At 36.5% G+C, this 57,671-nt stretch carries 37 protein-coding genes (2 of these 37 running past the window's edge); 27 read left to right on the top strand and 10 right to left on the bottom strand.

Annotated features, from left to right (window positions below):
- The 8 genes from DMB65_RS08535 to DMB65_RS08500 all read left to right on the top strand — a co-directional run.
- Positions 1 to 2,710, top strand: the 3' portion of a protein-coding gene (locus DMB65_RS08535) for a helix-turn-helix and ligand-binding sensor domain-containing protein (RefSeq protein WP_110306245.1). 35 nt of this gene lie to the left of the window's left edge; only the last 2,710 of its 2,745 coding nucleotides appear in the window; the start codon falls outside the window, past its left edge; the stop codon is at positions 2,708 to 2,710.
- A 243-nt stretch (positions 2,711 to 2,953) separates the two neighbouring features.
- Positions 2,954 to 5,992: a SusC/RagA family TonB-linked outer membrane protein gene (locus DMB65_RS08530; protein ID WP_110306220.1), complete on the top strand. Its 3,039-nt coding sequence runs from the start codon at positions 2,954 to 2,956 to the stop codon at positions 5,990 to 5,992.
- A 4-nt stretch (positions 5,993 to 5,996) separates the two neighbouring features.
- A complete protein-coding gene (locus DMB65_RS08525) occupies positions 5,997 to 7,457 on the top strand; it encodes a RagB/SusD family nutrient uptake outer membrane protein (RefSeq protein ID WP_110306219.1) in 1,461 nt (486 codons plus the stop codon).
- A 68-nt stretch (positions 7,458 to 7,525) separates the two neighbouring features.
- The gene (locus DMB65_RS08520) at positions 7,526 to 8,893 is read left to right on the top strand and encodes a glucoamylase family protein (RefSeq protein ID WP_110306218.1); all 1,368 of its coding nucleotides are present in this window, start codon (positions 7,526 to 7,528) and stop codon (positions 8,891 to 8,893) included.
- A gap of 10 nt (positions 8,894 to 8,903) precedes the next feature.
- On the top strand, positions 8,904 to 9,617 hold the full coding sequence (locus DMB65_RS08515; RefSeq protein ID WP_110306244.1) for a carboxylesterase family protein: 714 nt from the start codon (positions 8,904 to 8,906) through the stop codon (positions 9,615 to 9,617).
- A gap of 86 nt (positions 9,618 to 9,703) precedes the next feature.
- The gene (bglX, locus tag DMB65_RS08510; protein ID WP_110306217.1) at positions 9,704 to 12,004 is read left to right on the top strand and encodes a beta-glucosidase BglX; all 2,301 of its coding nucleotides are present in this window, start codon (positions 9,704 to 9,706) and stop codon (positions 12,002 to 12,004) included.
- Positions 12,005 to 12,095: 91 nt separating this feature from the next.
- On the top strand, positions 12,096 to 14,000 hold the full coding sequence (locus DMB65_RS08505; RefSeq protein WP_110306216.1) for a family 43 glycosylhydrolase: 1,905 nt from the start codon (positions 12,096 to 12,098) through the stop codon (positions 13,998 to 14,000).
- Between the two features lie 166 nt (positions 14,001 to 14,166).
- Positions 14,167 to 15,555: a M20/M25/M40 family metallo-hydrolase gene (locus DMB65_RS08500; protein WP_110306215.1), complete on the top strand. Its 1,389-nt coding sequence runs from the start codon at positions 14,167 to 14,169 to the stop codon at positions 15,553 to 15,555.
- Between the two features lie 70 nt (positions 15,556 to 15,625).
- Here the strand turns inward: DMB65_RS08500 and DMB65_RS08495 are convergent, their stop codons facing one another.
- From DMB65_RS08495 to DMB65_RS08480, 4 genes are all read right to left on the bottom strand, one after another.
- Positions 15,626 to 15,931, bottom strand: coding sequence for a hypothetical protein (locus DMB65_RS08495; RefSeq protein WP_110306214.1), 306 nt, complete (start codon positions 15,929 to 15,931; stop codon positions 15,626 to 15,628).
- A gap of 4 nt (positions 15,932 to 15,935) precedes the next feature.
- Complete coding sequence (locus tag DMB65_RS08490; RefSeq protein ID WP_110306213.1) at positions 15,936 to 16,388, bottom strand: hypothetical protein; 453 nt, start codon at positions 16,386 to 16,388, stop codon at positions 15,936 to 15,938.
- 249 nt (positions 16,389 to 16,637) lie between these two features.
- Positions 16,638 to 17,126, bottom strand: a complete 489-nt coding sequence (locus tag DMB65_RS08485) for a TlpA family protein disulfide reductase (protein ID WP_110306212.1) — start codon at positions 17,124 to 17,126, stop codon at positions 16,638 to 16,640.
- Positions 17,127 to 17,224: 98 nt separating this feature from the next.
- Entirely contained in the window at positions 17,225 to 18,043 is an 819-nt protein-coding gene (locus tag DMB65_RS08480) for a polysaccharide deacetylase family protein (protein ID WP_110306211.1), read from the bottom strand.
- Between the two features lie 225 nt (positions 18,044 to 18,268).
- Here DMB65_RS08480 and DMB65_RS08475 point away from each other — a divergent pair, with 225 nt between their 5' ends.
- Together DMB65_RS08475 and DMB65_RS08470 are read left to right on the top strand one after the other, a co-directional pair.
- Positions 18,269 to 19,300, top strand: coding sequence for a LacI family DNA-binding transcriptional regulator (locus tag DMB65_RS08475; protein ID WP_110306210.1), 1,032 nt, complete (start codon positions 18,269 to 18,271; stop codon positions 19,298 to 19,300).
- A 23-nt stretch (positions 19,301 to 19,323) separates the two neighbouring features.
- Entirely contained in the window at positions 19,324 to 19,734 is a 411-nt protein-coding gene (locus tag DMB65_RS08470) for a hypothetical protein (protein ID WP_110306209.1), read from the top strand.
- A 36-nt stretch (positions 19,735 to 19,770) separates the two neighbouring features.
- On the opposite strand, the gene DMB65_RS08465 is transcribed toward DMB65_RS08470, so the two are convergent.
- Genes DMB65_RS08465 through DMB65_RS08450 form a run of 4 tightly spaced genes read right to left on the bottom strand, consistent with a single transcriptional unit; the run spans position 19,771 to position 25,042 of the window.
- Positions 19,771 to 20,775, bottom strand: a complete 1,005-nt coding sequence (locus DMB65_RS08465) for an FAD:protein FMN transferase (RefSeq protein ID WP_110306208.1) — start codon at positions 20,773 to 20,775, stop codon at positions 19,771 to 19,773.
- 14 nt (positions 20,776 to 20,789) lie between these two features.
- Positions 20,790 to 22,973 (bottom strand): PepSY domain-containing protein, encoded by a 2,184-nt coding sequence (locus tag DMB65_RS08460; RefSeq protein WP_110306207.1) that lies wholly within the window; start codon positions 22,971 to 22,973, stop codon positions 20,790 to 20,792.
- 27 nt (positions 22,974 to 23,000) lie between these two features.
- Positions 23,001 to 23,483 carry a DUF2271 domain-containing protein gene (locus DMB65_RS08455; RefSeq protein WP_110306206.1) on the bottom strand — a complete coding sequence of 161 codons (483 nt, stop codon included), beginning with the start codon at positions 23,481 to 23,483 and terminating at the stop codon, positions 23,001 to 23,003.
- 50 nt (positions 23,484 to 23,533) lie between these two features.
- Complete coding sequence (locus tag DMB65_RS08450) at positions 23,534 to 25,042, bottom strand: ankyrin repeat domain-containing protein (protein WP_110306243.1); 1,509 nt, start codon at positions 25,040 to 25,042, stop codon at positions 23,534 to 23,536.
- Between the two features lie 360 nt (positions 25,043 to 25,402).
- Between DMB65_RS08450 and DMB65_RS08445 the strand changes: the two genes are divergently transcribed.
- The 5 genes from DMB65_RS08445 (at position 25,403) to DMB65_RS08425 (ending at position 31,707) form a co-directional block, all read left to right on the top strand.
- Positions 25,403 to 26,629, top strand: a complete 1,227-nt coding sequence (locus DMB65_RS08445; protein ID WP_110306205.1) for a PQQ-dependent sugar dehydrogenase — start codon at positions 25,403 to 25,405, stop codon at positions 26,627 to 26,629.
- Between the two features lie 164 nt (positions 26,630 to 26,793).
- On the top strand, positions 26,794 to 27,198 hold the full coding sequence (locus DMB65_RS08440; RefSeq protein WP_110306204.1) for a hypothetical protein: 405 nt from the start codon (positions 26,794 to 26,796) through the stop codon (positions 27,196 to 27,198).
- Between the two features lie 96 nt (positions 27,199 to 27,294).
- Positions 27,295 to 28,950 carry a peptidase domain-containing ABC transporter gene (locus tag DMB65_RS08435; RefSeq protein WP_110306203.1) on the top strand — a complete coding sequence of 552 codons (1,656 nt, stop codon included), beginning with the start codon at positions 27,295 to 27,297 and terminating at the stop codon, positions 28,948 to 28,950.
- Between the two features lie 2 nt (positions 28,951 to 28,952).
- Positions 28,953 to 30,308 (top strand): HlyD family secretion protein, encoded by a 1,356-nt coding sequence (locus DMB65_RS08430; RefSeq protein WP_110306202.1) that lies wholly within the window; start codon positions 28,953 to 28,955, stop codon positions 30,306 to 30,308.
- Complete coding sequence (locus DMB65_RS08425; protein ID WP_110306201.1) at positions 30,289 to 31,707, top strand: TolC family protein; 1,419 nt, start codon at positions 30,289 to 30,291, stop codon at positions 31,705 to 31,707. The genes DMB65_RS08430 and DMB65_RS08425 overlap by 20 nt, the downstream gene beginning before the upstream one ends.
- 63 nt (positions 31,708 to 31,770) lie before the next feature.
- On the opposite strand, the gene DMB65_RS08420 is transcribed toward DMB65_RS08425, so the two are convergent.
- Both DMB65_RS08420 and DMB65_RS08415 read right to left on the bottom strand, forming a co-directional pair.
- Entirely contained in the window at positions 31,771 to 32,130 is a 360-nt protein-coding gene (locus DMB65_RS08420) for a hypothetical protein (RefSeq protein WP_110306242.1), read from the bottom strand.
- A gap of 560 nt (positions 32,131 to 32,690) precedes the next feature.
- Entirely contained in the window at positions 32,691 to 33,611 is a 921-nt protein-coding gene (locus DMB65_RS08415; RefSeq protein ID WP_110306200.1) for a phytanoyl-CoA dioxygenase family protein, read from the bottom strand.
- A gap of 333 nt (positions 33,612 to 33,944) precedes the next feature.
- On the opposite strand from DMB65_RS08415, the gene DMB65_RS08410 reads away from it, so the two are divergent.
- The 12 genes from DMB65_RS08410 to DMB65_RS08355 form a co-directional block, all read left to right on the top strand.
- Positions 33,945 to 37,988 carry a two-component regulator propeller domain-containing protein gene (locus DMB65_RS08410; RefSeq protein WP_110306199.1) on the top strand — a complete coding sequence of 1,348 codons (4,044 nt, stop codon included), beginning with the start codon at positions 33,945 to 33,947 and terminating at the stop codon, positions 37,986 to 37,988.
- A gap of 627 nt (positions 37,989 to 38,615) precedes the next feature.
- Positions 38,616 to 40,016, top strand: a complete 1,401-nt coding sequence (locus DMB65_RS08405) for a cadherin repeat domain-containing protein (RefSeq protein ID WP_110306198.1) — start codon at positions 38,616 to 38,618, stop codon at positions 40,014 to 40,016.
- Between the two features lie 46 nt (positions 40,017 to 40,062).
- Positions 40,063 to 43,095 carry a SusC/RagA family TonB-linked outer membrane protein gene (locus DMB65_RS08400; RefSeq protein WP_110306197.1) on the top strand — a complete coding sequence of 1,011 codons (3,033 nt, stop codon included), beginning with the start codon at positions 40,063 to 40,065 and terminating at the stop codon, positions 43,093 to 43,095.
- A 12-nt stretch (positions 43,096 to 43,107) separates the two neighbouring features.
- Positions 43,108 to 44,709: a RagB/SusD family nutrient uptake outer membrane protein gene (locus tag DMB65_RS08395; protein ID WP_110306196.1), complete on the top strand. Its 1,602-nt coding sequence runs from the start codon at positions 43,108 to 43,110 to the stop codon at positions 44,707 to 44,709.
- 1 nt (position 44,710) lies between these two features.
- Positions 44,711 to 46,348: a glycoside hydrolase gene (locus DMB65_RS08390; RefSeq protein ID WP_110306195.1), complete on the top strand. Its 1,638-nt coding sequence runs from the start codon at positions 44,711 to 44,713 to the stop codon at positions 46,346 to 46,348.
- A gap of 153 nt (positions 46,349 to 46,501) precedes the next feature.
- Positions 46,502 to 48,085, top strand: coding sequence for a glycoside hydrolase (locus DMB65_RS08385; RefSeq protein ID WP_110306194.1), 1,584 nt, complete (start codon positions 46,502 to 46,504; stop codon positions 48,083 to 48,085).
- 74 nt (positions 48,086 to 48,159) lie between these two features.
- Positions 48,160 to 50,583 carry a sugar-binding domain-containing protein gene (locus DMB65_RS08380; RefSeq protein ID WP_110306193.1) on the top strand — a complete coding sequence of 808 codons (2,424 nt, stop codon included), beginning with the start codon at positions 48,160 to 48,162 and terminating at the stop codon, positions 50,581 to 50,583.
- 126 nt (positions 50,584 to 50,709) lie between these two features.
- A complete protein-coding gene (locus DMB65_RS08375; protein WP_110306192.1) occupies positions 50,710 to 52,074 on the top strand; it encodes a glycoside hydrolase family 27 protein in 1,365 nt (454 codons plus the stop codon).
- A gap of 2 nt (positions 52,075 to 52,076) precedes the next feature.
- Positions 52,077 to 54,656, top strand: a complete 2,580-nt coding sequence (locus tag DMB65_RS08370; protein WP_230470629.1) for an alpha-L-arabinofuranosidase C-terminal domain-containing protein — start codon at positions 52,077 to 52,079, stop codon at positions 54,654 to 54,656.
- Between the two features lie 38 nt (positions 54,657 to 54,694).
- A complete protein-coding gene (locus DMB65_RS08365) occupies positions 54,695 to 56,626 on the top strand; it encodes a family 43 glycosylhydrolase (RefSeq protein WP_110306191.1) in 1,932 nt (643 codons plus the stop codon).
- 340 nt (positions 56,627 to 56,966) lie between these two features.
- Entirely contained in the window at positions 56,967 to 57,467 is a 501-nt protein-coding gene (locus tag DMB65_RS08360) for a DUF2004 domain-containing protein (RefSeq protein ID WP_110306190.1), read from the top strand.
- A gap of 175 nt (positions 57,468 to 57,642) precedes the next feature.
- On the top strand, positions 57,643 to 57,671 hold the 5' end (the start) of the coding sequence (locus tag DMB65_RS08355; RefSeq protein ID WP_073246144.1) for a GNAT family N-acetyltransferase. Its footprint extends 418 nt past the window's final position; the window shows 29 of its 447 coding nt (coding positions 1-29); its start codon is at positions 57,643 to 57,645; its stop codon lies beyond the right edge, outside the window.

The following is a 57,671-nucleotide window of genomic DNA, read 5'->3' as shown; positions in this document are numbered from 1 at the left end:
TTTCATCACCTCTCAAATTCAATCGCAAGAATTACTTCCCTTCGTAGAAAATTACAGCAAATCAAATTATCAGGGTGATAATCAGATCTGGAATGTTGTTCAGGGAAAAGATAACGCTATGTATTTTGCCAACAATCATTATTTATTGCGATATGATGGAGTAATATGGGAAAAATATACATTGCCCAACAAAACAATCATTCGCTCTATTAGTATTGAGGGTGATAAAATTTATTCCGGTTCTTATAAAGAGTTTGGTTATTGGTATAGAAAAGAGGGAAAGATGCACTATGTCTCGCTTACCAAAAACCTTCGCTTATTTGACGAAAAAGACAATGAAGAAATCTGGAAAATTTTCAGGTTTAACGGATCTATCTATTTTCAGTCGTTTAATGATGTTTTTATTTATAACGGAAAACACATTCAAAAAGTCAGATTTCCATTTTTAATATCGTACTGTTTCGTAGTCGACAAGAATCTTTATGTTGCTTCGGTAAAAAAAGGGGTTTTTAAAATGAACGGTTCACGAATTGTTAATCCAAAAGGTTGGGATATCCTTAAAAACTGCGTGGTTCATGCCATGGAAACGTATCAGAATAAAACTTATGTCTTTACTCAGAAAAAAGGAATTTTTATTGTTGAAAACGGCAATTTAAAACCCTGGAATAATTCATTAAATGAAACCCTAAAGTCAGCAACAATTAACGTGGCAAAGTTTATAAAAAACAGAAAACTGGTATTGGGTACAGGGAACAGAGGTGTTTTTATTTATGATTTTAAAACCGGTACCCATAAAAATATTGGCCGGGACAATGTATTGATGAACAACTCAGTTTTAAGCATTGGGGTAGATAAAGAAAATGATTTGTGGCTTGGGCTGGATAACGGTATTGCCCACGTAGAAGTGAACTCGCCCATATCTATCTTTTATGACAATTCCGGGATTTTAGGTTCTGTTTATTCTGTTGCAACAACCAATAAAGGATATTTAATTGCTTCGAATCATGGGGTTTTTGAGTTTATTTCGGGGCAATTTAAAATGCTGCCTAATACACAGGGACAGGCGTGGAATATTACTAAAACAGACAATAAATATATCATTGGTCATAATGACGGAACCTTTTGCTATGAAAATGGTTCTTTAATGAAAACAAATAATGTAAGCGGTGGCTGGAATTTATCAAAAAGCAGTATCAATACTACCTGTTTTCAGTCAACGTACAGTGGGATTTTAGTATATGATGACATTTCAAAATTATCAGAATATAAAAAAATCGCCGATATTTCGAAACCGATAAAGTATGTAGCCCAAAATAAAAAAAATGAAATTTTTGCTGCCGATAATTATCGTGGACTTTACCGTGTTTTATATGATAATGGTTTTAAGACTAAAAAGGTTGAAAACATTACCCAGCAGAGTAACATAGAAAATGATTTTGGGGTTAAGATTTTTGAATTTAGAAATGAGATTTTGTTTCTAATCAATAGTTCATGGTATACCTATAATTCAATTACCAATCAGCTTGAGGAAAATGAATTGTTTAATACCAATTTTAAAAATATAACAGATGTTGTCGCAATAGATGAAAATCATTTTATGGTGCTTCAGGAAGGGATTTTATATCATATTTATGTTTCAGGGAGTAAATTTACATGGAATATCATTCAGGAAAAATATTACAAAGGAAAGCTCATTAATGACAATTTGAGGATCTATCGGACAAACACTCATTATTTACTGAATCTGGATGACGGATTTATTTCTCTTCCTCTCAAATATCATAATAAAAAAAGTACTGAGGTAAAAATTGAAGCATTTAGCGAAGAAATGCTGCTGTCAAGAGAGGCTAAAATTAAATATAATACCGAACTAAAAATTAATGTGATATCTGGAGTTTATGGAGCCAGTAAACCTAATTTGTTTTACAAAATCAATGATAGCAAGGGTTTCATACCCATTTCTGATGGATTGATTTTGCTGAATAACCTAAGCAGTGGTGATCATTCTGTTGTTATTTATAAACACAGTGGTGCTAATTATGACAAGGTTTGTAATTTTGATTTTAAAGTTGCCCAGCCCTGGTATTTTTCAGTCTGGATGATTTTACTTTATTTATTGCTAATTGGAGTTGTCCTTTTTGTATATTATAAATGGAATAAGCTCCGTTACATTCAAAAATTAAAATTACAGGCTGAAGAATTAAAACATCAGCGTGAAATTCTGGAAATGGAATTAAAAGCCGAAAACGAATTGAATGTTCAGGAATATGAAAAACATATTCTTGAATTAGAACTCCAAACTAAATCATCTGAAGTTGCCGGAAAATCCTTGTCGATAGCCAAACAAAGTGAGATGATAGATAATATTCAGAACATTCTGGATTCTGAAAAAGATTTTAATAAACTTAAAAGTGAAATTAAAAAAGCGATTAAGATCAATGAAGTCAATAAACACGAATGGGAGACTTTTGAAACCAATCTGAACCAGATTCATAATGAATTTATAATTAACCTCTCCAAGAAATTTCCCAACCTTACACCAAAGGACATCAAACTGTGTGTTTACCTTAAAATGAACCTTGCTTCAAAGGAAATTGCACCTCTTATGAACATTTCTTTTAGAGGTGTAGAATTGCATCGATATCGACTAAGAAAGAAGCTAAACCTCTCACAAGAAGAAAATTTGCCTAAATTTTTATTGAGTATATAATATTTGGTTTGTTTTTTATACATATTATATTTTTTAGCTTTCTTTTTTGCATTATTACAATACATCATTACTACATCATAACCTTTTGTAAATTGAGTTGGTTTAGGGGTTAACTTGTTTTTAAACAAGGTTTTATCTGTGTTTTTAGATCGTGTGATGTGGCTATGTAGTAGTACTATATGATGTACTCCAACGTTGTAATTGTTTAATTTGGCTTCACTAACTTAAATGATTATTATCTTTATGAAAAATTTTATTTTTAGCTTTTTAGCACTTTTGCTACTTCCGGCATCTATGTCTGGACAAGTACAAGCAATTAAAGGAAAAGTAGTTGACAGCAGCGGAATGGGAATTCCCGGAGCAATAATTGCTTCATCTGATGCCAGAGCAACTGCTGATGCAGATTTCGACGGAAACTTTACTATTAATGCAAAACCTGGAGACATATTAAAGGTTTCCATGTTGGGTTTTGATGCAATTTCTGTAGCGGCAACTTCTGGTTTAATGACGATTACTTTAAAAGAAGCAGGTGATACAGCCTTAAAAGAAGTAGTTGTAATTGGATATGGTACCAGAAAGAAAATTGATAATACTTCTGCAATTACTTCGTTAAAAGCCGAAGATATTACCAAAACAAAAGTATTGAATGCTTCTCAGGCTATTCAGGGTAAAGCGGCAGGTGTACAAGTTATTTCTTCTGATTTGCCGGGTAGTACACCCTCTGTCGTTATTAGAGGTTTGGGGACTGCATTGGGAGGAAGAAGTCCTTTATATATTGTTGATGGAATGCCAACTGAGAACATTAATAATATCAATACAAATGACATTACATCGTACGAAATTCTTAAAGATGCTTCCTCTTTAGCTATTTATGGTACAAGAGCTGCAAATGGTGTTATCATTATTACAACTAAAAAAGGAAAAGGGGATAAAGTTTCTATAGAGGTAGAAAGTTTTGCAGGTATTAGAAATCCCCTTAAAACAGTAAAAATGGCAAATAGTGATCAATATGTTGCCTATACTAATCGTGCACCTGGTACTATTGATTATTTTGCTGAAGAGCAACCTTATAACACAAATTGGTTTGACGAAATAACCAGAACTGGTTCTTATATTCAAAATAACATTTCTGTTTCTGGAGCTTCAGAAAATATTAAATATTTTTTTAGTGCCGGAAATTACCAGGAAAAGGCTATTTTAAATGGTTTGAGTTACAGTCGTACCAATTTTAGAAATAATAATGAATATAAAATTTCTAAAAAAGTTACTTTAAATCAGAACTTTAGCTTTACTTCAGCTAATTCTGCTCCAAAACCGTTAAGTGCATTCACAAATGCTTATAAACAAGCTCCAAATGTACCGGTTTATTTCTCAACAGGACAATATGGTGTTTCTTTTAGAAATTCAGATGATATTGCTGGCCCAACAGGTGAAAAAGGAGCCTTTAATAATGTTGGAAATCCAGTTTCTCAATTAAACTTCTACAATGAGCAACAACGTAGTGTAACACTTCAAGGTGGTTTAAAATTAGATTATGAAATAATTACTGGTTTAAAATTTACCTCACAATTTAATGGAGAATATTATAATTGGAAACAATATAATTTTGAAGATACTAAAAATATTTGGCTAGCTGCTGATCCAACTCGCATCGCTGCTAATTATTCTGCAACTTCAAACACCAATTTATTGACAAGGGGTAGAGAAGAATATTTTAACTGGAATTTATCAAACTATTTCACCTACAACAAAGTTTTTGCTACTGTACATGATATAGAAGTAACTGCAGGTATGGAGGTTTCTGTAAAAGGTCCCAGAGAAAAATTAAGTATAGTCAGAAAAAATGTAAATCCAGATTCTAATTACTGGTCATTATATAATACTACTGACGGTGAAGGTGTAGATTATGCAGGTAATGTTGTAAATCTATACGACATAAAATATAATGAAAGCAGACTAGCTTCTTATTTTGGACGTTTCCAATATAAATTAATGGATAAATACCTTTTAACTGGTACAGTTAGACGTGACGGATCTTCAAATTTTGCTAAAGATTATCGTTGGGGAACCTTTCCATCTTTTGGTATTGGCTGGATTATGACCAAAGAAAGTTTCCTGTCAGATATTAAAGGTGTTGATTTAATTAAATTAAGAGGAAGCTGGGGTAAATTAGGAAATCAAAATGTTCCATTAAATAATCAATCGTATAACTCTGGATTAAATAGTTATTTAGGAGGTTCAATCCTTAATGAAGGAACTACAATTTCATCTCAAATTGATCCAAGTTTATCATGGGAGGTTACAGAAGAAAGTTCTGCAGGTATTGATTTTGAATTCTTAAACAGCAGATTAAAAGGTTCTGTTGATGTTTATGATAAAAACACAAGCAATGTAATTTTAAATACAAAACCATACGGAACTTCTGGAATTACTCTTGTAACTCCGGCACACGTAGGAGAGGTTTCTAACAAGGGTTATGAAATTGCTTTACGCTGGGATGATAAAATTACCGACAATTTAAGCTATTGGGTAGGAGGTAACTTCTCTCATAACAAAAATGAACTTGCAGGATTGAAAGATTTAGAACTTTCACCACTTACTGGAGGAAGCTTAGGAAATGGTCAAACGACTAAAATACTAGATGAAACATCAATAGGGCAACCATTAGGGAGTTTCTATTTATATAAATATGCAGGTATAGACCCTTCCAATGGTAATATGTTGTATTATGATGCTTCAGGTGCTAAAGTTACTCAAGATGCATTAGATTTAAATAAAGACAGAAAGTATGCAGGTTCAATTTTACCTAAATCAAACTACGGTGTTACATTAGGTATAAACTATAAAAATATTGATTTTTCTGTTGACGGTTATGGTACTGGTGGAGCAAAAGTGTACAATGGTAAAAAAGCACAGCGTTTTTCTGGTGAAAATATAGAGGCTTCATTGGCAACTGATTTCTGGACTCCATCAAATACCAACACATCTAATCCTGCACCATTTAATAAGGTTCCTTTTGCTTCAACTTATTACTTAGAATCTGGAGATTTCTTTAGAGTTAACAATATCACTTTAGGGTATAAACTACCTTTAAACGAAACTGGTTTTATTAACTATTGCAGAATTTATGTAAATGCAATTAATCCATTTATCACTCAAAAATTCTCTGGCTATTCTCCAGAGTTAAATGGTGATGGTTATCCTTACGGAACTCAGGGAATTGAGCTGGATGCTTATCCTACTTTAAGATCTTTTGTTGTTGGTGCTAATTTAAAATTTTAATATTATGAAAAAGATATATATATCAATCTTTGTACTATCTGTATTCTTTTTTGCAGGATGTTCAAACGACTTTTTAGATGTTGATCAAACGGAGTCTATCTCTACAAGCGATATAGAATTGTTTAATAATGATGCTGGAGCAGCAACATTTGTAACTTCTATTTACAGTAAATTTCTTGATTGGGACATGAGCTCATTTGGATGGATTGGATTAGCCAGTATCACTTCTGATGATGCAGACAAAGGCTCTGCACTTGGAGATACTGGTACTGATAAAGATATTTTGGATGCCTTGACTTATAATTCATCAAATCCTTCAGCCGAAAGTACTTTTTTAGCGCAATATGACGGAATCAATAGATGTAATCAGGCATTAAACATTCTTCCAAAATTAGATAAAGCAGATGCTGGTTTAAGACAAAGATTAATAGGTGAAGCTAAATTTTTGAGAGCTTTCATGTATTTTACCTTGGTAAAATGTTATGGTGGCGTTCCAATTGTAGATCATTTAGCCAATCCGTCATCTGTTGATGATAAAAATATGTTGCTTACCCGTAAAACAGCAGCAGAAGTTTATGCTTTTATTGAGCAGGATTTAAATGATGCAATTGCTGTACTGCCTCTAAAGTCAGCTTATTCAGCAGATGAAAAAGCAAGAGCTTCAAAAGGAGCAGCTTACGCATTATTAGCAAAAGTTAACCTGTATCAAAAAAATTGGCAAAAAGTAGTTGACAACTGTAATTTGGTTACAGGATATTCAATTGCTCCGGATTATGCTAAAATGTTTAGGGTAGAAGGAGAGAATGGAGTTGAGTCTATTTTTGAAATTAACGGAGCAGGTTCTGTTCCAATTAAAGGAATTTCAGGATATTCTAATACGCAAGGTGCGCGTGGTACCGGCGGATGGGGATGGGGATTCAATACACCATCACAAAGTTTGTTAAATGCTTATGAAGCCGGCGATGTTAGAAAAGAAGCAACTATTATTTTTAGAGGCACAACTTTATATGATGGAAGAGTAGTTCCTGCAACAGTAGAAAATGCAATGTATAACATGAAAGCTTATTCTTCTCAATATACAGATGCATGGGAAACAGATGCCAACATTGTATATCTACGATACGGAGAAGTTATATTAATGAAAGCCGAAGCTTTGAATGAACTTGGTCAAACTTCAGAGGCTATTCCGTTATTAAACCAAATCAGAAACAGAGCAGGATTAGGAAATACTCCGGCTACTTCTCAAGATGCGGTTAGAACTGCAATCTGGAAAGAAAGAAGAGTTGAGCTAGCCTTTGAGTTTGACAGATTCTTTGATTTAGTCAGAACCGGACAAGCTAAAGAAGCTTTTGCTGCTGATGGAAAAATATTTACAGAAAATAAAAATGAATTGTTTCCAATACCGGCTTCATTCTTATCACAAGCCAATGGCTTATCTCAACAAAATCCGGGATATTCAAATTAATACTTTAAAAATCACTCTTTTCTTCATTTGAAAGGAGTGATTATTTTAATAATTGCACAAATTTCACAATGATTAGAATAGCACTCATACTTTTTTCATTTACTTTTTTTAGCTGTAGTTCGTATTTAGATAAACAAAAAGAAAGTACAACATCGTCTGAAGAAAAACTTTCAGATGAGGAGCTTTTATCGACTGTTCAAAAACAAACTTTCAAATATTTCTGGGATTATGCCGAACCAAATTCGGGATTAGCCAGAGAACGTTATCATCCTGACGGGAATTATCCTGAAAACGATGTTAACATTGTTACAACAGGAGGTTCTGGTTTTGGCTTAATGGCCATTGTTTCAGGAATGTCTCAAGGTTATATTACCAAAGAAGAAGGAGTTGAAAGACTGAACAAAATTGCTGATTTTTTAGCTAAAGCAGATCGTTTTCATGGTGCATGGCCGCATTGGATAGACGGAAATACAGGAAAAGTAAAACCTTTTGGAACCAAGGATAATGGAGGAGATTTAGTCGAAACCTCATTTTTGGTTGCAGGAATGATTACGGTTCGAGAATATCTAAAAAACGGTTCTGAAAAAGAAAAGGCAGTTGCTCAAAAATATGACGCGCTTTGGAAAGGGGTAGAATGGAACTGGTATACAAACAACAAAAACGTTCTATACTGGCATTGGTCACCAACTTACGACTGGCAAATGAATTTTCCATTACAAGGATATAACGAATGTTTGATTACTTATGTGATGGCGGCATCTTCTCCAACACATACAATTGATCCCAAAGTATATCATGAAGGCTGGGCGAGAAGTAGCGGAATTATTTCATCAAATACAAAATATAATATTCCGTTGATTTTAAAACATAATGGAGCTGAAGAATTTGGAGGGCCATTATTCTGGGCGCATTATTCTTATCTAGGACTTGACCCAAACCAATTAAGTGATCAATATGCTAACTATTGGGATCTCAATGTAAACCATGTTAAAATTGATTATGAATATTGTCTCGAAAATCCTAAAAATTTTAAAGGTTATGGTGCCGACTATTGGGGCTTAACAGCTTCATATTCCAGAAATTCTGACGGTTCTATAGGGTACGATGCACATATGCCGGGCAATGATAAAGGAGTTATTTCGCCAACAGCTGCAATTAGTTCTATTGTTTATTCTCCAAAAGAAGCTATGGCTGTTATTCGAAATTTATACGAAAATCACGAAGAAGAAACTTGGGGAGATGCCGGATTTTATGACGCGGTTAGTTTACAAAATAACTGGACAGCAAAACGTTATCTGGCAATCGATCAGGGACCGGAAGTCGTTATGATCGAAAATTATCGTACAGGTTTATTATGGAAATTGTTTATGAATGCTCCAGAAGTAAAACAAGGTTTAATAAAACTTGGATTTAGTTCAGGTAAATACGGATTCTAATATCTATTTAATGAAACATAAAATAACATTATTAATGCTATTATTTTCTGTACTGTGTTTAGCTCAAAGAGAAACAACCGGAAAAATAAAAACGGTTATTGTAGTTCAGCATGAATTAGGCTATGCATTACATAAACCTGCCAATACAAAAGATAAAAAGCCATTAATAATTTTTATTTCCGGTGATGGGGAAAAAGGGACTGATATTGAAAAAGTAAAAATTCATGGTCCTTTAAAATATTTGAAAACACACGAATTAGATACTTATGTTTTGGCACCTCAATGTAAAGAAGATGAAAATTGGGATATTGAATCCATTTATGAGTTGATTTTAAAAATTCAAAAGGAGAACAATATAGATTCCAACAGAATATATCTTACAGGTTTAAGTTCCGGGGGATGGGCGGCATGGAATTTAGCACTTTCTTATCCTGATAAGTTTGCAGCAATAGTGCCTATTTCAGGTTTTGTTGATTTGATTCAGTTAGAAAGCGCTTGTAAAATTGTGGCTATTCCAACCAGAATTTATCACGGACTATTAGATGATGTCGTAAAGGTAGATTATGCAATAACTATTTACAAAGAATTAAAAAAATGCAATCCAAAAGATCTTCAATTGACCATTTTTGATGATGCGGGCCACGATAGCTGGACAAGAGTCTATGACAATCCCGAAATTTATGACTGGATGTTTAAACAGATTAAGACAAATAAAAACGAATAAATACCACATTTTATTAAATCGCCATTGTTCCGAACTCAACTAGGAATCAAAGAATGACGATCTACTTAAAAACTAAATTATTTAAAATGAAGAAAAATTTAATCATACTGTTTTTAGGATGTACAATTTTGGGGAATGCCCAAAAGAAAGATCCTAAAAATGCTGTAAAAATCAAACCAAAAGCTGAATTTATTGCCGAATTATTATCGAGAATGACTTTGGATGAAAAACTGGGTCAGCTTAATTTGCCAACTTCGGGTGACATTACAACCGGTCAGGCGAACAGTTCTGATGTGGCAAAAAAAATTGCAGAGGGTAAAGTAGGTGGTTTGTTTAATATCAAATCGGTTCAGAAAATCAAGGAAGTACAGAAAATTGCTGTTGAAAAAAGCCGTTTAAAAATTCCGTTGATTTTTGGGATGGACGTGATTCACGGTTACGAAACCACATTCCCGATTCCGTTGGGATTATCCTGTACCTGGGATATGAAGCTAATTGAAAGAAGTGCGCAGATTGCGGCTCAGGAAGCAAGTGCTGACGGTATCAACTGGACATTTTCGCCAATGGTAGATATTTCCCGGGATCCACGCTGGGGAAGGATTTCTGAAGGCTCAGGTGAAGATCCGTACTTAGGTAGCCAGATCGCAAAAGCAATGGTAAATGGCTATCAGCAGCATGATCTTTCTAAAAACAATTCGATTATGGCCTGTGTAAAACATTTTGCTTTGTATGGTGCGCCCGAAGCAGGACGTGATTACAACACGGTTGATATGAGCCATATCAGAATGTTCAATGATTATTTTCCTCCGTACAAAGCAGCCGTTGATGCCGGAGTAGGTTCGGTTATGGCGTCTTTCAACGAAGTGGACGGAATTCCTGCTACGGGAAATAAATGGTTGATGACGGACGTCCTTAGAAAACAATGGGGGTTTAAAGGTTTTGTCGTAACCGATTTTACAGGAATTCCTGAAATGATCGAACACGGAATGGGAGATCTTCAGACAGTTTCGGCTATGTCATTAAATGCCGGTGTCGAAATGGATATGGTGGGCGAAGGATTTCTAGGAACCTTAAAAAAATCTTTAGACGAGAAAAAAGTCACTATCGAAACCATTGATAATGCCGTAAAACTGATTTTAGAAGCAAAATACGATTTAGGATTATTCCACGATCCGTATAAATATTGCGATGATAAAAGAGCTAAGTCTGAAATTTTTACAGCAGAAAGCCGAAAAGAAGCACGTGAAATTTCCGCCCAATCATTGGTTTTACTGAAAAATCAAAACCAATTATTGCCGCTTAAAAAGTCAGGAACAATCGGTTTAATAGGGCCATTGGCAGATGCCAGAAACAATATGTCAGGAACCTGGAGTGTAGCAACAGTTGGTGAGAAATGTATTTCGCTGTTACAGGGAATTCAGGAAGTAGGCGGAAAAGCTGTAAAAGTGCTTTACGCAAAAGGAAGCAATTTAGATTATGATGAAACTTTTGAGACCAATGCCACCATGTTTGGTAAAACGTTAAATCGTGACAGCCGTCCAAAAGAAGAATTAATTGCAGAGGCTTTAAAAGTAGCGGAACAATCGGATGTTATTGTAGCAGCGCTTGGAGAATCTGCCGAAATGAGCGGAGAATCCAGCAGCCGTACTAATCTGGAAATTCCGCAGGCTCAAAAAGATTTACTGAATGCTTTGCTGAAAACAGGTAAACCAGTCGTTTTGGTTTTATTTGACGGGCGTCCTTTGGTGTTAAATAATGAAAATACAACAGTTCCGGCCATTTTAAACGTATGGTTTGCCGGAAGTGAAGCAGGTCACGCCATTGCTGATGTTTTATTTGGAGATGTAAATCCTTCCGGAAAACTAACAACTACTTTCCCAAGAAGCGTGGGGCAGCTACCTATTTATTATGCACACAAAAACACAGGAAGACCACTTTCTAATTCAGAAGGAAAATTCGAAAAGTTTAGATCTAATTACATCGATGAAAGAAACGAGCCCTTATTTCCTTTTGGATTTGGTTTAAGTTATACAACTTTTGATTATTCAAACCTTAAAATTTCTTCTGACAAAATGAACTATAGCGGAAACTTAAAAGTTACGGTTGATGTTTCAAACACAGGAAATTTTGACGGAAAAGAAACCGTTCAGTTATATATCAGGGATTTAGTTGGTTCCGTAACAAGACCAGTCAGAGAACTGAAAAACTTTCAAAAAATCGCCCTTAAAAAAGGAGAAAAACAAACCGTAAGTTTCGATATCACGGTTGAGGATTTAAAATTTTATAACGCTGATTTACAATTCACAGCAGAGCCCGGACAGTTTGATGTTTTCGTTGGAGGAAATTCAACTGCCGACAAGAAAGTTAGTTTTGAGTTAACTAAATGATTGGTTTGTTAATTAGTAATTGCCCTTCGTACTGGTTATACGAAGGGCTTTTTTAATTTAGACAAAAACAAAAAAAATATAAATAAAACAGATGTATAAGCTATATGTAATTCCGCTATGGATCCTTTTGATTGGATTTAATTTAAAGGTATCAGCACAAAAAACAGAGTGGTTTGATCCCAATAAACCCGCCTCTACTTACTGTAATCCGATAAATATTGGGTACAATTACACAACTTTCAATCACAACGGAATTCAGGAGTCCCGCCGTTCCAGTGCAGATCCGGTGATTATTAACTACAAAGGAGATTATTACTTGTTTGCCACCAATCAGGCAGGTTTTTTTTGGAGTAAGGATATGTCAAACTGGAATTTTGTTTACGGAAGTTTTCAAAGACAGCCTGCCGATGACGATCAGTGTGCTCCGGCAGCCTGGGTGCTAAATGATACTTTATTTTACGTAGGCTCGACCTGGAAAAGAGATCATCCCATCTGGAAAACAGCCGACCCGAAATCAGGCAGATGGACCCGTCACGTAAACAAAGCCATGCTGCCCACCTGGGATCCTGCGATTTTTCAGGATGATGATAAAAAAGTATATATGTACTACGGTTCCAGCGGAAAATTGCCTCTTGTTGGCGTTGAGGTAGATTACAACACCTGGCTTCCAAAAGGAAATCAGACCGATTATGAAACATTGTACAAAGCAACCGAAGTAGAAGATATTCAGAAACCGTACGGACAAATCAAAGAAGTAGCTGTCCTCAATCCTGCAAAACATGGTTGGGAACGTTTTGGACCAAACAACGATATGGAACCAGCACCTTGGGGAAATTTTATTGAAGGGGCGTGGATGACCAAACACAACGGAAAATATTACATGCAATATGGCGCTCCGGCAACCGAATTTAAAGGCTATGCAAACGGAGTTCATGTCGGCGATAATCCGTTAGGGCCTTTTGCTTATCAAAAACACAATCCGATGTCGTACAAACCGGGTGGATTTGTAATTGGTGCCGGACACGGAAATACTTTTGCAGATCATTATGGAAATTACTGGAACACCGGAACCTGTAAAATTTCCATTAAAGACCGTTTTGAACGCCGTATCGATATGTTTCCGGCCGGATTTGATAACGATGAGGTGATGTACTCGATAACAGCTTACGGAGATTTTCCAATTGTATTGCCAACTGGTGAGCGTGACCAGACAAGAGGGGCTTCATCAGGCTGGATGCTGCTTTCGTATAAAAAAACGGTAACCGTTTCCTCATCAGAAGAATGTATGGAAGTAGAAACACACCGAGTGGACAATGGTGGTAAAAAAGTTTATGAGAAATTCTGTTACAGACCGGAAAATTTAACCGACGAAGATATTCAGACCTATTGGTCTGCCAAAACAGGCAATCCCGGAGAATGGCTTCAAATGGATTTGGGAAGACCAATGGAAATCAACGCTCTTCAGATCAATTACGCAGATCATAAAGCAACGCAGTTCAATAAGGCAATGGACATTTATTACCAGTATAAAATATTCATGTCTGATGATGCCGTCAACTGGAAACGGGTTGTAGATAAATCCAAAAACGATAAAGATGCGCCGCATGATTATGTAGAACTTTCAAAATCAATTAAAGCACGTTACATCAAAATGGAGAATATTCACAATGCTTCCGGTTTGTTTGCTATTTCAGATTTCAGGGTTTTCGGAAACGGATTAGCCGTAAAACCAAAAGCAGTTGCATCTTTTAAAGTAAACAGAAACAAAACAGATTCCCGCAATGCCTTAATTTCGTGGAAAAAACAAAATGATGCAGTTGGTTACAATATTTATTACGGAATTGCTCCTGATAAATTGTACAACAGTATTATGGTTTACGATGATGATTCCTATGATTTTAGAGGTCTGGACAAAGACATAAAATATTATTTTACCATTGAAGCCTTTAACGAAAACGGAATTGCTCCAAAAAATAAGATTATCGAGGTAAAATAACTTTTAATTGAGAATTTTTTAAAAACCCTGATTGCAAAGTAAAGAATTTGTAATCAGGTTTTTTTTGTGAAAATGGCTGAGGAAAAAATCTGACGGGTTTGAAGATTTTTTGTTTCTTTGCTAAAGAAGTCAGAATGTAAACACAACCCCAAAATCTATAACAACCATGAAAAAAACAATTCTGTTGACCGTTTCAATTTTAAGCGGATTGTTGTCTTTTGCACAATCAAATGAAGAAAAAAACATCAAACTGTTTTATAAAAAAGCGTTAACCGATTCCAAATGTTATACCTGGCTGGAGTATTTATCCAATGACATCGGAGCACGTTTATCAGGATCACAAAATGCACAGCTGGCTGTTAATTATACAAAAACACAATTAGAAAGTTTAGGATTAGACAAAGTATATCTACAGGAAGTAATGGTGCCGCATTGGGTACGCGGAGAAAAAGAGACCGCTTATATTCTGGATGGAAAAGTAAAAACAACAGTGCCTATTTGTGCTTTAGGAGGCTCTGTTGCCACCGCAAAAACAGGATTAACCGCTGAGGTAATAGAAGTTCAGGGTATCGAAGAATTAAAAACGTTAGGCGATAAGGTAAAGGGTAAAATCGTGTTTTTTAACAGACCCATGAACCCTGAAAATATTGAAACCTTCAAATCATACGGTGCCTGTGTAGACCAGCGATTTGCAGGTGCAAAAGAAGCGGCAAAATTTGGTGCTGTTGGTACAATTGTGCGCTCCATGAATTTGCGTTTAGACGATTTTCCACACACTGGCGCTCAGAGTTATGGCGACTTACCAAAAGAACAATACATTCCGACAGCTGCTATCAGTACAAATGGAGCCGAACTGCTCAGTGCCACTTTAAAAAACAATCCTGCTTTAAAATTTTATTTTAAACAATCCTGCCAGACACTTCCGGATGAATTATCTTATAATGTAATTGGAGAGGTAACAGGAACCGTAACTCCTGAAAATATTATGGTAGTAGGAGGTCATTTGGACTCCTGGGATTTGGCAGACGGTTCTCACGATGACGGGGCAGGAGTGGTGCAGAGTATGGAAGCCATTCGTATCCTTAAAAGTTTCAATTACAAGCCAAAAAACACCATTCGTGTCGTTTTATTTATGAACGAAGAAAACGGCGGAAAAGGCGGAGCGAAATACGAAGAAGTCTCCAAACAAAAGAACGAGAACCACATTTTTGCTTTAGAAAGTGATTCAGGCGGATTTACACCAAGAGGATTTTCAATCGAAGCTGACGATGCCAATTTGAAGAAAATCCAAGGCTTTAAAGATTATTTCGAACCTTATTTAGTACATAGTTTCACCATTGGACATGCCGGTTCAGATATTGAGCATTTAACATCAAAAGCTATCGTTAAAGCAGGTTTAAAACCGGATTCACAACGTTATTTTGATTACCATCATGCAGCAAACGATAAATTTGATGCCATAAACAAAAGAGAATTAGAATTGGGTGCAGCGACTATGACTACGTTGCTTTATTTGATAGATCAGAGTGGGATTGTGCTTCCGGCTACTAATTAAGTTTTGTTTTAAACTAATATCTAAAAGCTATGAGTTTTGAACTTATAGCTTTTTTTATGATTTTTTTAGATCAGGCTTTCATAGCCACTGAATAATACAAAAACGCAATAGGAATATTACTGAGCAGCAACAGAATTTTAACCGCTATATCTTTCCTTTCATGATATAGTTTTACAAAACGGCCTGTAAGGAGCAACAGTATAATTCCGTTTAGAAACAAAGCTGAAACAACAAAAGGAAAAGCAAATACCAAAACATTAGCGTTTTTGTTAGTGAACATATAAAATGCAAATAACAGAGTAATGATTATAAAAGTTCCAATTACTAATTCAATAGTTTGAGTTTCCTTTGAAAGATTTTTATTTAGAGTTGTCATAATTTTAAATATTAAAAATGTGTTGAATAGTTTTAACGGGTACTAAAAGCATATTTGAAAAATTCAGGTAATAAAAAGGATGTGCTTTTTTGCCTCTTTTGTATTGTTCAATAAAATACCGAATTTGCTTAGGGTAGAACGGAGTTCCTGAAAAAATTACCAAAAACAAATACATACTTCTCTTTCCGTTTCCCAAAAGATAATACTGCATCCCGATTTCATCCGTAACAGAAATACCCGTATTGGTCAAAACATGAATGACATCATGATCTTCTAATTTGGGCTGCATATCAAAATGATTTTCATTCAGAAAGTTGCCTAAGCTGTTTCCTAAACTGCCTTTCGGATAGTTCAGGAGCGTTTCCTTGTCAACTTCCCATGGTTTGTTTTGTTTAAAGAATTTTTGATAAGGCTTTTTGGTGCATTCGTATAATTTTTCAATAATATAATCTCTCATGGTTAATTTGTTTTTTAAAAGTTCTTTGAGTTTCAAAGTATTTCAGCAAAAAAAAGAGACAATTTTAATGTGTTAGTATTTTAATGTGCTCTTCTAATTTATTTAAAAGTACTTTGAGAAACAAAGTAAATAATAAAAAAAATAGCTACCAAATAAAAAGGCAGCTATTTTTGAAAATATAATAAAAGTGCTTTTAAGACTTATTTTCTTTCTCAGATGAGGTATTTGAGAAAAGAAAAGGGTATGATATTAATTGCCTGTAACTTGTTTTATTAATTCATTTAGTTTGGCTCCATGAATGTTTTTTGCAAGTATAATTCCGTTTTTGTCAAGCACTAAATTATGAGGTAAAGCCTGAACCATATAGTCTGCAACAGTAGGCGAACTCCAGTATTTCAAATCGCTAACCTGGGTCCATGGCAGTTTTAGTTTTGCTATTGTTCCTGTCCAGACTGGCTTTTTGGTATCAAGAGAAACTCCGTAAATAGAAAGCTTTTCAGAATAAGTATTGTATAATTTTAATAATTCCGGCTGTTCTTTGATGCACGGACCACACCAGGAAGCCCAAAAGTCAATCAATACTATGGTTCCTCTTAAAGAGGAAAGCGCAATTTTTTCTCCTTTTGTATCCGGAAGATCAATTTCCGGCGCAATATCACCAATTTCCAGGCCTACAACCTGTGCTGTGACCGTATTGATGCAAAATGTCAATAAGGCAATAAATAATACTTTTTTCATATTCAGTAATTTGGGGAATTAACGTTGCAAATATAATAACACGATTTAAATTTTTTCATAAAAATGAAGTGTTTCGGTAATTTTGTATCACTAACAATTTATTTGTTTTTATTTTCCCTGATAAATTTTGCAACATCTACCATTGGAGCTGTCCAGATGTCTTTTTTTCGCTTCTTTAGATATTCCAGTAATTTTCGGTGTTCTTCCAAATCAATATTCAAAGCATGTTCGCCACCCACACCGTGAAACAGAAAAACAATAAAAGAACCTTTTTTTTCTGCTTCTTCAACCTGAGCGATCATTTGTTCGGCAGTACTTCCATTCTGAAAAAACGAATTTACATTCGAAAAATCGACTTTTTTTAGAGCCGAATATCCTGAGGATACTCCTCGTGCGGCCAAAAAATCATTTTTTATAAAATTATAATACAGCGTATCCCTAATAGTTAAATCTCCACAAGGATAAGCAAAAGTACGTTCATCTTTTCCGTCAATGGCTTTTAGCAAAGTATTGGTTATTCTGATCTCATTGACAGCCCTTACGACGGTATATTTGGACAAATCAGTTTCTGAGGTTACAAAATCTCTTCCGGACAAACTACCGTCGCAAGGATGGTTTAAGGTATGATTTCCAAGTTCGTGTCCTTTTTTTGCAGCCGTTCTCCATTCTGAAATTCTTTGAGAAACAACAGGAGAAGAGCCTATCAGGTAGAATGTACCTTTTAATTGATAAGAATCGAGCATCGGAATAACTTTGTCAAGATGAATGTTTAAAGCATCATCGTAAGTCAGCACAACAGCACATTTTTTACCATTCCAATTTCTGTTTTCTGTTTGCGCAAAAATTGAAACAGCTGAGAAGAGAATTATGCCTGCTGTAATTGTTTTTTTGAGATTTTTGTTTATTACTGGATACATAGAATAGGTCATGTTTGTAATGCTTTGGTTATAAAGTTTGTTTTGTTTATTGGGCTGGCTGATGTCAGTTCATTTTTATTTTCTGTGTATTTTTGATCATCGGATCACTTGGCAATATATGAAAAATTTCGGGTGAAATTGTAACGTTATAAATCAGAAAGATGTCCGAGAGATTGCTTTAGATAGAAAATAGCTATATTTACACCTATTTTTATTGTTTATTTCATGGAAGAAAAAAAATATGTAACGATATACGATATTGCTGAAAAACTGAATTTAGCAACTTCAACCATTTCAAGGGCTTTACAGGATCATCACACTATTAGCGATAAAACCATAAAAAAAGTAAAGAAAACTGCCGAGGAAATGGGGTTTGTACCGAATACTTTGGCAGCAGGTTTAAGAGGAAATAAAACTAAAACGATTGGTGTTTTGATTCCGACTGTGACTCAGCCCTTTTTATCGTCATTAATTAGCGGTATTGAGATTGCTGCTCAAAAATCAGGTTATACGGTTATTATCATGCAGTCGCATGACTCTTCTGAAGAGGAAGCAAACATGGCCAAGTCTTTATATAGCAATCGTGTAAGCGGTGTTATTTGTTCATTGGCTATGGAAACCAGGGATACATCACATTTTTTACAATTTTCAAACAATAATATTCCCCTTGTTTTTGTCGACAGGGTTCCAAAGGATTTCAATACGTTCAGGGTAATCATTGATAATTATTCCGCAGGATACAAAGCGACCAAGCACCTTATAGAGCAGGGCTGTATCCGAATCGCGCATTTAACGGCGGGTTCAGAATTTGGTAATTTATATAATGAAAGAAGAAGAGGTTATATTGAAGCTTTAAAAGATCATAATTTGCCTGTAGACGAAGAACTGATTGTGAATTTAAAATCAGTTACATACGAAGACGGCGTAAAGGCAAGCAATAAATTGTTTGATTTGAAGCCAATTCCGGATGGTATTTTTGCAGCTGGAGATATTATTGCGGTGAGTGCCATTCAGACCGCCAAGAAAAGAGGAATTAAAGTACCTGAAGATGTTGCGGTTATTGGCTTTAATAATGACCCCATATCTCAAATTATTGATCCCAATTTATCAACTATAACACATCCTGCAGAAAAAATGGGAAAGGCAGCTGCCGAAATTATTATTAAAAACCTGAAATCTTCTAAAAGTGATGAGGTTAAAGAAATTACTTTTTTGAATACTGAGGTTCTGGCACGTGAGTCTTCGAATAGGAAGTAAGGTAACGATAAATTGAGTAAATAATGAAAACTTTATTTAATTACTGGAACAGACTTTTATTAATTGTAATAATCTTAACTGTTTTTTCTCTGCATATTTCCTCGCAATTTCAAAAAGGCGGAACCGATACTTTTGAGAAAGGATTAATTTTTTCTCTGGTATTTGGTTGTCCCCTTTTCTATGTTATTTTTTCGAGAACATTACTTCTGTTTGAAAAATTTTTTTATAGTTTTTTGTCTTCATCAATAGCGATAATTTTATCTTTTATTCTTACAGGGGAATTACTTGAATTAATTTACGGTGCTGATTATGAAATGTATTTAAATGTTTTTACAGCCAATCTTTTGTTTTTTTTCATTGCAAATTTTATTGGAATAGGATTATTGTATGTCTTATTAAATGATAAAGGAGAATTCAGGTCACTTTCAATATAATCCTAAAATAAGCTTCTAACTGACCAAAAACAGTATCTATAATTTAGCTTTGAGTTTAGAAATCTTAAAATTCTTAGACTTAATTACCTTTCCGCTATCAGTAATCATCACAGCACTATAATCCGGAAATTTTTGAAGTAAAAGCAAACCATCATCTTTTCCTAGAACCATTATCGAAGTACTTAATCCGTTTGCGGTCTCGGCATTGGGGCCAAAAACCGTAACACTGCATAAACCTGTTGCCGGATATCCCGTTGCCGGATTGATAATGTGTGAATATCGTTTCCCGTTAAAAACCACATATTTTTCATAATTCCCCGAAGTTGTCACAGCGCCATCTTTCAACGGAACAACTGCCAGCAATTTTTCAGGTTTAAACGGATTCGTAATGCCGATTTTCCAGTCTTCTCCGTTGGGTTGTTTTCCCCAGGTACTCATATCTCCGGATCCGTTTATGATTCCGGCTTTTATGTCTTTTACGAGCATCATGGTTCTGCATTTATCCGTTGCGTACCCTTCGCCCAGAGCGCCAAAACCAATTTTCATTCCTTTTAACTTTAAGAAAATAGTCGACTGAACGCTGTCTAAAACAATATTTTTATAACCGACTTTTTCTACTGATTTTTTGATGGCTTCCGCCGAAGGCATTTCGGTCATTGATCCGTCAAATTTCCAAACACGGTCTAAAGCAGCAAAACTAATGTCAAAACCGCCATGGGTAATTTCAGAGAACCGTATAGCTCTTTGTGTCAAGTCAAAAACCTCACGATCTACTTTTACGGGTTTTATTCCAGCATTCTGATTGACTTCAGAAACCTGCGAATCCGGTTTCCAGTCCGAAATCAGGTTTTCAATCCGGCTGATTTCTGCAATTACCTCGTTAATATTTTGTTCAGCCGTTAGGGAATCCGAAGCTACAATGCTAATGTCAAAACGGCCTCCCATAAGCAAAGTAGTCCTTTTACGCAATACCTGTGAATCTCCGGAAAAGCTCCAGAGAAGCATGAAAAGAAATAAAATAGTACAATAAGAACCTTTCATTTGGTATAAAAATATTAATAGCAATCAGTTAACAGCTGTCCGTTTTTCTTATAATCATACAGATTTTTGATGCTGTTGACCAGACATAATTCGTTCAGCATTGCTTCTACATCTTTTTGCATAGCAAGTGAACCACAAATCATGATAACACCACCCTGTTGTAATAAATCTACAAAAAACGCTGCGTCTCTTTTTATCAAATCCATCACATAGATGTGTTCCGCTTCACGCGAAAGGGCCAGATGAAAACTCGTAAGTTTTTGTTTTTGAATCATGTCATCAGAAAACTTTTTATAGCCGGAGACGGTTTCCGTTTCCATTCTAAAACCACAATATAAATGAGTCTCTGTTTTTTTCTTGTTTTGTTCAATCATTCCAAGAAAAGGTGCAATCCCGGTTCCGTTTGAAATTAAAGCTACTCCTGGGGCTTTTGACGGAAAATGAAAAGCCTTGTTGTTGATGATCCGGGCTTTAAAGGTATTTCCTGTTTCAAGGTTATGTAAGAACCCCGAACCTAATCCGTGTGAATGTAATTTTACGACTAATTGAATGTTACCGAAATGATTTCCAATAGAGTAGAGGCGTTCGCGGGAATCGTTTGCAGGATAAACAGCCAGCAAATCACCCGAACTGAATTTCGCACGTATATTGGCCCGCAACGTCAGGATAAAAGTATGTTCGGTTTCAGAAATCGCTGTTTTGTCTAAAACCATTAATTTTTGCAGCCCTTTCGGAACATGATTGTATAAAGATGGTGTAGTAGCCAGCGGAATTCCGGTTTTTTCACTCCACAATTTCACCCAGTTTACAAACTCAACAGCCGATTTGTCATTCACAGTCTGCAATTCCAAAAAACGTTCTGCCCAGTTCCGGGTCTCTAAAAGCTGATCGGTTTCAACAGCAAATCCACAAAAATCAGGATAGGATTCTGAACCAAAACCCACTACTGAAAAATTGATTTTCTGTTGTTGGGGTTGCTTATGGAGCAGAGATTTAAATTGAGTTCCGTTTGAAGGAGCATCTCCAAGTCCGTGCGTTGAAGAAAACACAATAATATGTTCTGCCTTTGGATAAACAGAAAAGCGGTTTAGTTCGGTTATAAAAGCTTTGTGTCCCTGATCGATTAATTGCTGCAGAATCGCATTCGCAAACCTGAAAGTGCTTCCGTTTTCGGAACCTACCAAAAGAATGATACTGCTTTCATTGGCTTTAAACTTATTTTTTATGCGACTGGATCGTCTTTTTAAAGTAATCGCAAAACCGGAATAAATAAAGAAAAGAATATTGATACACGCCAAGGCCAAAATGGTAGCCCAGAGTGCATGGATTCTTCCGGTATGAAGATCAAGGCTCAACGCAGACAACTGAAGGGTTACGGGAGAACGTTTTTCTGAAACAACGGTACCATTGACCTGATTCACTTCAACTTCACGGTCTTTTAATTCGATTATATAATATTCTTCGGGGTCATCTGTAAAAGGAAATTCGACTTTTTTTACATCAGACAGCAATGTGTTTTTGAATATAGAAGTTTTTTTAGCTTCTGCCGAAAGTACTGTTTTTAGGGGCTTAATTTTTTCATCACCCATAAAAAAGTGGAATCTTTCCAGAGACAAATATGTTCCGGAAAGAGCTATAATCAAAATCGGAATTAAAGCCAATCGACCTAAAACGACATGGTAATATTGGGCGAAATATTCCTTAATGACTTTAGAAAAGAAATTTCGGATGCCGCGTTGTCTTTTTAGAACAAGTACAAAACCCGAAATTGCTATTAGTATTAAACAAAAAGAGATTACACCCACAAAAAATCGTCCTGTTTCATGAAGAAACAAAGAACGGTGCAAGCTTGTAATCCATTGAATGAATTCGCTTTTTTTTGCAGGAATCCCTAAAGTTTTGCCGGTTTTAGGATCAATATAGGCATTGATGTCATTTCCGTCTTCATCAATTGCCTGTACTGTTACAAACTTATTGTAATCAATACTCAATTCTGTAATTTCCGGATACTTCTTTTTTAATATTGGCAGTGTTTCGCCTAAAGTTATCCGGTCAAAACTGGCTGCTTTATAGGGCAATGTTTTTTCCTGGACTGTATCGACTGCCAGAATTATTCCGGTTACCGAAGCCAAAATTAAAAAGGCTGAAGAAAATAAGGCCAAAGCCACATGTGCATAACGCCAGAAAGAAAGAGTCATTGATGATATTCTAGAAATGTAACGGTATTATATTTTGTTCAGGCGTACGTATCTGATGTAGCCTTTACCTTCTGTTTTGTCAGCAAGTCCTTCAGTAGTAAGCGGAATTTCAAGATCGCTCACATAATATTTCTGATCTTCAACAACCGATTCAAAACGTAGTTTGTACCCTTTGTTTATTTTAGAATTTTCAATTTCAATTGTAGTGATGCTGCGGTCTCCGCCAGTAACCGATGCTCCAGTTCTGGCACTGATATCTTCTGTCTTTTTAGCATAAAATTTATGCCATTCTTTTAATGATTTGTACCATTTTTTATCATCTCCCATTACATAAAGTGTTTTTTCGTATTCGCCACCTGGATTAATAAGAGAAACTACGATGTAAGCACCTTCTCCCATATAATTGGACATTTGCAACATGCATTTGTATTTGGATGATTGTGCGTTGATCTGAAAAGAAACAAGACAAACAAGGACGCCCGTAAGAGCAATTTTAAGTACAGATTTCATTTGGATTGATTTATTGGAATTTGGAATTTGAGATTTAAATTTAAGCGAAGTTATTTTAAAAATTCAACAGATACATTGTTTTTAGTGAGCGATTCGTTTTCTTTTGCCAAAGCGTAAGCACTTTCGTCAAATTCCGTTGTTACGTCTTTTTTGGCACCAACAGAGATAAGGTATTTTAAGACTGCATCATCTTTTGCAACCATAGCTGCTTTATGCAAAGCTGTTAAACCATCTTTGTTTTTGGCGTTGATATCAATGTTTAAATCTGCAATTTTTTTCAGTAAAGACAGATCATTTTTTATAACGGCCAAATGATATAGTGTATTTCCGTCTTTTTGAGGAGTGGCTAAATGAAGTCCTTTATCCTGTAATAATTTCATTTTGGCAGTAAGCGGGTCTTCTTTTGTATTACCATTATCGCTGCCACGACCCATCATTTGAGGGCGATAAGATTGTATTATATAAAAACCAAGGTTGTTGCCATCTTTGTCCAGCACTTTTACATCTGCTCCTTTGTTTAAAAGGATATCAACCGCAGTTGGGGTTCCGGATCTTACAGCAAATGTTAGTGCAGATTCACCTTTTAGGTTTTGCATATTGATGTTTTTAGTAAGAGGAACTAATTGTTCTAAAACTGCTGTTTCCCGCGCCGAAGCTGCAACCATTAGTGGAGTATTTCCTTCATTGTCGGCTTTGTTTGCGTTTAGTCCCTTAGCTGTGAAATAATTGATGATTTCCGTCTGATTAGCTTTATTTGCCAGGAAATGAAGCACGTTTTGGCCTTCTTTGTTAACAGCAGTTGGTTTTATTTTTAAATCTTCAATAAGATATTTATAAGTATCGATTGTGTTTGTTTCCCTGCGTGAGCCTTGCGCCGCAATTAATAAGGCATTGTCTGTATATTTTACACCTTTTTCCAATAGTGTTTTTAAAAGCGTAATATTTCCGGTTCTGGCAGCATAATTAAAGGCTGTATTTCCATCATTGTCAACATCTTTAAGTGACAATCCTTTTGTAATAAAGTAATTGGATACCGAAAGATTTTTGTCATACGGAATTGCCATGAGCAGCAGGTTTGCACCATCTTTGTATTTTTTTTGGGGATTTATTCCGGCTTTAAAAAAAGCGTCATAAACTTCGGTATTGCTTTGTCCGCTGCTGGCTGCAGCAGTAATAGGAAAAATCCCGTGGCTGTCTTCTAAATTAATATCAGAACCTTTTGCGATCAGGTATTTAACGATTTCTGTATTTCCTTTTCCTGAAGCCCAGTGAAGGTAAATACGGCTATCGTGTGTGAGCTTGGTTACCTCGTTCCCAGGCTGTTCCAATAAGAATTTTATGGTTTCTGCCGGAGCATCATTATTAATGGCCATAACAACAGCATCAAATGCATTTGAAGTTACTGCTGAAGGACTGTTGCCTTTTTCTATTGCTGCTTTTACGGTAATTACATCTGGGTTGGTTTTCCAGAAAGACTGGTCTAACAAAGTGTTTTTTTGCTGGGCATTTGTAAATGACGAAGCCATTATAGCAAGACAAACAAGTAAATTATTTTTCATAATAGGACATAAAATATTTTTGGTGGAAGCATCATGCTGATTAGATGCCATAGGACCCAAAAGGTTTAAATTTGCTGAACTTTTGTTTAGTTATTTAGAATAAATAAAAATAATACAAAGATAAAAATAAATGTTAGAATGCCAATTAATGATTCCTTAAATAAGTTTGTATTTTGTGATTATTTTTATAATATGATCCAATTTAAAGTGGATATGACAGTTAAAGAAATTATATAACTCGTGAGGTAAATTATATAATCCTTTCTAATGATAATTGTCGATTTTTGAGCTACATAGTTAAGTAAAAAAAATACAATTTGTTTCAGTAAAACGATTTTTTTAATTTTAAACTCCAATACAATGAAAAATACAAACTACCTCGTATGGCTTTTGAGTGCTTCAGTGCTATTATTAAGCTGTTCGAACGATGATAAAAATACGAACGGTCCGGGAACGCCAACTGATCCGGTTGAAAATAATGATGCAAATACAACTTATGTGCCTGCGTTTGAAGGTCAGACCCGCGTTGGAGGTTTACAGACGAATACAGCTTTTGAAGCCAAAGTTATTACCACAACACTCACCAGTCCATGGGGAATAAAGAGCCTTCCCGATGGCAGGTTTTTAGTTACGGAAAAAGCGGGCAATATGCGTATCGTTAAAGTTACGGGAGAAGCAGGAGGTAAGATTACAGGTTTACCGGCTGTAAATTCTGCTGGTCAGGGAGGTTTGTTGGGCTTGTGTCTGGATCCTGATTTTACATCTAACCGAATGATTTATTGGGTTTTCTCAGATGCAGTAGCAGGTGGGAATGTTACTGCAGTCGCTAAAGGCAAGTTATCAGCAGATGAGACAAAAGTAGAAGGAGCAGTAGTAATTTATAGGGCAAATCCGGCTCACTCAAGTACACTTCATTATGGAGGACGTATTCTTTTCGATAAGCAGGGAAATCTTGTATTAAGTACCGGAGAGCGTTCTGTTATCGAAACCAGGCTACTGGCGCAGTCACTTGCAGGAAGTCTCGGAAAAGTGATTAAGATAAACAAAGACGGAATGGCTGCACCTGGCCATCCTGTTTTTAACCAGTCAGATGCTTTGCCGGAACTATTTACATACGGACATAGAAATCCACAAGGTTTAGCTATGCATCCCGAAACAGGTGAAATCTGGCTCAGCGAACATGGACCACGTGGAGGGGACGAAATCAATCGTCTTCAGTCAGGTAAAAATTATGGCTGGCCTGTTGTAACCTACGGAATCGAATATAACGGTCAGCCAATTGGTGATGCGATTCAGAAAAAAGATGGTATGGAACAGCCGGTTTATTACTGGGATCCGGTAATATCGCCAAGCGGTATGACTTTTTACAAGGGTAATCGTATCCCAGAATGGAAAAATAACCTTTTTATCGGAGCTTTAAGCGGAAAACATATTGCACGTCTTGCTATTGAAAATAATCGTGTTATTGGAGAAGAGAGAATCTTAACCGGAGAAAATCAAAGATTCAGGGATATAACACAGGGAAATGATGGAGCTTTATATGCGGTTACAGATGAGGGAAGACTCTATAAAATTGATAAAAAGTAACGAATTTAATACTAGTTGCATTATAAATAGCCGGAAGATTTTCTTCGGGCTATTTTTTTGAACCATATTAAGAAAAAAATAACAGAACAGAGCTCAATTCTAATGTTATTTTAATGTTGGTCATAAAATTTCGTTCTAACTTGCACCACTCTAAGAACAGGAAAATGTTGAACAGAATTAAAAATAGTATCATCAGTAAATGCCTTCAGGCGTTGCTAATTGGTTACTTTCTAATCAACAGTATTAACTTATCCAATAGTTTTGGTCGCATTATAACAGATAATGCCCAAACAGATACAATTACGGGACTTACCTGTAATTTTCTAAAGAAAATCTTTAATTGTGATGGGATTCCGGAAGAAGTGGATGATTACGAAAAAAAGGAAGCCAAAACAACAAAACTTGTAAAAGCCAGCCTTCCATTAGATTATCTGATACCATCAGATTCTTCATTAGCAGTTCTGTACTTTCAAACCGGTGCAAATAAACAAAGTGATACAGACAACGCAATGTTCTTATTTGGGTTTCATGGTAAAATTCATTTACCTCCTCCGCGATTTACTGTATAAATACTTAATTTTGTTACTGTTGGAATAAATCTGACATACTTGCTATGGCTTTTGCCTTATGCTATATCTATTAATATTGTATTTATCTTTAAATTCATGACACCATTAAAACGTTTTTATAATTTACTTCAGCTGGATAAACGCGATGTATATCAAATTATCTTTTATGCTGCTTTTGCCGGGTTGGTAAATCTTTCGTTGCCTCTGGGAATTCAGGCCATTATTAATTTTATTCAGAGCGGACAGTTGAGTGTCTCGTGGGTTGTACTGGTAATTCTGGTTACAATTGGAGTAGGTTTTGGCGGAATTCTTATTATTTTGCAATTGCGAATAGTCGAAAATTTGCAGCAACGCATTTTTGTGCGTTCCTCATTTGAATTTGCTTATAGATTACCTTTAATCAAATTCAAGGAAATGTATTCTGAATATGCTCCCGAAAAGGCTAACCGGTTTTTTGATACTCTGCTGGTACAAAAAGGAACTGCAAAACTTTTACTCGACTTTTGTGCAGCTTTTTTACAGGTTGGTCTAGGAATCATACTCTTGGTTTTATATCATTCTTTCTTTACAGTAATTGGTCTTTTATTTATCGCCATTTTATATATTATTTTTAAATTTTCATATAAAAACGGACTCGAAACGAGTCTTAACGAATCAAAATTCAAATACAAAGTTGCAGCATGGTTGCAGGAAATTGCCCGTAATCGTGACAGTTTTCGCAAAAAAGGAGGTTTTGAATACGCCCTGCAAAGAAATGATGGCTATGTAAGTCAATATGTCAATTACCGCGAAAAACATTTTCAGGTAATGAAAAAACAATACATTCAGCTTACCGTTTTTAAAGTAATCGTTACAGCTGCTTTATTGTCTATTGGTGGTTTTTTGGTAATACACCATCAAATGAACATCGGGCAGTTTGTGGCAGCTGAAATTGTGATTGTTTTGCTGATCAATTCGGTAGAGAAAATCATTTTCGGACTAGAATCTTTTTATGATGTCCTGACTTCTCTGGAGAAAATAGGGCAGGTTACCGATATGGAAACTTCCTGTATCCCGGAAACATCAGTGATTTCTGAAACCGGAATCAATATTGAAACGGAAAGTGTAACCTACAATTATCCTGCTCATAATAAAAAATCCCTGAAAAATATCAACCTTAAAATCAATCAGGGTGAAAAGATCATTTTGAGAGGAACAAACGGAGCAGGCAAAAGTACACTGCTGCGTTTGTTGTCAGGCTTACTGGAGCCTGAAAGTGGTGCTATGTATGTTACCGATAATTATATGAACCGTCTTAACGAAGATGCCTACAGGGCTCAGGCCGGCACTTTTTTACAGGGAGATACACTTTTTGCAGGAACCATTAGAGAAAATATTCTTTTTGGAAACGATACACTAAATAATGATGATCTCAAATGGGCTCTTGATAACGTGGGTCTGACTCCAGATATAAAAACGTTCCCGAACGGGCTGGAACATCAGGTACATCCTGGTGGTAATGAACTCTCTGCATCTGATATTCAGAAAATTCTTTTGGCACGAAGTATTGTCCACAAACCTAATATATTATTCCTGGAAGACCCTGTTGACAAAATGGACGAACTGACTGCGGGCAGGATTATCAATTTTCTGCTTTCTGAAGAAAATCAATGGACGGTTATTGTAACTTCTAAAAGTGATCTCTGGAAGAATAAATGCGGCCGTATGATTACAATTGACGACGGAAAAATTATTAATGACATAAAGCTATAATCATGCTCAATATATCAAAAGAAAATAATGTACTTATTACTCCGGGAAAATACAAATCTATTACCAGCGTTGCCCGCAGGCCTCATTATAAAATTTTAAACAGGGTTATAATTGGATTTTTAATTTTTTGCCTGGGCTGTCTTTTTCTGCCATGGACACAAAATATTTCGGGTAGCGGTTCTGTTACTACTTTAAAACCGGATCAAAGACCGCAGACTGTTCATAATGCCATCGCCGGAAGAATCGAAAAATGGTATGTAAAGGAAGGGGATTATGTAAAAAAAGGCGATACGATTGTTTTTATTTCTGAAGTAAAAGAAGATTATCTGGATCCAAATCTTGTTGGCAATACAAAGCAACAGGTAGATGCTAAAAAAATGGCCGTTGAATCATACGGAGATAAGGTGAATTCTCTTGAAGTACAGGCAAAATCCCTTAATACAGAAAGGGAACTGAAACTTCAGCAGGCGCAAAACAAAATCAGACAGGCCCAGCTGAAAATCAAGAGTGACAGTATGGATCTTGTGGCAGTAAAGACCCAGCTTCGAATTGCTAAAACACAATTTGACCGTTCGACAGCCTTAAATAAAGAAGGTCTTAAGCCGCTTACTGATGTCGAGCAGAAAAGATTAAAGCTTCAGGAATCAGAAGCTTATGTAATTACGCAGGAAAACAAATTACTGAGCAGTAAAAATGAATTAATAAATGCCAGAGTAGAAATTAACCGAATTACAGCTGAGTATTCAGAGAAAATTTCGAAATCAAAAAGTGATAAATTTACGGCTTTGAGTACACAATATGATACAGAAGCCCAGGTGAATAAATTACAGAATCAGTATGTGAATTATAGTATCAGAAACGGTTTGTACTATATTACAGCGCCACAGAGTGGTTATGTAAACCGTGCTTTACTGACCGGTTTGGGAGAGACAATTAAGGAGGGAACCCCAATTGTAAGCATTATGCCGGCAACTTATGATATTGCAGTAGAAACGTATGTAGACCCAATCGATTTGCCTCTGGTGCATCGTGGTGCAAAAGTTCGTGTCTGGTTTGACGGATGGCCAAGGATTGTATTTTCCGGATGGCCGGGTTTATCATACGGTACGTACGGTGGAAGAGTAGTAGCAATTGAAAATTTTATCAGTGATAACGGAAAATACAGAGTGCTTATTTCGCCAGACGGGCCGGATAATAAATGGCCAAAGCAACTAAGTATCGGAGCAGGAGCACAGAGTATAGCCTTGCTCGAAACCGTTTCAGTAGGGTATGAAATATGGCGAAACCTGAATGGTTTTCCTCCAAATTATTATAAAGCAGACGAAAAAGAATCGAAGAATGGCAAAGACAAAAAATAAATGGAGATATGTTGTAATGCTGTTTTCTTTCTTGTTTTTATTCGGATTCTCTAATTTGTACAGTCAGGATTTTAATAAAGAAGAATTAAGTTACAGCGAGTTTTTAGGATATGTAAAAAAATACCATCCACTTGTAAAACAGGCCAATCTTGAAATAAGCAATGCCCAGGCAGCACTCATGGTTGCCCGTGGTGGGTTTGATCCTAAAATTGAAGTGGATTACAGTAAAAAAGAATTTAAAGGGACTGAATATTATTCCCTTCTAAACAGCAGTTTTAAAATTCCTACCTGGTACGGAATCGAAATTAAGGCAGGCTTCGACGATACAAACGGACAGTATTACAACCCTCAAAACCGTACTCCGGAAGCAGGTTTGACTTCTTTAGGTATCAATGTTGCCTTAGGACAGGGCATGTTTATCAATCAGCGTATGGCAGATGTCCGTGAAGGTAAATTACAATTAAAACTGAGCGATGCACAGCGAAAACTGAAAGCAATAGAAGTTTTGTACAAAGCCAGCGAGGCTTATTTTGAATGGCGAAAAAGCTATAAGGAAGCCGAATTGTACAACAGCTATTTAGGCTTTGCCAGTACACGTTTTGAAGGTGTAAAAAAACTGATCAAACACGGAGATTCTCCAGCAATTGATAGTGTTGAAGCAGGTATTACCGTTCGAAACAGACAGCTGAACGTAGAAAACGGAAATTTAAAATTAGCCAAAGCTAAATTATATCTTTCTAATTATCTGTGGATTGAAAATGTTCCGGTTGAATTGCATGATAGCGTTAAACCAGAAGAAAATTTAATTAAAACGCTCGAAGAAACACTCAAAACAGCTGCCATGATGGTAAATGCTGAAACCTTAGATACCCATCCGAAAATTCAGGCTCTGGAAACGAAAATGTCCATACTTGAAGTAGGAAGGCAGTTGAAAGCAAATTCGTTGCTTCCTAAATTAAATGTTGGATACAATTATATTTCTGAGCCAACATATTTTAATTCTTTCAATACCGATGATTATAAATTCAATGTTGATTTAAGCATTCCGATATTCCTCAGAAAAGAGCGAGGAAGCCTGAAACTGGCAAAACTCAAAATTCAGGATTTAAAGTTTGATATTGATCAGCAGCGACTGGAACTTAAAAATAAAATTAAGGCACAACAAACTGAAATAGCTTCTTTAAAAAGACAAAAAGGGGTAATTGATAATTTAGTAAAAGATTATCTGACAATGCTGAATTCTGAAGAGAAACTGTTTTCATTTGGCGAAAGCTCCATATTTCTTATCAATTCAAGGGAGAATAATCTGGTCAGTGCCAAACTTTCCCAAATTGGTATAGAAAATCAGTTTTACATTTCGAATGCCGAATTGTACAAAATACTGGCAAATCCTGATTGATATTTTTTTTACTTAACCACTTATTTATTCAGGTAAAATAAGTGGTTTTTTATGTAAGAGAAATTAGTTTAATCGCTCAGTAGTTCCGATTCTGATACAATGTTCGGTTCCTAAATAAAGAGGGTTTCCATGTTTTTCAGACCAGAATCCTTCCAGAATATCTTTGGTTAGGCATCTGTAAACGGCTACTCCTTTGTAGGTTTTATTATTGTCACCATTATAACTGAAATTAATGACCAGGATATTATCCTTAAAAAATCCCGAACCTCTTTGTTCCTGTATCTCGTTGATAATCCATTTGGCTTTGATCCGGTTGTTTTCATCAACAGATAATCTAAGTATACCTTTATAAGTTACTTCATCTGAACCGTCCTGATTGCTTCCTGAAACGGAATAGTTGCCAATTAAATCCTGTATTGTCATTATTTTAAAAGTATTTTGAAAGTATTTTGGCATTAGGCGGACCGGAAGGACCGGAAAATTAAAACCTGATTCGGTTTTTGAATGCCACCATTACCTTGAAATGCTTAAAGCAACGGGGCTATGAACCCTTATCGATGTTTATGTCCAACTCAACATCTCTTTGCGAACCGCCGTTTAAAGCCTGTTTTTCTACGTGAATATAAATATTTGAGAGGCCCACTCTTTTTCGTTTGTGGCGGAGTTGTCCATTGAGATTTTTCTTTTGTATTCATTTCTTTCGTTTTTTAGCACGTTGGTTTCGGGTAATATCAGATACCCTACTCATACCATCATAAAATGGCATAAATAAATTCTGTTATCGTTGGCTTTGTGCCATAAGTTGTTGATGTTTTATCTACTAATTATAGGAAAAAAATATTTTTTTTCGGTTGATTTTATATGGATGTCCCTTGCGCTAGCTGGTTTACTCAGGTTTTATTCTTTTTTTTGTTTTGGTGAATATAAATATTTCAGAGATGCTGTCCGTTCCTTTTGGGGTGGAGCTGTTTACGTTCTTCCGTTTAGATCCATTCCCCAAAAGCATTGTAATCATTTGGTAAATAGGTAAGATACTGAACCATTCTGGGTGTTTCTCCTTTATTTGGTGTAGCGCAATGCGGTAAAGTATTGTCCCAGATTATAAAATCACCCGCATTTCCGGTTATTGGTTTTGACTGCAGTGTTTTTAGTGCTTTATCCCTGGGATTCTCATTGGTTTCAAGATCATTTAACCATTGGTTTATCTGGTTATGAAACCCCGGAACACAGTGAAAAGCACCATCATCAGGGCCACAATCCGTCAGGTAAAGCAGCCCCTGAAGTCCAAACGGAATGGGTTGTTTTAAACTGGTGTCCCAATGGAGCCGGCTTCCTAAAAAAATAAAATTTTCATTTTCAGGAGGATTAAAGCTTACTTTATCTATGGTTTTATAGATTTCAGTTGTTTTGTAAAGCTGTTCGTATGCTTTTTTTATACGTGGGGAAAACCGGTTTCGGTTTAAGGTTTCATGGTCTGAAAAATTAAGCATTAACCCTTTTTGATCCTTGTGTCTGATGTACCAGGTTTCTTTTTTGTCCGGATCCATTTGCAGATAATCCCAAATCGCTTGCTGTGTGTCTTCACAATCTTTTTTTGAAATAGCATTTTTTACAACAATATAACCATTATGGTCCCAAAAATCCAGATCCTCTTGTGAGAGAACATCTTCAGTATAAGTTTCGTTTCTTTCAGGAGTCTCTTTTTTTTTGTCATCGATCCAGCGTTTAAAAGTTTTAAAATCGGGTTTCTGAGCATATAAAAACTGTAAGGTATCTTCCATACTGATACCTAATTGATACAAGGTTTTTATTTCGTTGTTCCAGGTTTTGGCTTTATTTTCTTTGGAAATAGTATCAGGATCTACTGTCTGTTTCCATAAATTTTTTAGAATGTTCCAAGGCATAGTTTACAGCGTTTTTTAGTTTATTATGAATTTTGATTTATCTGTTATAGCATCAGCTAAGTCGGGAAAAACCGTTAACGTAATTTGAAATTAGCTTCTATTTAATCAGAACCAAAAATAGCCGATTCAGAATTATTTCCGTGAAGTATAAGTACCTGTTTTTTGTGTCTGTCCGTTTTTTTAATCTAAAGCAACAAATTATATGTTCGGAACAAAAATAAGTAAACCCCAGTTTTCTTTTTAGTAGTCTTTTTTTAAATTATTCGTAATTTTATTGCGTAATTGTAGTGTTTTAACAAAATAAAAGGCTTTTAATTTTAAAAACAAATAAATTTGAAGAAATTTTTTATTAATCTGATGTTGTTAGTGGGATTTCCTGTACTTATTACTTCGCAGGAAAATCCGGTTAAGTTTCTTGATATTTCTGATGGGTTATCTAATAATTCGGTTACTACTATATTTCAGGATAGTGACGGGTATATGTGGTTTGGCAGTTATGACGGACTTAATCGCTATGACGGATATAATTTTAAAGTTTTCCGCAACAGGATCAACGATAAAAAATCGCTGCTCTTTAATACAATTTATAATATTGAAGGTGATTCAAAGAAAAATATCTGGGTTGGAGGTTCAAATGGTGTTTGTGTTTATAACAAATCCAAAGCAACGTTTCATGCTGTCAGCTATAGATTTTTAAATAAAAAGCCTGAAATTTTAAAGGACATTATTCATCAGATACGAACGGTTTCTAAAAATCTCGTTTTGGTTGCTTCACAGGATTTGGGACTGATTGCTTTTGAAAATGGTTCATTTACCGGCAAACATATTTCCCTTGTCATGTTAGGGAACAGAAATGTTGTCAATAACTACGATCCTTTAGCGATTGAAGATGATAAAAAAAGTGCTTCTTGTTGGGTCTATGTTCGTAATGTTGGACTCTGTAATTACAGTTACACTTCAAAAAAGCTAAGCGTTGTTTTTAAATTTTCTTTAGAAGTGAAAGCAATGAAGATTAATCGTGATGGAGATCTTTGGATAGGAACTGATGAAGGGCTTTTTTTGTGTAACACTAAAACAGGGGTTCTTTCTGAGAACTATTTTTTAAATAAATGCATTGTGAGTGGTATTCATCTGGAAAAAGAAGGCGAAATCTGGCTGACAACAGATGGCTGTGGTGTTTATCAGATTCTCGGGAAAAGTAAAAAAGCGATTCCTTATAATGCAATAAAAAACAATCAGTTGGCCAAAAGTAATTCGGTCTGGAGTTTGTATAAAGATAAATCAGGAAACAAATGGTTTGGTTCTTTGCGTGGCGGTGTGAGTATGCTGAGCAATACACCAAAATATTTTAAAAACGTCAGGGACAATGCTAAAGACCCTGCTGAAAACTTTATTTTATCTTTCTGTGAAGATGAAAAAAACAATCTATGGGTAGGTACTGATGGCGCAGGCTTAAAATACTGGGATAGAAAAAGTGATACTTATGTAAATTACAACAACAAACTTTCCAGCAGTTTTATCACGGGAGTCATTCGAGACAATAACAATGATATCTGGATTTCTACCTGGGCTGGAGGCGTAAACAGAATCAATAAAAACAATAATACGGTAACCCAGTTTTCATGTTATAATCCGTTTACCGGACAGAATGAGAAAAATATCTGGCTTGTTTATAAGGATTCAAAAGCTAATATTTGGGCAAGTGCTACAAACGAAGGGGCACTGTATCTTTTTGACCGTGCTGCAAACCGTTTTGTTCTTTTTGATAAATCGGTCACAAATCTGCAATGCCTTACAGAAACCAGTGACGGTAAACTCTGGGGAGGAAACTATTCCAATTTATATTCAATTGATAAGGAAAGCCGCAAAATAAATAAGGTTGCTATTGGCAAGCCTGTCCGCTGTATTCATGAGGATAAAGACAAAAATCTCTGGCTGGGAACCCAGGAAGGCGGATTGTTATTATTTAACCGAAAAACAAATACATTTAAAAGGCTTACCACAGATGATGGCCTGCCTTCGAACACCATTTTAAGATTACTGGAAGATAAAGAAGGAAATCTCTGGATGAGTACGTACAACGGTATTTGCAGGTTTGACAAAAAAAGAAAAACTTTTCGGAATTTCTCTGTAAATGATGGGCTTCAAAGCAATCAGTTTAGTTTTAATGCCGGGATTAAATTAGCGTCCGGAGAATTTCTTTTTGGAGGAATAAATGGTTTTAACATCTTTTTCCCGGAAGCAGTTAAAAGTTTCAATCAGGAAAATAATGTATTACTTTCAGATTTTTATGTAAACAATCAGCCTGTTGAAGTAAGTAAGGTTGGATTAGCTTCAGCCGAAAATAAGGGAAAAATAAAAGAAGTGAGTTTAGAGTATGATCAAACGACTTTATCACTGGAATTTGTTGCTATAGATTACAATAATGCCGATAAAATAAATTATGCCTATTTCTTGGATGGCTGGGATGAGCAATGGAATTATGTGGGGCAGTCCCGAAAAGCAAATTACTCGCGATTGCCCGAAGGAAAATATACCTTTAAAGTAAAAACGACCAACTTTAAAGGTGGCTGGAATAAAGAAGTCAGCCTTTTAACAATTGAGGTTTTACCTCCTTGGTACAGAACTTTGTGGGCGTATTCGTTGTATCTATTAGGTGTCGTCGGAATTCTTTTTGCCTATCTGGAATATAATAGAAATAAAGAAAAACTAAAATATAAGGTCAAAATTGCCGAACTCGAAAGCAAGAAGGAAAAGGAAATTGCCGAAAAACAATCGTCGATGTTTACTTATATTTCCCATGAGTTTCGAACTCCGCTTTCGCTGATTATAAATCCGCTTAAAAAAGCTGTTCAAAAAGAGAACGTTCAAAACGGATCGTCAGGAAGTGATTTGGCGATTGCACACCGAAATGCACGAAGACTCTTGAGTCTGGTTGACCAGTTACTACTTTTTAGAAAAGCCGAAAATGATGCCGATTCTCTTAGATTATCGAATATTAACGTTAATAATTTGTGTAATGAAGTCTATCAGTGTTTTGTAAATCAGGCCAAAGACAAAAATATTCAGTACAATTTTACCATTCCGGATCATGAAATTGAAATGATTGGTGATTATGAAAAAATCGAAATTTCGCTGTTCAACCTGATGTCAAATGCTTTCAAGTATACACAGACCGGAGGAGAAATTAAGCTGATCCTTACAGAAAACGAAACTCAGGTCATGATGGAAATATCAGATAACGGTGATGGAATTGAGAAAAAAGATATTGATGTTATTTTTGAAAAATTCAAACAAATCAATTCAAAAGTTTCAGTTGGAACCGGTTTTGGTATCGGACTTTACATTGTTAAATATTTTACGGATAAACATAAAGGAACGGTAAGTTGTAGCAGCGAAGCAGGAAAAGGAAGTATTTTTAAACTCACCTTCTTAAAAGGAAGCAATCATTTTGAAAACGCACGTATAACAGATGAAATTCCGCAAAGAAGCCAGTTGTTTGATGAATTGATTATTAATGACATCGAAGAAAATAATACGGTTTCTACGGTTTCAGAAAATGATTTTCAAAATAACCTGCTTACTGAAAAACGCACGGTTTTAATAATTGATGATAATGAAGAAATTAGAGGATATCTGATAAAATTGTTTTCACAAAATTATATTATTTACAGTGCAGAAAATGGGGAAGAAGGTTTAAAACTCACCAAAAAACACATGCCGGACCTTGTAATAAGTGATATTACGATGGAAGAAATGGACGGACTGGAATTATGCCGAAAAATTAAGGAAAGTGATACTTTATCCCATATTCCGGTAATCCTGCTTACAGCGTCAAAAAATCCTGAAACACATCTTCAGGGAATCAGTGACGGAGCCGATGATTATATAACAAAACCTTTTGATGATGATATTCTGGTGGCGAGGGTAGAATCATTACTGAAAAACCGAAGCAATCTCCGAACGTATTTTTTAAACAGTATCACCCTCAGGGAAAATACGCAAAAGGTTCCTGTAGAATATCAGGAAATCTTGAAAAAATGTATTGATATTGTAGAAGCCAATATTCATAAAAGAGATTTTACCATTAAAAATTTTGCCATAGAAATGGGAATGAGTCACAGAACACTTTACACCAAAATCAAAATCATTTCCGGTCAGACCTTAAATGCTTTTATCCGTTCAGTAAGGATCAGGAGGGCAGCCATGCTTATGTTAACTGAAGAAATGAATATAGCCCAGGCCAGTGCAGAGGTTGGTTTTGAAGATCCTAAATATTTTAGACAGCAGTTTGTGAAATTATTTGGAATGACACCTTCAGAATACATCAAAAAGTATAAGAGTTCTTTTAATTCTGATTTGAATATTATTAAATAACCTCATCAAGATTAATCAAGCCCAAAGCGTTAAACGGGGTATATAAGGTTTAACTTCGAAGGGTTTATTTTATAATATAAAGCCTGTTTTAACTAAAAACAGGCTTTGTTAAGACTTTGAGATATAACCGCATACTGAATTATGGTTTGTGTAAAAAAAAGCTGTTATTTTTTTGTACTCCTTAATTTTTGATATAAAATAACTCCTGATTGCGAATTTGACCTCCTTTTTTTTCCATTTTACCCCTTATCGAAATTTCAAACTAGACATTACTTTGCATCTACAGGTTGCATGTGAGTTATGTGGCTGTATGTTATAAGTGTTAGTTTTTGAGATAAGTTTTTATCTGCTTAAAGAATTGAGCCTTCTTTAAATGAAGATAGTGAGAGTTAGTTTTTACACAATTACTTATCTAACCCGCAGTTGAAAAATTGCGGGTTTTAAACAAAACAAGTTCATAACGAAAGAATATAAAAAGAAATAAACCTAAAAGAATAATCAAATAAAAAATGAAAAGAATCTTATAATCCATTCTGTTTTACCCCAAAAATTATAAAACCTACAAGATTGCAATCACTTTTAGAATTCTAAAAACAAACAAACTAACCTAACCTTAAAATTAAAGAAATGAAAAAAAATGTATTTTTATTTTTTCTTGCTTTTTTTGCCCTCCTGTTTACAGGATGTCAAAATAATGAAGCTGATTTTCCAAGTTCTGACGACCCTACGATTGTGGTTGCGACAACTGAAATTTATGGTGCTCCAACCAGAAAATTTGAAATAAAGGCCGCTTTGGCAGATGACTTAGGATTAAAAAGTGTACAAATTCAAATACCTGAATTGTCACTTGATAAAGTCATTACGTTTGCAACAGATCCGTTGCTTGAAACCTACAACCTAAGTTATTTTTTTGAAGTTCCTGCAGACAGAGGAACTTCTGAAACTTTCAAAATTAAATTAACCATTACAGACGTTTCTGGTAATACTGTTGATAAGGAAATAGACTTGCGCTTAGACGGAGAATTTGCTGCCCCTGCAATAAGTATGCTTTCCCCAAATGATGGAGCTGTTATTTTATTATCGACAAGTAACATAATGCCGGTAAATTTTGTTGTGAATGATGATTCAGGTATCGATTACGTTCAGGTTCAATGTGCTGCTCTTGGTATTAATGAAACTGTTCAGTTAGAAGGCTCACCGCAAACGTATACATTCAGTAAAGAATATGTTTTACCAGTTACTGCAGCAAATTATGTATTGACAATTACGGCTAAAGATAAATTTAAAATTCCGAATACAGGATCTTTAAATATCAATGTGGTGGCTACAAATGAGTATCCTGCCATTTATTTATGTGACCAGCCAAAAGGGACTAACCTCAAAACGGATGCAGCAGGTGTTCCGATGTATTTCCATGAGAAAAACGGGCAGAATTTTGAATTTAAATATTATGCTGATAAGGATAATAAAGAAATTTATTTCTTAGGACAGGAATCTGACTTTGCCCCACATTGTTTTGGATTGGATGCCTCAGGAAATATTATTGATGCTGCTTCTTCATCACCAATTATTTTGCCGACAAAAGGGTATTACAACATTAAAATGAACCCAAACACAATGACTTACACGGTTACTAAATATACGCCATCAAGCAAAGTTTGGGCAGATGTTGCTAACGGATCATGGAATGATGATGAAGCACTAAGAAAAACTTTTGTGAGTGTTTGTGGTGAAGGAGTCAAAGACGCTAACTGGGACACATGGAATGCATGGGTTATGGGAAGTTTACACCTGGCTAATAATCCAGATAATCCGTACCAATTAGTTGGAGAGATTACACTTACAGGATCAACTATGAAAATTACTTTCACAGGGCAGTGGTGGAATCCACAATGGAGATTGATTAATAATGGTATTGCCACTATGTCTCCAGGAGAAAATGGTAATGGTGCATACACAGCAGCTGCGGGTGTTTACAAAGTTATTGTTGATACCGAGTTGGAAAGAGCCTTTATAACAAAAAAATAGGTTGTTATAGTCTTTGTTATAACATTAATAAATAAAATAGCGAAATATGAAATTTAAATATATATGGTTTTTTATTGCCGTATTGTGCAGTGCTGCATCATTTGGGCAAATAACAATCAAAGGAACTGTTAAGGATAAGGCCAATGTGCCAATTCCGGGGGTCAATGTAATTGTTAAAGGAACTTCTAACTCAACAGCAACAGATTTTGATGGAAAGTTTTCGATTTCTGTCCCTAATAAAAATACTCAGATCGAATTTTCTTTCATTGGTTTTACAACGAAAGTCGTTGCTGCCGGAGATAAAACTACTCTTGATGTAACTTTAGAAGAATCCAGCCAGGTTTTGGATGAAATTGTAGTAGTAGGATATGCTTCTGTAAAAAAGAGCGATGTAACGAGTTCTATTTCTTCAGTAAAAGGAAAAGAACTGCAAACCATGACAGTGGGTAACGTTACAGAATCCTTACAGGGAAAAGTTGCCGGGGTTCAGGTAACTGGACAGGGAGGTCCGGGTGCGCAGCCAAGGGTATTGATTCGAGGTATTTCTACGATCAACCTTAGTACTGATCCGCTTTATGTGGTAGATGGTATTCCGATGGGAACCAGTATCAACTTTTTGAGTAATAACGAAATTGAGTCGATGGAAGTTTTAAAAGATGCTTCTGCGAGTGCTATTTACGGTTCTCGTGCTTCTAATGGGGTTATTCTTATTACAACAAAAAAGGGTAAATCAGGAAAAACAAGATTTACTTTTGATCTGAGTTCAGGTATGCAGATGATGGAGAATCCATACGATATGGCAAATGCTGAAGGCTATGCTAACATTATGAATACGGCTTATAATAATTCGGGCTATTCAGATTATTTACCAGATGCTTCTCAGTACAGAGGAAAAACTACAGACTGGTGGGGTGCGGGAATCAGAAAAAGTGCTCCGGTAACAAATGCTTCTCTAGGAGCTTCGGGAGGTTCAGACAAACACACGTATGCGGTTAGCTTAAACTATTACGACTCAGAATCTTTTTATGAAATAGGAGGATGGGAGAGAATCACAATGAGAATCAATAATGATTTTAAATTCTCGGATAAATTTTCAGCAGGAGTTACTTTAAACCCACGTTATGAAAGTTGGGGAGGACCAGGAAACTGGGCTGATTTTGTTAAAATTGATCCAATCACGCCAATTTACAAACCCGCAGATCAATTGACAGGGTTAGAAAATGAATACAGCATTTATGCACGTTCTCCTTCGTATGTATGGAATCCGGTTGCGGCTGTAAAAAGGTATGATGACTATACAGATCAGTATAACTTAAACACCAATGGTTATTTACAATATAAGCCTGTTAAAGGTTTGGTAATTCGTACTCAGGCTTCTATTGAGGTAGGGAATAAAGTACAAAGTATTTTCAGACCTGACTTTGTAATCGATGCGGCGCACGAAAAAGCTGAAATTAACAGTGTGGAAAGAAAAGCAACTACAAATCATGACTGGACATGGCAAAGTACCGCAACGTATTCCAGAACATTTGCAGAAAAACACAATGCTTCCCTGATGATTGGTAGCACTATGGAAGAATATAATGGCAATGATACCTGGGCGTATGGTGAAGGTGTACCTAACAATTCAGAATCAATGAGAGAGGTAAATGCAGCTACTAAAAACCGGGACAGCGGAGGGAACAGCTGGTCCAGTTCTGTGATGTCTTATATTTCACGTTTTTCATACAACTACGACAGTAAATATTATTTTACAGGTACTTTCAGACGCGATGGTTCTTCTAAGTTTATGGCAAACAACAAATGGGCCAATTTCCCATCTGCTTCTGCATCATGGAGAATTTCGAATGAAGGTTTTATGGAGAATACAAAAGAAGTTATAAATGACCTTAGATTAAGAGCTGGCTGGGGTAAAGTTGGTAATCAGGGGCTTCCGACTTCTGTTTATCAGTCTAATATTGGTCAAGGTTACTACGTAATTGGAGGTGAAATGGTAGATACTTCTTATCCTTCATCCATGGCTAACAAAGATATCAAATGGGAAACGGTTGAGGATATCAATTTTGGAGTTGATTTCGCATTATGGAAAAATAAACTTTCAGGATCATTAGAATACTATCAAAAGAAAACAAATGATATGTTGTTCAAGAAACAATTTCCAACATACAGCGGTTTTCCTGGTTATTCAACTATCTGGACAAACGTTGGTTCCATGCAGTCCAGCGGTATAGATTTATTACTTTCTTATAAAGATAAAAAAGGCGATTTCTCATATGGTGTAGACCTGACTTTTACAACAGTTAATGTTGAAATGTTGTCATTATCATCTGAAGGAGAAAGACTTTATGGGGCAGGAAACAGAACTTTGACGGTTAAAGGCGATGAACCTGGTTATTTTTACGGGTATGTAGCAGATGGCTTATTCCAAAATCAGACAGAACTGAATGCACATACAGATGAACACGGAACTAAATTACAGCCGTACGCAAAAGAGGGTGATATTCGTTTTAAGGATATCAATGGTGACGGAAAATTAGATGATAAAGACAGAACTAAAATTGGTTCTCCATGGGCAGATTACAATGTAGGTCTGAATTTTAATTTCGGTTATAAACAATTTGATTTGGTGGCTAATTTTTATTCAAGTATCGGAAATGATATCGTAAACCAGAACATCTCAGATTTATATAATGGTGCAAGCTTAACAAACAAAGTAGACGGATTAGATCAAATGGCATGGCATGGAGAAGGAACTTCAAATTATGTTCCTCGTTTGTCTAAAGATGACAACAATGAAAACTTTACTAAGTTCTCTTCTTTTTATGTAGAGGATGGGTCATTTGTCCGTATGAAGAACATTCAGTTAGGATATACGTTCCAGAATAAGTTTGGCTTAGACAAATTGAGAATATCGTTGTCAGGACAGAATTTATGGACATGGACAAACTATTCAGGTGTAGATCCTGAAGTTGCAGGAGGAGATCCTGATAAGGATGACAGAGTTAAAGGATCAGGTTTTGGAGGATGGAATTATCCGGTTCAGCCAACCATTTTGATGGGGCTTAATGTAGCATTTTAATAATAGAAAGACATGAAAAAAATAATTTTATCAATACTAGCTTTTTCAATGTTTGCAGTTTCCTGTGAGGATTTTATTGAAAAAGAAGAAAGAGGAACACAGACGCTGGACAACTACTTTCAGACAGCGCAGGAATGCGAAAAATACACCAATGAATTAACACAAAGGTTATTGCTTTCTAAAGACTGGTACACATTGCTTGCTCCAAGAATTACAAACGAAATGGCAACAGATGATGCCTGGATGGGTAATACAGGTCAGGATAATTCAGCCCACAGACCTTGTTCGCAATACATCGTTACTCCGGATAATATGGGGGATATGAATAGTATTTACACGGCACATTATTACACGATTCAATCAGCAAATATCGGTTTGGAAAAAATGGTAAATTCACCAATTACCGATGCTCAGAAAAATCAATATATGGGTGAATCCTTATTTGTTCGTGCCTATTGCTACTATGAATTGGTTAATCTTTTTGGAGCAGTCCCATTATATACAAAATCTTTGGGAACAGGTGATCTAAAATTACAGAGAAGCCCTGCTACAGAGGTATATGCGCAAATTGAAGCCGACTTAAAAGAGTCTGCTGCGAAGCTGGAAGGAATTCCGGTAGCCAGAAACGGAAGAATAAACAAATGGGCTGCTTATGCTTTATTGGCCCGTGTGACCTTATTTCAGGAAAAATGGGCAGATGCAAAATTGTATTCGAATAAAGTAATTACAGAAGGACCATATTCATTGGAAGAAAATTTCCTGGATATCTGGAATGTAAACAATCATAATGGTAAAGAATCTATTCTGGAGGCTCAGTCATCTTCTGTACAAAATGAAGCTTTAGGATCTATGCTGCCAACTTTATCGGGAGCAAGGGGAGAAGACAAGAAAAACTTCCCGAGTAATGATGCTAAGGATGTTATTGACGGTTGGGGATGGTGTATGCCAACCAGTGACCTGGAGAATGCTTATCTTTCAGAAAATGATGTGATTCGACGCAGAAGCACCATTACCAAATGGGGAGAAGCTGCTTATGGAGATGAGGTTTTAAACCCAACTCATAAATTCAGTTTAAATGATAATAAATCAGGACGTATCTGCCGTAAATATTACATTCCAATCGCTACACGTCGTACATTAGATAAAAAAGATGGTCATTTACCATTAAATGTTCCGTTGATTCGTCTGGCTGAAATGTACCTGACAAGAGCAGAAGCAAGTTATCACACCAGCGGAGACGCTTTGGCTGATATCAATATTATTCGTGATCGTGTAGATTTAGAACCTAAAACAGGAATTTCAGGGCCAACGCTTTTAAAACAAATCTACAAAGAGCGCCGCTTAGAATTGGCTTTTGAAGGATTGCGTCTGTTTGATATCCGTCGTGAAAAAGATCCAACAACAGGAAAAAGAGTAATTGAAACTTTGATGGGGCCAAATGGTACTTTTGTGAAATACAATTTAAGTTCTACGGATCCCTACGAAACAACAAATACAAAAGAAGCCCAGGATAAGGGAATTAATTTTGATCCAGCTAAACATTTACTTTGGCCAATACCACAAATTGAGAGAGATTTAAGTGGAGGTGTAATTACTCAAAACCCTAATTATTAAGATGAAATTATATAAAAATAATAAAGTAAGTCTGCTGTGTGCAGGCTTGCTTTTAGCAAGCTCTCTTTTTGTGAGCTGTGATTCTGATAAAAACGAAAATTCTGATTCTGATAATGCTGTTGCAGAACTCAAAATTAACCTGGATGCGAATCTTCAGACCATGGAAAGTTTTGGAGCTTCTGATGCGTGGCAGTGTAATTTTATTGGAAAAAACTGGCCTTCGGATAAAAAAAATAAAATGGCCGATTTGCTTTTCAGTAATGATCTGGATGCAGAAGGAAACCCAAAAGGAATTGGTTTGTCGTTATGGCGTTTTAATCTGGGGTCAGGAAGTACAGAACAAGGCGAGGCAAGCGATATTGGTGACGAATGGAGACGTACAGAATGCTTCACTACCAACGGTGTCGATTACGATATGACCAAACAAGCAGGTCAGGTTTGGTTTATGAAAGCGGCCAAAGAGCGTGGTGTAAACAAATTATTGGCTTTTGCGAACAGTGCACCGGTTTATTTAACACAAAACGGAAAAGCGCATGCGAGTATCAAAGAATATTACAACCTGAAAGAAGGCAAAATGTCAGAACTGGCTGATTTTTGGGCCACATCTTTAGACAAATTAAAAACAGAACACGGATTAACAATCGATTATGTGAGTCCGTTTAACGAACCGCAATACGAATGGGACGGTTCCGGTCAGGAAGGGTCTCCGGCTACAAACGCCAATATTTACAGTTTTGTGAATGTGCTTTCGCCAAAATTGCAGTCAAAAGGACTGAGTTCGCAGATTGTAGTAGGAGAAGGCGGATCTTATGAGCCTTTGTACAAAACGATTTCAGGTAAAGAAAACAGATCCAACCAGATCGATTATTTCTTTGCTGCAAATTCAGCTAAAAATATTGCAGGTTTAAGCAATGTAAAGAAAACCATTTCAGCACACAGTTACTGGCAGGCATGGCCTTTAAGAGAGTTAGTAAATTCAAGGGAATTAGCTGCTACTCGAGCACAATCTATTGGAGGATTGAGTCTTTGGTCTACAGAATATTGTGTTTTAGAAAGCCCAGGAACGGCTGAATTGCCAGGTGGTGCAGGTCCTGGAAGGGATTTAGGAATTTCTTTGGCGCTTTGGACAGCCCGTATCATCAGTACAGATATTGCGGTTGGAGGTGTCACTTCATGGCAATGGTGGACAGCCATTAGCCGTGGTGATTACAAAGACGGATTAATTCACGTCGACAACGGCTCAAGCAATGGTGCCGGAGATGCCAATTATTGTAAAAATGACGGATTTATCAGGGATTCTAAAACACTTTGGGCATTAGGAAACTTTTCTTTCTTCGTAAAACCGGGAATGATAAGAGTTCAGATTCCGAGTGTTGATAGTGCAAAAGCAGTAAACGATGTTATGGTAACCGCTTATAAGGATGTTGCTGCGAAAAAATTGGTAATTGTTGCAGTAAACATCAGTAAAGCAGCAAAAACATACAAATTTAACCTTTCAGGAGGCGCGTTAACAGATAATAAATTAACACCTTACACAACTTCTGAAACGTTGAGTCTTAAAAAAGGAACAGCTGTCGATGCTACGAATTTAGAAATTCCGGCAAGGTCAGTTGTGACGTATGTGGGAACGTATAAATAACAGGTTTTATCCGTAATGTTTGTCATCCTGAGGAACGAAGAATCTCCGGTGCAAGATCGACAACTATTTTTGCTTTTGATTCAGGCTTGCGGAGATTCCTTCTGCGTCGGAATGACAAAAACAGTATTGATAAATGTAGAAAGAATTTAAAAAATGAGAAAAGTATATCTCTCACTTTTAGTACTAATGAGTTCGCTGTCTTATGGGCAGCGAACCATTACTATTAGTACAGATAATGTAGTTCAGACCATGGATGGTTTTGGCGGTTCAGATGCCTGGAGAACACAGTTCGTGGGTAAAAACTGGCCAGAAGAAAAAAAGAACGCCATTGCCGATTTATTATTTAGCAAAGAAATTGATTCGCAGGGCAATCCAAAAGGAATCGGACTATCGATCTGGCGTTTTAATCTCGGAGCCGGAAGTACGGAACAAGGTAAAACCAGCAAAATTTATGACGAATGGAGAAGAAGCGAATGTTTTCTGAATGCTGATGGCACTTATGATTTCTCGAAGCAGGAAGGGCAAAGATGGTTTTTGCAGGCAGCCAAAAAACGAGGCGTTGAGAAATTTCTTATTTTTACAAACAGCCCACCGGTTTACATGACGCATAACGGATTATCTTTTTCTTCCCGAAAAAATAAACTGAATCTAAAAGATGGTGCAATTCCACAATTTGCCGATTTTTTAGTTCAAAGTATTCAGGGACTGGAAAAAAAAGAAGGAATTAAATTCGATTATGTCAGCCCATTAAATGAACCGCAGTGGGAGTGGATGCCAAAAAGCGGTGACACCAACAGTCAGGAAGGTACTCCAGCTACAAATCAGGAGATATACGAGGTAACGAAAGCACTTTCTGAAAAACTCAAAATAAAAAAAATAAATACAGAAATAGTAATTGTCGAAGCTGCACAAATCAATTATTTGTATGAAAATGTAAATGATGAAAATCGCGATAATCAAATCGATTATTTTTTCGGGAAAACAAAAACGAATATTTCTAAATTTTCAAATGTTAAAAATGTTATTTTAGGCCATTCGTATTTCACGACCTGGCCAATTGACAAACAGGTGTTAAGCCGAAAATTAATCGCAGCCAAAGTGAAGCAGCAACCAGGGTTAAAATACTGGCAGTCTGAATATTGTATTCTGGAAAACCCTGGAGAAGCAGAAATTCCGGGTGGTTCAGGCGGAGGAAGGGATTTAGGAATGCAGACCGCTTTATTTGTAGCAAGATTAATTCATAATGACATTGCGGTTGCCAACGCCGCATCATGGCAATGGTGGACGTCTATGACACGTGCAGATTACAAAGACGGTCTGATTTATCTGGACGATGGAAAAAGCACGGGTTCAACTGCTCCTGACTATGTGAGAAATGACGGCGAATTTCACGATTCAAAACTGCTTTGGGCTTTAGGAAATTATTCTTTGTTTGTTCGTCCGGGCATGTTGAGAATAGAGGTGCCAAATCAGGATGAAGCCGCCGCTGCGAATGATGTAATGATAACCGCTTACAAAGATGCTCAGAACAAAAAACTGATAATAGTTGCTGTAAACTGTGGAAAAGAAGCACAGCAATACAAAGTTGATTTGTCTAAAGGAACCGTAAAAAACAATGAAGTCACACCGTATACCACTTCTGAAAGTTCTAATTTAAAAAGAGGAACAATTCAGAAAACAGATAACCTCGAAATTCCGGCAAGGTCTGTCGTGACGTTTGTGGGAGAGTTACAATAATAAAAATAATGTCAGGTTTCACGTTTGAGACCGAAACCTGAAGCTTAAAACCTGAAACAAAAATTAATTAAAGCATGTTCACAAAAAAGATCTTATTACCCGTATTACTCTTTTCGTGTCTGTCGGCAAGCAGCCAGATTTCGTTTGGAGATTCTAAAAAAATTAATGACAACTGGAAGTTCAGTCTACAGGAAACTCCGGATGCAAAAAACGCAGCTTTTGACGACAGTAAGTGGCAAAAGATAAATGTGCCTCATGACTGGAGCGTAAAAGGACAACTAAGTCCAACACTGGCAAGCTGCACCGGATATTTGCCCGGAGGAATAGCCTGGTACAGAAAATCAATCAATATTCCGCAAAGCAAATCGGGAGAAAAAGTATTTTTATATTTTGAAGGGGTTTACAACAGAAGTGAAGTTTTTATCAACGGTCATTCTTTAGGAAAACGACCAAACGGTTATATTTCTTTTGCTTATGATGCGACTCCGTACATAAAATACGGAGAAGAAAATACGATCTCAGTACGCGTTGACCATAGCCAGAGTGCCGATTCAAGATGGTACAGCGGTTCCGGAATTTACAGAAACGTCTGGCTGGTCTATTCAAATCCCGTACACATTGCACAATGGGGAGTTTACGCCTATGCGGAAATGAATAAAGGAAATGGTACTTTGAATGTTGAAGTTGAGGTTGAAAACGATACTAAAACAAAATCAACTCTTACGGTTGTAAACGAATTGATTTCAAAAGACGGAAAATTAGTTGCCAAAGCTTCTGGAAAAGTAGCCGTTGCAGCGAATCAAAGCGGTAAAGTGTCAGCTAAGATAAATGTAAAAAATCCACAATTATGGGATTTAGAGCATCCAAATTTATATCAGCTAAAAACCACGGTTTTAAAAGATGGAAAGCAAATCGATCAAACGGTTACAAAAACAGGTTTCAGAAAATTCACTTTCGATCCCAATAATGGTTTTGCACTGAATGATAAATGGATGAAAATGAAAGGAGTTTGTTTGCATCACGATGCAGGAGTTTTGGGTTCAGCAGTTCCTCGTGAAGTTTGGAAAACCAGATTAGAGACATTAAAAGAAATTGGTGTAAATGCAATTCGTACCAGTCATAATCCACAAGCTCCTGATTTTTATGAGCTTTGCGATGAATTAGGTTTATTGGTATTGAACGAAGCGTATGACGAATGGGAATTCCCAAAGCGTAAATGGCTGGAAGGCTGGAATTACGGAACTCCGGGATTCGAAGGTACGTTTGATATTTTTGCCAACTGGGCAGAAAAAGATATGGAAGATTTCGTTCGTCGTGACAGAAACCATCTTTCAGTATTTGGCTGGAGTATTGGTAACGAAGTAGATTATCCAAACGATCCGTATTCGCATCCTGTTCTGGATAAAGGAAAAGATGGTTTTGGGCAGGCCAATTATGGGGGCTACAAAAAAGATGCTCCGGATGCGATGCGCCTGGGAGCGATTGCAAAACGTCTGGTTGCTGCCGTTAAAAAATACGATAAATCACGCCCAACAACGGCAGGTTTAGCAGGAGTTGCGATGTCTAATGAAACAGAATATCCGGGTGCTTTAGACATTACAGGATACAATTACACCGAAAGCAAATACCAGTCGGATCACGAAAAATATCCAAACAGAGTGATTTTCGGAAGTGAAAATGTGCACGATATGGAACCCTGGTTAGCCGTAAAAAACAACAAACACATTTTCGGACAGTTTTTATGGACAGGAATCGATTATTTAGGAGAGTCAGGAAGATGGCCTTCAAGAGGTTTTTACTCCGGATTGGTTGATTTTGCAGGCGTTATCAAACCAAGAGGCTATTTCCGTCAGTCATTATGGTCAGATAAACCAATGGCGTATTTAGGAACATATCCGTTGAAAAACGAAAAAGACATTTCGAAAGATGCCTGGGCAATCTGGAATTACGAAGCAGGGCAAAAAATCCGTGTGGTTTGTTATACCAATGCTGACAAAGCACGTTTGGAATTGAACGGAAAAGTTGTAGGCGAAACCAAATCTTACGACGAAAAAACCGGAATTATGTATTGGGATATCCCTTTTACCGCAGGAAAATTAGAAGTAATTGGTTTAGATACAAAGGATAAAGAAGTGAGCCGTTACGCAATTACATCATCACAACAGCCGGCTGAACTGACTATTGCTGATAAAGATATTACGATTACCAAAGATAAAGGCGTTGCCAAAATCATGATTCAGGTAAAAGATCAAAACGGAGTACCGGTAATGCTTTCTGATAATGAAGTAACCTGTACGATCAGTGGTCCGGGAATTTTATTAGGACTTGAAGCCGGAAACAACAGCGATATGACCGATTATACCGATAACGTTCAGAGAGTATATCATGGTCATATTGCGGCCTATGTTCAGACAAAAGGAGATTCTACAGAACCAATCAAGGTAAGATTTACAAGCCAATGGCTTAAACCGGCCGAGGTTACCGTGAATGTAAGATAAATTAGTTGTTTTTTAAAATTCTCAATAAACCTGTCTGCATTTGGTATTCGCAGACAGGTTTATTGCTATAATGATAAAAAGTTTATTATATTTGAAGTGTACTATTAACACTTATTTTTTACCAACATGAAGATTAAAAGCATACTATTATTAGGTTTAGGAATTTTTTTAATACCCTTTTTTTTAAATGCTCAAAAAGCAGTTAAACAAGGTGAATTTAAGCAATGGGCGAAAACCCCTCCAATGGGTTGGAACAGCTGGGATTGCTATGGCCCAACTGTCGAAGAACATGAAGTAAAAGCCAATGCTGATTACATGGCAAAAAACCTGAAGAAATTTGGATGGGAATATATAGTGGTCGACATCAGATGGTTTGTAGAAAATGATAAAGCTGGCGGGTACAATCAGACAAATCCACGTTATGTAATAGACCAATACGGACGTTATCTGCCTGCAATAAACCGTTTTCCTTCTGCAAAAGACGGACAGGGTTTCAAACCTTTAGCTGATTACATTCACAAAAAAGGATTAAAATTCGGAATACACATCATGCGTGGCATTCCTAAAAAAGCTGTTGAGGAAAAAATGCCAGTCAAAGGTGCAAACGGTGTTACTGCAGATCAAATTTATACAACAGCTTTGCAATGCGAATGGCTGAAAGACAATTATACTATTCTGGCTGACAAACAGGGAGCACAGGAATATTACAACTCTGTTTTTGAATTGTACGCACAATGGGGCGTAGATTTTATTAAAATTGACGATTTATCAAGACCGTATCACGAAGGCGAAATCAACTTAATCAGAAACGCCATCGATAAATGCGGACGAAAAATTGTTTTAAGTACTTCACCGGGAGAAACACCAATTTCGGCCGCTGCACATGTAAAAGAACATGCCAATATGTGGCGTATGGTCGATGACGTTTGGGATACCTGGCCTCACATTACCCATTTGATGGATGTTGCCCAAAAATGGTACCCTTACATAGCTCCGGGAACATGGCCGGATTGTGATATGATTCCTCTGGGACGCATTTCAGTTAGGGGAGAACGCGGAGAAGACAGAATGACACGTTTGACAAAAGACGAACAATATACACTGATTACGTTCTTTACTATTTTCAAATCGCCTTTATTCTTTGGCGGGGATTTGCCAAGTAACGATGCTTTTACCTTATCATTATTAACAAATAAGGAAGTAGTAAAAATGCACAATGAAAGCACGAATGTAAAACAGCTTTTTCATCAGGACGGAAAAATTGTCGTGACTTCCCAAAATCCTAAAGACGGTAGTGTTTATCTGGCTTTATTTAATATTTCAGATTCGGCTGAACAAAAGATTTCAGTAAATCTTACCGATCTTGATATTCCTGGTTTTAAAGGAGGTATAAATATATGGACAGGTGAAAATCTGAATATTTCTTCTAATGAAATTGCTGCAACGTTAAAACCCCACAGTACTGTTCTTTATAAATTAACAACCAAATAATAATGAACAAGTTTTTACAGCATCATTTTTTGGGTTTGGCAGCACTTTTTGCAATGGTTTTTTTATTTTCGGGATTTTCTTTTAAATCCAGAATAGAAAAACCGGAGAAAGTGTATCTTTTTGCCTATTCAACTTTAAAAAACAATGGTAAAAACGGACTTCATTTTGCGTGGAGTACTGATCAGAAAAACTGGTTTGGTATTGGGCCGGAACACAGTTTTTTAAAATCAGATTACGGAAGCTGGGGACCAACCGGCAAAAGTATGTCGGAAGCTTTTCTTGTAAGGGATGATAACGGAATTTTTCATTGTTTATGGAGTGTAAACGATGATGTTATCGCCCACGCCTCCAGCAAAGACCTCATCAACTGGAAAAGCCAGCGTTATGTTCCGGTCATGAAAAATCTAACCAAAGATTTGGATAAAAAACCGCTGATTCAAAATATAACTGTAAGTAAAAAAGACGGAAAATACAATATTCACTGGGTTTCAAATAATGTAAAATATGGTAATACTACAGCAGATTTTAAAATTTATACAGCAACAAAAGCAGATCCAGACGGAGCGCCTAAATTAACTGAAATTACACTACAGGGTGATGTTCAAAAAGGAACAATCACTGAGGTCGACTGGAGTGTGGTCGAAATGCTGACCCAAACGATGGAAGCCGTAAAATTTAAGGATAAGCAAAACAACACTTCTCCCAAAAGTGACAGTTTGTTATTTGCGGGTTTAAAACCTGTAAAAGCCCAAATTACCATCAACGGACAGCAGTCAAAAAAAATCAGCAACATGCTTACGGGTGTTTTCTTCGAAGACATCAATTATGCGGCAGATGGCGGCTTGTATGCCGAATTAATTCAAAACCGTGATTTCGAATATGCTGTAAGCGATAAAAAAGGCAGAGACGACAAATGGAATGCAACGATGGCATGGAGCGGTGATTTCAAAATTTCGAAAGAACATCCAGTTCATCAGAATAATCCCAATTATGCTGTAGTTACAAAAGCCATCATCAGCAACACCGGATTTGACGGAATTGCTTTGAAAGCCAATGAAAAATATGATTTTAGCATTTTTGCAAAAGGGGCAAAGTTTACGGTAAAACTAAAAAGTGTCATCGGAGAAACTTTGGCGGAGGCCACCTTAAGTCCGAATACATCGTGGAAAAAAATGAATGCTGTTTTAAAATCATCAAAAACAGTAACCGATGCCCATTTAGAAATCAGTACAGCGGGCGAAACAGCGGTTGATATGGTGTCGCTTTTTCCTCAAAAAACATTCAAAAACCGTAAAAACGGATTGCGTGCCGATTTAGCAGAAGCCATTGCAGATCTGCACCCAAAATTTGTACGTTTTCCGGGTGGCTGCGTAGCGCACGGAGACGGGATTCATAATATTTACAAATGGAAAAACACGATTGGAACTTTAGAAAGCCGTATTCCGTCAAGAAATATCTGGAATTACCACCAGTCAATGGGGTTGGGGTATTTCGAATATTTTCAGTTTTGTGAAGATCTGGGAGCAGAGCCGGTTCCGGTTTTGGCCGCAGGAGTTCCCTGCCAGAATTCAGCTGATGGAGGAGCCGGACAGCAATTTGGCATCCCGATGGAAGACATGGGCGAATACGTACAGGATGTTTTGGATCTGATCGAATATGCCAACGGAAGTATAACCACCGTTTGGGGTAAAAAACGTGCCGAAGCAGGTCACCCAAAGCCATTTAAGTTAAAGTATATCGGAATTGGAAATGAAGACTTAATCAGCCATGTTTTCGAAGAGCGTTACCGAATGATCGTAAAAGCCGTTCAGCAAAAGTATCCTGAAATCATTATAATTGGTACTGTAGGACCATTTAATGAAGGAACAGATTATAACGAAGGCTGGGGCATTGCAAATGATCTGAAACTGCCAATGGTAGATGAACATTATTATCAAAGTCCAGGCTGGTTTATCAACAATCAGGATTTTTATGACAGTTACGACCGCACAGAATCAAAAGTATATCTGGGTGAATATGCTTCATGGGGCAATAAATTTTACAATGCTTTAGCGGAAGCTTTATATCTGACCGGAATTGAGCGAAACGGCGATGTGGTTACAATGGCTTCGTATGCACCCTTATTGGCACGCGAAAAACATACGCAGTGGAATCCCGATTTGATTTATTTTAACGGACATGAAGTAAAACCAACAGTGAATTATTTTGTACAACAACTGTACGGACAAAATCCGGGTGACTTTTACCTTCAAAACACAATCAAATTATCGGATACAAATAACGAAGTCAACAAACGAATTGGGGTTTCTGCAGTAAAGGATCAGGCAACAGGCGATTTGATTATTAAACTGGTAAATGTGCTTCCGGTAGCCGTAACGCCATCAATAGAAATCACCAGTCTGGGAACAGCAGACAATGCAAGCTATACACTATTATCAGGAACTCCCGGGAATACAGCCGCCAGACCCGTGGTTCAAAAAATGAATGTTAAAGAAGCATTTTCAAAAGAGCTGCCTCCATATTCATTTGCCGTAATCCGTATGAAAGCAAACGAAAAAATACTTTTAAATGAAACGTTTTAAATTTTGATTAAAACAGTATAATTAAACGCAACAGAATAATGAAAAAAACACAATTTAGTCTTGTATTATTTTTATCCCTTTTTAATCTTTTACAGGCCCAGAATACACTGCCGGGAACACCTCCGGTTATTGCCGGAAAAGATTTGACCGCTTATTTATTTGTGTATTTTACAGGAAACAGGGTAGAAGAAGAAGCAGTTCATTACGCCATAAGTGCCGATGGATACCATTATCATGCCCTTAATAACGATAAAGCTGTAATCGAAAGCAAAACAATCAGTTCAACTGGAGGAGTTCGTGACCCGCATATTTTAAGAGGCGATGACGGCAAAACATTCTACATGGTTTTAACTGATATGACTTCTTCAAAAGGATGGGACAGCAACCGTGCCATGGTGTTGCTAAAAAGTACCGACCTTGTAAAATGGCAGAGCAGTGTGGTTAACATTCAGACTGCTTTTCCCGGAAATGAAAATTTAAAACGTGTTTGGGCACCACAGACCATTTACGATGCAAAAGCCGGAAAATACCTGATTTACTTCAGCATGCAGCACGGTAGTGAAGCCGACAAAATTTATTACGCTTATGCCAATAAAGACTTCACAGCGCTGGAAAATGCTCCAAAATTATTGTTCGTTCCAAAGTCCGAAAAAGCCTGTATTGACGGCGATATCATAGAAAAAGACGGCGTTTACCATCTTTTTTATAAAACCGAAACCGATAATCCGGGTATCAAAGTGGCTACCACAACGGATCTGACATCTGGAAAATGGACAGAAAACGACAATTACCTGCAGCAAACCAAAGAATCTGTTGAAGGCTCAAGTATTTTCAAACTCAACAATACCGATGATTATATTTTGATGTATGATGTGTACAAAAAAGGCCGCTATCAGTTTACAAGAAGTACCGATTTAGAAAACTTCAAAGCCATTGATGATGAAATTGCAATGGATTTTAAACCGCGTCACGGAACTATTTTGCCAATCACACGTTCTGAATTGAAAAGACTGATTTCAAAATGGGGAATGCCGGCCAAGTTTCCAAAAATAAACAACAATCCGGTATTAGAAGGCTATTATGCCGATCCCGACATTTTATATTCAAACAAAACAAAAAAATATTACATCTACCCAACCAGCGATGGTTTTGATGGCTGGTCCGGGACGTATTTTAAAACCTTTTCATCAGAAAATCTGGTAGACTGGAAAGACGAAGGCGTTATTTTAGACCTTCCAAAAGACCTGAGCTGGGCCAACAGAAACGCCTGGGCACCTTGTATTGTAGAGAAAAAGGTAAAAGGAAAATACAAATATTACTACTATTTCACTGCCGCACAAAAAATTGGCGTTGCCGTTTCAGATAATCCGACAGGACCATTCAAAGACAGCGGAAAAGCCTTGGTAGCGACCAAACCACAAGGAGCAAAAGGAGGTCAGGAAATCGATCCCGATGTTTTTACAGACCCTAAAACCGGTAAAAGTTATTTGTACTGGGGCAACGGTTATATGGCTGTAGCCGAATTGAATGACGATATGATTTCGTTCAAAGGCGACATCAAATTAATTAAAGTCGACAAAACTTTCCGAGAGGGAACGTATGTAATCTACAGAAAAGGAACCTATTATTTCATGTGGAGCGAAGACGACACCCGAAGCCCAAACTACAAAGTACGCTACGGAACTTCAAAATCACCGCTGGGACCCATTGAAATTCCCGAAAACAACATCGTAATCCAGGGAATCGCAGATCAGGGAATCCACGCTACGGGACATAATTCGGTTTTACAAATCCCAAACAAAGACGAATGGTACATCACCTACCACCGATTTTCGTACCCAACCGGAATCAAGATGGGGCAGGCAGGAGGTTTTCACCGCGAAGTCTGCATCGACAAACTTGAATTCAACCCAGATGGAAGCATAAAACAGGTAACCCCAACACACGAGGGAATCCAGCCGATTAAATAATTTCAACTTTGATAGCAGTCTAAAGCCACTCTCTTTTTTGGGAGTGGTTTTTTTGTTTTTATGATGGTTTTTCTCAGAAGCTGTTTCCAGCTGTACACTCTATCTTTTGTGGCGAACCCCGCCACAAAAGGATGCCGTTTCCATCTGGGCTAGGGCAGTGGTTTTTATAAGAAGATGTTTGTTAGTAGTAATCATACAAATAAAAGTAAACTTTGATGATTTGTAAGAATAAACAAATATATTTGAAACTACTAATGCTTGCATTTGCCAGACATATGTGCGAGTTGTCGGTAAGTTTAGTGCAAATGACACCAAATAAAAAAGAAATAAACATTTAAAAATGACAGAATATACATTACCACATTTCGGAAAATTACCAACAGAAAATTTGGAAGACTATTATGATGTTGATATTGAATGCAACGAAAGCGAAATTCAGGTAGACCTAAATTTTGAAGACACAACTATTGAAACGTTAACAATGGATAAAGTAAAAAACTTTATTGAGAATATTGATAAATTTGACAAGCTAAACAAGTCGTATATTCATGATGATTACAGTGACGAAGATGGTGACACTGTAAAATTTTACTTAGAACATCATCTTAAAGAAATTAGTAAAGACGAAATTTCAATACTCATAAACTTTGACGACATATCAACAGAACCTGAACAGCAACTTTTGACAAAATTGAAATTAGTAAGAGTTGGGCTTTATCCTCACGATGAAGATAATTTTGCAATATTTGATTACACAATTGGACGTGAATTGACCGACTATTTAGTTGTAATAAAAACTGATGAGAACGGGCAATTGGACTATATGACAATGGAAAGCTAAAAAAACTACCTACAACAGCTAAAAGCAAGCTTTGCATTCGGCTTAATGGAAAATTGGTCTTGTATTTGGAAGATTTGGCAAATCCGAAAATAGGGCTTAATTTAGTCCCAAACCCGCTGGTAGTGGCGGGACGTTAGTGGTCAGGCTAAATCGACACGGAAAGTAAACAGAAACTATGACAGACATAAACATATACAAAGGCGA

Origin of the sequence: Flavobacterium cheongpyeongense, assembly GCF_003202435.1 — a bacterium.
GTDB lineage: Bacteria > Bacteroidota > Bacteroidia > Flavobacteriales > Flavobacteriaceae > Flavobacterium > Flavobacterium cheongpyeongense.
Note: the sequence above shows the minus strand (reverse complement) of the source record. Positions and strands in the feature narration are given on the sequence as shown.

What these genes read in the sequence shown, in the direction of transcription:
- DMB65_RS08530 (WP_110306220.1), top strand. Translation starts at nt 2,954, where the DNA reads ATGAAAAATTTTATTTTTAGCTTTTTAGCACTTTTGCTACTTCCGGCA.
- DMB65_RS08525 (WP_110306219.1), top strand. Translation starts at nt 5,997, where the DNA reads ATGAAAAAGATATATATATCAATCTTTGTACTATCTGTATTCTTTTTT.
- DMB65_RS08520 (WP_110306218.1), top strand. Translation starts at nt 7,526, where the DNA reads ATGATTAGAATAGCACTCATACTTTTTTCATTTACTTTTTTTAGCTGT.
- DMB65_RS08515 (WP_110306244.1), top strand. Translation starts at nt 8,904, where the DNA reads ATGAAACATAAAATAACATTATTAATGCTATTATTTTCTGTACTGTGT.
- bglX (WP_110306217.1), top strand. Translation starts at nt 9,704, where the DNA reads ATGAAGAAAAATTTAATCATACTGTTTTTAGGATGTACAATTTTGGGG.
- DMB65_RS08505 (WP_110306216.1), top strand. Translation starts at nt 12,096, where the DNA reads ATGTATAAGCTATATGTAATTCCGCTATGGATCCTTTTGATTGGATTT.
- DMB65_RS08500 (WP_110306215.1), top strand. Translation starts at nt 14,167, where the DNA reads ATGAAAAAAACAATTCTGTTGACCGTTTCAATTTTAAGCGGATTGTTG.
- DMB65_RS08495 (WP_110306214.1), bottom strand. Translation starts at nt 15,931, where the DNA reads ATGACAACTCTAAATAAAAATCTTTCAAAGGAAACTCAAACTATTGAA.
- DMB65_RS08490 (WP_110306213.1), bottom strand. Translation starts at nt 16,388, where the DNA reads ATGAGAGATTATATTATTGAAAAATTATACGAATGCACCAAAAAGCCT.
- DMB65_RS08485 (WP_110306212.1), bottom strand. Translation starts at nt 17,126, where the DNA reads ATGAAAAAAGTATTATTTATTGCCTTATTGACATTTTGCATCAATACG.
- DMB65_RS08480 (WP_110306211.1), bottom strand. Translation starts at nt 18,043, where the DNA reads ATGTATCCAGTAATAAACAAAAATCTCAAAAAAACAATTACAGCAGGC.
- DMB65_RS08475 (WP_110306210.1), top strand. Translation starts at nt 18,269, where the DNA reads ATGGAAGAAAAAAAATATGTAACGATATACGATATTGCTGAAAAACTG.
- DMB65_RS08470 (WP_110306209.1), top strand. Translation starts at nt 19,324, where the DNA reads ATGAAAACTTTATTTAATTACTGGAACAGACTTTTATTAATTGTAATA.
- DMB65_RS08465 (WP_110306208.1), bottom strand. Translation starts at nt 20,775, where the DNA reads ATGAAAGGTTCTTATTGTACTATTTTATTTCTTTTCATGCTTCTCTGG.
- DMB65_RS08460 (WP_110306207.1), bottom strand. Translation starts at nt 22,973, where the DNA reads ATGACTCTTTCTTTCTGGCGTTATGCACATGTGGCTTTGGCCTTATTT.
- DMB65_RS08455 (WP_110306206.1), bottom strand. Translation starts at nt 23,483, where the DNA reads ATGAAATCTGTACTTAAAATTGCTCTTACGGGCGTCCTTGTTTGTCTT.
- DMB65_RS08450 (WP_110306243.1), bottom strand. Translation starts at nt 25,042, where the DNA reads ATGAAAAATAATTTACTTGTTTGTCTTGCTATAATGGCTTCGTCATTT.
- DMB65_RS08445 (WP_110306205.1), top strand. Translation starts at nt 25,403, where the DNA reads ATGAAAAATACAAACTACCTCGTATGGCTTTTGAGTGCTTCAGTGCTA.
- DMB65_RS08440 (WP_110306204.1), top strand. Translation starts at nt 26,794, where the DNA reads ATGTTGAACAGAATTAAAAATAGTATCATCAGTAAATGCCTTCAGGCG.
- DMB65_RS08435 (WP_110306203.1), top strand. Translation starts at nt 27,295, where the DNA reads ATGACACCATTAAAACGTTTTTATAATTTACTTCAGCTGGATAAACGC.
- DMB65_RS08430 (WP_110306202.1), top strand. Translation starts at nt 28,953, where the DNA reads ATGCTCAATATATCAAAAGAAAATAATGTACTTATTACTCCGGGAAAA.
- DMB65_RS08425 (WP_110306201.1), top strand. Translation starts at nt 30,289, where the DNA reads ATGGCAAAGACAAAAAATAAATGGAGATATGTTGTAATGCTGTTTTCT.
- DMB65_RS08420 (WP_110306242.1), bottom strand. Translation starts at nt 32,130, where the DNA reads ATGACAATACAGGATTTAATTGGCAACTATTCCGTTTCAGGAAGCAAT.
- DMB65_RS08415 (WP_110306200.1), bottom strand. Translation starts at nt 33,611, where the DNA reads ATGCCTTGGAACATTCTAAAAAATTTATGGAAACAGACAGTAGATCCT.
- DMB65_RS08405 (WP_110306198.1), top strand. Translation starts at nt 38,616, where the DNA reads ATGAAAAAAAATGTATTTTTATTTTTTCTTGCTTTTTTTGCCCTCCTG.
- DMB65_RS08400 (WP_110306197.1), top strand. Translation starts at nt 40,063, where the DNA reads ATGAAATTTAAATATATATGGTTTTTTATTGCCGTATTGTGCAGTGCT.
- DMB65_RS08395 (WP_110306196.1), top strand. Translation starts at nt 43,108, where the DNA reads ATGAAAAAAATAATTTTATCAATACTAGCTTTTTCAATGTTTGCAGTT.
- DMB65_RS08390 (WP_110306195.1), top strand. Translation starts at nt 44,711, where the DNA reads ATGAAATTATATAAAAATAATAAAGTAAGTCTGCTGTGTGCAGGCTTG.
- DMB65_RS08385 (WP_110306194.1), top strand. Translation starts at nt 46,502, where the DNA reads ATGAGAAAAGTATATCTCTCACTTTTAGTACTAATGAGTTCGCTGTCT.
- DMB65_RS08380 (WP_110306193.1), top strand. Translation starts at nt 48,160, where the DNA reads ATGTTCACAAAAAAGATCTTATTACCCGTATTACTCTTTTCGTGTCTG.
- DMB65_RS08375 (WP_110306192.1), top strand. Translation starts at nt 50,710, where the DNA reads ATGAAGATTAAAAGCATACTATTATTAGGTTTAGGAATTTTTTTAATA.
- DMB65_RS08370 (WP_230470629.1), top strand. Translation starts at nt 52,077, where the DNA reads ATGAACAAGTTTTTACAGCATCATTTTTTGGGTTTGGCAGCACTTTTT.
- DMB65_RS08365 (WP_110306191.1), top strand. Translation starts at nt 54,695, where the DNA reads ATGAAAAAAACACAATTTAGTCTTGTATTATTTTTATCCCTTTTTAAT.
- DMB65_RS08360 (WP_110306190.1), top strand. Translation starts at nt 56,967, where the DNA reads ATGACAGAATATACATTACCACATTTCGGAAAATTACCAACAGAAAAT.